47 protein-coding genes and 3 pseudogenes are annotated in these 41696 nt (G+C 61.3%); 27 read left to right on the top strand and 23 right to left on the bottom strand.

The window, feature by feature from the left end:
• Together NKJ13_RS29520 and NKJ13_RS29515 are read left to right on the top strand one after the other, a co-directional pair.
• Window positions 1-723: pseudogene (locus tag NKJ13_RS29520) on the top strand (calcium-binding protein); the annotation flags it as partial.
• A 1097-nt stretch (window positions 724-1820) separates the two neighbouring features.
• Window positions 1821-3662 carry a calcium-binding protein gene (locus tag NKJ13_RS29515; RefSeq protein WP_352779203.1) on the top strand — a complete coding sequence of 614 codons (1842 nt, stop codon included), beginning with the start codon at window positions 1821-1823 and terminating at the stop codon, window positions 3660-3662.
• A gap of 160 nt (window positions 3663-3822) precedes the next feature.
• Here the strand turns inward: NKJ13_RS29515 and NKJ13_RS29510 are convergent, their stop codons facing one another.
• Together NKJ13_RS29510 and NKJ13_RS29505 are read right to left on the bottom strand one after the other, a co-directional pair.
• Window positions 3823-4806, bottom strand: coding sequence for an aldo/keto reductase (locus NKJ13_RS29510; RefSeq protein ID WP_352704716.1), 984 nt, complete (start codon window positions 4804-4806; stop codon window positions 3823-3825).
• Between the two features lie 10 nt (window positions 4807-4816).
• Window positions 4817-4972: a YjiS-like domain-containing protein gene (locus NKJ13_RS29505; RefSeq protein WP_352740934.1), complete on the bottom strand. Its 156-nt coding sequence runs from the start codon at window positions 4970-4972 to the stop codon at window positions 4817-4819.
• On the opposite strand from NKJ13_RS29505, the gene NKJ13_RS29500 reads away from it, so the two are divergent.
• Complete coding sequence (locus NKJ13_RS29500) at window positions 4971-5849, top strand: LysR family transcriptional regulator (protein ID WP_352779200.1); 879 nt, start codon at window positions 4971-4973, stop codon at window positions 5847-5849. The genes NKJ13_RS29505 and NKJ13_RS29500 overlap by 2 nt on opposite strands.
• On the top strand, window positions 5737-6078 hold the full coding sequence (locus tag NKJ13_RS29495) for a LysR substrate-binding domain-containing protein (protein WP_352779198.1): 342 nt from the start codon (window positions 5737-5739) through the stop codon (window positions 6076-6078). Before NKJ13_RS29500 ends, NKJ13_RS29495 begins: the two co-directional genes overlap by 113 nt.
• 154 nt (window positions 6079-6232) lie before the next feature.
• On the opposite strand, the gene NKJ13_RS29490 is transcribed toward NKJ13_RS29495, so the two are convergent.
• From NKJ13_RS29490 to NKJ13_RS29440, 11 genes are all read right to left on the bottom strand, one after another.
• Window positions 6233-6664: an MBL fold metallo-hydrolase gene (locus NKJ13_RS29490; RefSeq protein WP_352779195.1), complete on the bottom strand. Its 432-nt coding sequence runs from the start codon at window positions 6662-6664 to the stop codon at window positions 6233-6235.
• Window positions 6665-6716: 52 nt separating this feature from the next.
• Window positions 6717-7067, bottom strand: a complete 351-nt coding sequence (locus NKJ13_RS29485; RefSeq protein WP_352704708.1) for a MurR/RpiR family transcriptional regulator — start codon at window positions 7065-7067, stop codon at window positions 6717-6719.
• A 5-nt stretch (window positions 7068-7072) separates the two neighbouring features.
• Complete coding sequence (locus NKJ13_RS29480) at window positions 7073-7897, bottom strand: 3-methyl-2-oxobutanoate hydroxymethyltransferase (protein WP_352704706.1); 825 nt, start codon at window positions 7895-7897, stop codon at window positions 7073-7075.
• A gap of 142 nt (window positions 7898-8039) precedes the next feature.
• On the bottom strand, window positions 8040-8345 hold the full coding sequence (locus NKJ13_RS29475; protein WP_352704704.1) for a MocE family 2Fe-2S type ferredoxin: 306 nt from the start codon (window positions 8343-8345) through the stop codon (window positions 8040-8042).
• A gap of 11 nt (window positions 8346-8356) precedes the next feature.
• Complete coding sequence (locus tag NKJ13_RS29470) at window positions 8357-9316, bottom strand: sugar phosphate isomerase/epimerase family protein (protein ID WP_352704702.1); 960 nt, start codon at window positions 9314-9316, stop codon at window positions 8357-8359.
• The gene (locus NKJ13_RS29465; RefSeq protein ID WP_352740930.1) at window positions 9313-10317 is read right to left on the bottom strand and encodes a Gfo/Idh/MocA family oxidoreductase; all 1005 of its coding nucleotides are present in this window, start codon (window positions 10315-10317) and stop codon (window positions 9313-9315) included. The genes NKJ13_RS29470 and NKJ13_RS29465 overlap by 4 nt, the downstream gene beginning before the upstream one ends.
• Window positions 10318-10455: 138 nt before the next feature.
• Window positions 10456-11250, bottom strand: coding sequence for an ATP-binding cassette domain-containing protein (locus NKJ13_RS29460; RefSeq protein WP_287219718.1), 795 nt, complete (start codon window positions 11248-11250; stop codon window positions 10456-10458).
• 58 nt (window positions 11251-11308) lie between these two features.
• Entirely contained in the window at window positions 11309-12331 is a 1023-nt protein-coding gene (locus NKJ13_RS29455; RefSeq protein ID WP_352704698.1) for an ABC transporter permease, read from the bottom strand.
• 9 nt (window positions 12332-12340) lie between these two features.
• Window positions 12341-13351 (bottom strand): ABC transporter permease, encoded by a 1011-nt coding sequence (locus tag NKJ13_RS29450; RefSeq protein ID WP_352704849.1) that lies wholly within the window; start codon window positions 13349-13351, stop codon window positions 12341-12343.
• Between the two features lie 134 nt (window positions 13352-13485).
• Window positions 13486-14451, bottom strand: a complete 966-nt coding sequence (locus tag NKJ13_RS29445) for a sugar ABC transporter substrate-binding protein (protein WP_352509023.1) — start codon at window positions 14449-14451, stop codon at window positions 13486-13488.
• A gap of 91 nt (window positions 14452-14542) precedes the next feature.
• Window positions 14543-15589 (bottom strand): sterol desaturase family protein, encoded by a 1047-nt coding sequence (locus NKJ13_RS29440; protein WP_352740937.1) that lies wholly within the window; start codon window positions 15587-15589, stop codon window positions 14543-14545.
• 167 nt (window positions 15590-15756) lie between these two features.
• Here NKJ13_RS29440 and NKJ13_RS29435 point away from each other — a divergent pair, with 167 nt between their 5' ends.
• The 10 genes from NKJ13_RS29435 to NKJ13_RS29390 all read left to right on the top strand — a co-directional run bounded on the left by NKJ13_RS29435 (window position 15757) and on the right by NKJ13_RS29390 (window position 26203).
• Entirely contained in the window at window positions 15757-16791 is a 1035-nt protein-coding gene (locus tag NKJ13_RS29435) for a LacI family DNA-binding transcriptional regulator (RefSeq protein WP_352704847.1), read from the top strand.
• 817 nt (window positions 16792-17608) lie between these two features.
• Window positions 17609-17878 (top strand): acylphosphatase, encoded by a 270-nt coding sequence (locus tag NKJ13_RS29430; RefSeq protein ID WP_254819364.1) that lies wholly within the window; start codon window positions 17609-17611, stop codon window positions 17876-17878.
• 142 nt (window positions 17879-18020) lie between these two features.
• Window positions 18021-18671 carry an aromatic ring-hydroxylating oxygenase subunit alpha gene (locus NKJ13_RS29425; protein ID WP_352704696.1) on the top strand — a complete coding sequence of 217 codons (651 nt, stop codon included), beginning with the start codon at window positions 18021-18023 and terminating at the stop codon, window positions 18669-18671.
• On the top strand, window positions 18668-19513 hold the full coding sequence (locus NKJ13_RS29420; protein WP_352704694.1) for an aromatic ring-hydroxylating dioxygenase subunit alpha: 846 nt from the start codon (window positions 18668-18670) through the stop codon (window positions 19511-19513). Before NKJ13_RS29425 ends, NKJ13_RS29420 begins: the two co-directional genes overlap by 4 nt.
• Window positions 19510-20169: a glutathione S-transferase family protein gene (locus NKJ13_RS29415; RefSeq protein ID WP_254819361.1), complete on the top strand. Its 660-nt coding sequence runs from the start codon at window positions 19510-19512 to the stop codon at window positions 20167-20169. Before NKJ13_RS29420 ends, NKJ13_RS29415 begins: the two co-directional genes overlap by 4 nt.
• A 1-nt stretch (window position 20170) precedes the next feature.
• Window positions 20171-21550: an amidohydrolase gene (locus NKJ13_RS29410; protein ID WP_352704690.1), complete on the top strand. Its 1380-nt coding sequence runs from the start codon at window positions 20171-20173 to the stop codon at window positions 21548-21550.
• A gap of 27 nt (window positions 21551-21577) precedes the next feature.
• On the top strand, window positions 21578-22672 hold the full coding sequence (locus tag NKJ13_RS29405; protein WP_352704845.1) for a BMP family ABC transporter substrate-binding protein: 1095 nt from the start codon (window positions 21578-21580) through the stop codon (window positions 22670-22672).
• A 2-nt stretch (window positions 22673-22674) separates the two neighbouring features.
• Window positions 22675-24198 (top strand): ABC transporter ATP-binding protein, encoded by a 1524-nt coding sequence (locus tag NKJ13_RS29400; RefSeq protein WP_352779192.1) that lies wholly within the window; start codon window positions 22675-22677, stop codon window positions 24196-24198.
• A complete protein-coding gene (locus NKJ13_RS29395) occupies window positions 24195-25295 on the top strand; it encodes an ABC transporter permease (RefSeq protein WP_352691291.1) in 1101 nt (366 codons plus the stop codon). The genes NKJ13_RS29400 and NKJ13_RS29395 overlap by 4 nt, the downstream gene beginning before the upstream one ends.
• The gene (locus NKJ13_RS29390) at window positions 25292-26203 is read left to right on the top strand and encodes an ABC transporter permease (protein ID WP_352740977.1); all 912 of its coding nucleotides are present in this window, start codon (window positions 25292-25294) and stop codon (window positions 26201-26203) included. Before NKJ13_RS29395 ends, NKJ13_RS29390 begins: the two co-directional genes overlap by 4 nt.
• Before the next feature lie 163 nt (window positions 26204-26366).
• Here the strand turns inward: NKJ13_RS29390 and NKJ13_RS29385 are convergent, their stop codons facing one another.
• On the bottom strand, window positions 26367-27011 hold the full coding sequence (locus tag NKJ13_RS29385; protein WP_254819357.1) for a hypothetical protein: 645 nt from the start codon (window positions 27009-27011) through the stop codon (window positions 26367-26369).
• Window positions 27012-27134: 123 nt separating this feature from the next.
• Here NKJ13_RS29385 and NKJ13_RS29380 point away from each other — a divergent pair.
• Window positions 27135-27391: pseudogene (locus NKJ13_RS29380) on the top strand (KUP/HAK/KT family potassium transporter); the annotation flags it as partial.
• Window positions 27392-27551: 160 nt separating this feature from the next.
• Complete coding sequence (locus NKJ13_RS29375) at window positions 27552-27746, top strand: hypothetical protein (protein WP_352740979.1); 195 nt, start codon at window positions 27552-27554, stop codon at window positions 27744-27746.
• Window positions 27747-27802: 56 nt separating this feature from the next.
• On the opposite strand, the gene NKJ13_RS29370 is transcribed toward NKJ13_RS29375, so the two are convergent.
• Entirely contained in the window at window positions 27803-28993 is a 1191-nt protein-coding gene (locus NKJ13_RS29370; protein ID WP_352740981.1) for an MFS transporter, read from the bottom strand.
• A 78-nt stretch (window positions 28994-29071) separates the two neighbouring features.
• The gene (locus NKJ13_RS29365) at window positions 29072-29764 is read right to left on the bottom strand and encodes an MBL fold metallo-hydrolase (protein WP_352740983.1); all 693 of its coding nucleotides are present in this window, start codon (window positions 29762-29764) and stop codon (window positions 29072-29074) included.
• A gap of 70 nt (window positions 29765-29834) precedes the next feature.
• Between NKJ13_RS29365 and NKJ13_RS29360 the strand changes: the two genes are divergently transcribed.
• Entirely contained in the window at window positions 29835-30503 is a 669-nt protein-coding gene (locus NKJ13_RS29360) for an ArsR/SmtB family transcription factor (protein WP_352740984.1), read from the top strand.
• A gap of 100 nt (window positions 30504-30603) precedes the next feature.
• On the opposite strand, the gene NKJ13_RS29355 is transcribed toward NKJ13_RS29360, so the two are convergent.
• On the bottom strand, window positions 30604-30909 hold the full coding sequence (locus NKJ13_RS29355) for a hypothetical protein (RefSeq protein WP_352740986.1): 306 nt from the start codon (window positions 30907-30909) through the stop codon (window positions 30604-30606).
• Between the two features lie 183 nt (window positions 30910-31092).
• Between NKJ13_RS29355 and NKJ13_RS29350 the strand changes: the two genes are divergently transcribed.
• From NKJ13_RS29350 to NKJ13_RS29315, 8 genes are all read left to right on the top strand, one after another.
• Window positions 31093-31476, top strand: coding sequence for a hypothetical protein (locus tag NKJ13_RS29350; protein WP_352779190.1), 384 nt, complete (start codon window positions 31093-31095; stop codon window positions 31474-31476).
• Between the two features lie 139 nt (window positions 31477-31615).
• Window positions 31616-33052, top strand: a complete 1437-nt coding sequence (locus tag NKJ13_RS29345; protein WP_352740988.1) for a multicopper oxidase family protein — start codon at window positions 31616-31618, stop codon at window positions 33050-33052.
• A 28-nt stretch (window positions 33053-33080) separates the two neighbouring features.
• Window positions 33081-33521: a DUF411 domain-containing protein gene (locus tag NKJ13_RS29340; RefSeq protein WP_352509011.1), complete on the top strand. Its 441-nt coding sequence runs from the start codon at window positions 33081-33083 to the stop codon at window positions 33519-33521.
• A 7-nt stretch (window positions 33522-33528) separates the two neighbouring features.
• A complete protein-coding gene (locus tag NKJ13_RS29335) occupies window positions 33529-34077 on the top strand; it encodes a TlpA family protein disulfide reductase (RefSeq protein WP_254819350.1) in 549 nt (182 codons plus the stop codon).
• Window positions 34077-34589 (top strand): SCO family protein, encoded by a 513-nt coding sequence (locus NKJ13_RS29330; protein ID WP_352509010.1) that lies wholly within the window; start codon window positions 34077-34079, stop codon window positions 34587-34589. The genes NKJ13_RS29335 and NKJ13_RS29330 overlap by 1 nt, the downstream gene beginning before the upstream one ends.
• Window positions 34586-34828 (top strand): hypothetical protein, encoded by a 243-nt coding sequence (locus tag NKJ13_RS29325; protein ID WP_352509009.1) that lies wholly within the window; start codon window positions 34586-34588, stop codon window positions 34826-34828. Before NKJ13_RS29330 ends, NKJ13_RS29325 begins: the two co-directional genes overlap by 4 nt.
• Window positions 34829-34872: 44 nt before the next feature.
• Window positions 34873-35661, top strand: coding sequence for a DsbA family protein (locus tag NKJ13_RS29320; protein WP_352509008.1), 789 nt, complete (start codon window positions 34873-34875; stop codon window positions 35659-35661).
• Window positions 35658-36212: a hypothetical protein gene (locus NKJ13_RS29315; protein WP_352479363.1), complete on the top strand. Its 555-nt coding sequence runs from the start codon at window positions 35658-35660 to the stop codon at window positions 36210-36212. Before NKJ13_RS29320 ends, NKJ13_RS29315 begins: the two co-directional genes overlap by 4 nt.
• A 486-nt stretch (window positions 36213-36698) precedes the next feature.
• On the opposite strand, the gene NKJ13_RS29310 is transcribed toward NKJ13_RS29315, so the two are convergent.
• Window positions 36699-37574, bottom strand: a complete 876-nt coding sequence (locus NKJ13_RS29310) for a class I SAM-dependent methyltransferase (RefSeq protein WP_352509007.1) — start codon at window positions 37572-37574, stop codon at window positions 36699-36701.
• Here NKJ13_RS29310 and NKJ13_RS29305 point away from each other — a divergent pair.
• Window positions 37573-38325, top strand: a complete 753-nt coding sequence (locus NKJ13_RS29305; protein WP_352740991.1) for a TetR/AcrR family transcriptional regulator — start codon at window positions 37573-37575, stop codon at window positions 38323-38325. The genes NKJ13_RS29310 and NKJ13_RS29305 overlap by 2 nt on opposite strands.
• A gap of 121 nt (window positions 38326-38446) precedes the next feature.
• A pseudogene (locus tag NKJ13_RS29300) lies at window positions 38447-38629 on the top strand (multicopper oxidase domain-containing protein); the annotation flags it as partial.
• A gap of 5 nt (window positions 38630-38634) precedes the next feature.
• Here NKJ13_RS29300 and NKJ13_RS29295 read toward each other — a convergent pair.
• The 5 genes from NKJ13_RS29295 to NKJ13_RS29275 form a co-directional block, all read right to left on the bottom strand.
• On the bottom strand, window positions 38635-39507 hold the full coding sequence (locus NKJ13_RS29295; protein WP_352509005.1) for a DUF2182 domain-containing protein: 873 nt from the start codon (window positions 39505-39507) through the stop codon (window positions 38635-38637).
• 4 nt (window positions 39508-39511) lie between these two features.
• Window positions 39512-40150, bottom strand: a complete 639-nt coding sequence (locus tag NKJ13_RS29290) for a DUF1326 domain-containing protein (RefSeq protein ID WP_352509004.1) — start codon at window positions 40148-40150, stop codon at window positions 39512-39514.
• A 352-nt stretch (window positions 40151-40502) separates the two neighbouring features.
• The gene (locus tag NKJ13_RS29285; protein WP_352479368.1) at window positions 40503-40787 is read right to left on the bottom strand and encodes a DUF982 domain-containing protein; all 285 of its coding nucleotides are present in this window, start codon (window positions 40785-40787) and stop codon (window positions 40503-40505) included.
• Between the two features lie 21 nt (window positions 40788-40808).
• A complete protein-coding gene (locus NKJ13_RS29280) occupies window positions 40809-41114 on the bottom strand; it encodes a DUF982 domain-containing protein (protein WP_352509003.1) in 306 nt (101 codons plus the stop codon).
• Between the two features lie 352 nt (window positions 41115-41466).
• Window positions 41467-41696, bottom strand: a 230-nt coding sequence (locus NKJ13_RS29275; protein ID WP_352779187.1) for a hypothetical protein, incomplete at its 5' end; no start/stop codon positions are given.

The raw sequence follows: 41696 nt of genomic DNA, 5'->3' as shown, positions 1-41696 counted from the left end.
GCCGGCTCGCAGATTGAGCTTCTTGCCACCAACCCGTCAGGCACATCGGCAATCAACCTCACCGGCAATGAGTTCGCCCAGAGCATCGGGGGCAACGCCGGCGCCAATGTCATTAATGGCGGCGGTGGCGCTGATACGATGGTCGGCTATGGCGGCAACGATACCTACTATGTGGACAATGCCGGCGACAGAGTTTACGAGGCGGTCGGCGGCGGTACCGACAGGGTGTTCGCTGCTGTGAGCCATGCGCTTTCGGCCAGTTCACAGATCGAGCTTCTCGCCACCACCAGCCCATCCGGTACGTCAGCAATCAACCTGACAGGCAACACCTTTGCCCAGACCATCCAAGGCAACGCCGGCGCGAACATCATCAATGGTGGCGGCGGTGCCGACGTCTTGACCGGTAACGGAGGCAATGATGCCTTCATGTTCAACAGCGCTCTTGGAGCCGGCAATGTCGACAGGATCACCGACTTCAACAAGCTTCAGGACAAGATCCAGCTCGACGACGCGGTTTTTGCCGGGCTTAAGCTGGGAGGCCTTTCATCCGATGCTTTCTTTGCGGGTGCGGCCGCACATGATAGCTCCGATCATATCATCTACAACAACTCAACCGGAGCACTCTCTTTCGACAGCGACGGGATCGGTGGCGCAGCTCAAATACAGTTCGCCACGCTCTCTCCAGGTCTGTCGCTTGCAGCAGGTTCGTTTCTTGTGATCTGAACGACCCGGAACGGCGGACCTTCTGCTCGAGCCGGTCCGCCGCTCCGTCTTTGTTCAAGCACCGGATTTTTCCAAAGCGGGTGCCCATTCGGGCTTATACTCAACCTTCGTCACCAGCGGGTTCGCTAGCAGGGTATCATTGAAGGGTGGCTTGAATCTGCCCGCCACCGAGTTTACTCGGCGCGGTTCGCGGCCCGCTTCCGTGTCTTGAACGGACTTAGTGCATCTCAGTGAAAGAGAAGCTCATCGCACCCTGCATGACGACGAAGCAAAACGGCTTCGCGAGTAATCCGGTGTGCACTTTCTCGTTTCTTTACTCTTATTCGATTCTTGTCGGCAACGCACGGTCAGATCCCATCTGAGCCCGGTATCGAGTATCAGATCCCTGGGCCGCTATCAGATCCGCTGCGCAATAGCGGCCATGGCTTCACAAACCGCCCCTTCGCAGATCACGATCGATAAATCGGGACTGCCAATTACTTGAGCGCGAGAGCAGGAACCAGGCACCGCGAACCCGGCAGTCATTCCGCAGTTGTCGCTCGCTTGTAAACGTGGGCCGAACCGCTTTGATGTCGCTTAAGTCTTCGTCATGGGCGAGTGCGGTAGGCGCTCCAACTGGGAACCGCCCCTATTCTCACCTTGAGCGGCTTCCTACATTGACTGATCTCGATCACGGAGATCTGCCGCCCGCTGAGCGCGCAGATGCCTACGAATTGTCCACAACTAATTGCTTGCGGCAGTGAGACCGCGGAGCGGCTTGGCTCTTGTGGTTAACGTCTGTCTGATTTTCATCTCGTAAGGTAAATTGATAAATCAAAAACAAACAAGAATGTAATTTCCCGTAATTTAAACGTCATAAGCTGCAAAGCCACAGCTATTTCAAAATAAAGTCGCGATTCCGCCGGGATTGTGACCTGAGAAAATCGATAAGTTTCTTGTGTACAGCCCGCTTTTATCAAAAAAAGCCACAATTAATGCAGCATTCCTACAAACGCTCAATGATTTTATCAACTAGTGTCTTTATGTGATTTGGCGCTAATATACACCCTCTAGTAGGTAGGCCTCGGGCGCTATCGAACGAGAAAAAGGATTACTGGATGGCAACTCTGCACTACACCTCGGGTGGTTCCGCCACCGAAATCGCAAACGCTGGCTTCAATCTGGCCGATGTTCAATATGCTAGCCAGGTCGACGCATTGCCGGATGGCATGAAGGGCCTAGTGTATCTGAATGAGCACGAGGGCGTAACCTCATCCTTCATCGAGAAAATGACCCCCTTCCTCGGCAATCCGAATGTGTTTGGGTTCTATCTTGTTGACGAGCCCGATCCCACCGGCAGGTGGGGCACCTACGCAACCGCTGAGAACCTGAAGGCGGAATCCGACTGGATCCATGAGCATTTTCCAGGCGCCAAGACCTTCATCACCATGATGAACATGGGGTCCCCGACCAATCCGGATTTTACGAACACCTACAATCCGGCCAACACGCATATCGACTATTTCGGAATAGACCCCTATCCGGTGCGCACGGGAACGGACACGGTCGATTACGACATGATCGATCGAGCCGTGGCTGCAGCGGTGAAGTCGGGCATCCCGGCTAACAACATCGTTCCGGTCTACCAGGCCTTTGGCGGCGGTAACTGGGAGACTTCCGATGGCGGAAGACATGTCATGCCCACCCCCGAACAGATGCAAACCATGATCGATCATTGGGCCGCATTGGTTCCGACGCCCGGCTTCGACTACACCTACAAATGGGGAACGCAGAACGGCGACACCGCGCTTGAAAGCTCCTCCGAATTGCAAGCCGTTTTCCGGGAGCACAACCTCGCTACCACCGGGGCCGAACCTTCCGACACCAGCGACGGCAGCGCTGCCGCGACACCCCCTTCCGATGCCGCCGCCAGCGATAGCAGTTCGACTGTGACTGCCCCATCCCATGACGCCACCGGCGACAGCACTTCGACTGCGACTGCCCCTTCCCATGACGCCACCGGCGATATCAGTTCGACTGCCACGGCCCCTTCCGACGCCACCGCCAGCGATAGCAGTTCGACTGCGACTGCCCCTTCCCATGACGCCACCGGCGATGGCAGTTCGACCGTAACTGCCGCTTCCGACGACGCCGGCAATACCAGTTCGACTGCCGCGGCCTCTTCCGAAGCCGCGACGGGCGATAGCAGTTCCACTGCAACTGTGCCTTCCGCTGCCACCGCTGCCGATAATAGCTCTACTGTGGCCGCCTCCGACTCCAAGACCAGCCATGGCACTTCTACTGCGACTGCTACCGCCGTCGCCCCTTCCGACGCCAGCACTAGCGATAGTAATTCTGCTGGAGCTGCGACTTCCCACCGCACGGCCAGTCACGGAAAAGCCACCAGTGATGCCTCCCATGCAAGTGCAAGCACCGACAAAATGGCGGGCCATAGCGGCAACGACACCTCCCATGTCGACACTGGCGGCAACAAGATGGAGGATTTGGGCAGCGGCGTTGACCGGGTGCTGGCTGTGTTGAGCCATGCTCTTTCTGCCGGCTCGGAGTTTCTCGCCCCCAACAATCACTCCGACAGAACCGCAACCAACCTGACCGGCCATGGGTTCGCCCAGACCGTCCAGAGCGGTGAAAATGTCGGGGCCCAGGCAAAGAACGGCGCCGCCGCCGAGATCATGTCGGGTCACGGAGGCAACGATGCCTTCGACTTCAGCAAGCTTCAGGACAAGCTCCACCTCGATCAAGCCGCTCTTACCGAGCTTAAGTCGAACGGGCTTTCATTGCATGCGTCTCCTGCTGGTACGGCCACGGATGATGGTTCCCACCACATCATCTTTGACAGCTCAACCGGGTCGCTCTCTCTCGACAGCGACGCGGCGGGCGGCGCAGCTCAAGCGCAGCTCGCCACCCATCTCCCGTTGCAGCATCACTCTTTGATCTGAAAACCAGAGCGGCGGACCTTCAACTCGAGCGTGTCCGCCGCTCCGTCCTTGTTCAATTGCGCCACGGAAGCTTGATCAAGGAAGATACGATATCGGCTGACATCAGACAGATCGGAGTTGGCCGGCATATCGCCAATGCGAATTTCGGCGCCGCCACACCCTAAGCGGTCTCGGCAATTTTCAGCACGGCGTCGATCTCGGCCATCACCGCTACCGGCAGCGGCCCTTTCTCCAGCGCACCGAGATTGTCTTCGACCTGCTCGGGCCGCGTGAACCCGGGAACCGGCAGGGCGATTGCCGACTTGGCGAGTATCCAGCCGAGTGCGCCTTGCGCAAGCGTGCGTCCGCCCGAGGTGAGCAGGTCGCGGATTGCCGAGAGCCTTGACAGATGGTGCGGGTTGGCGGCGCCATCCCTGAAAAATACCATCCATTCGGCATTGCCGCCGCGCACATCGTTGGTGGGCAGCCGCATGGCCGGCGTATATTTGCCGGTGAGCAGCCCCATTGCCAGCGGCAGCCGGCTGAACGAGACGAGGTTCTCGCGCGCCGCAACGGCCATCAGCCCGTTCGCCGGGGTAAACACATTGAAGTCGTTCTCTACGGCGACGAAGCCCTCGCGCGGCGCGTAGGCGGCAAGCCGTTCGCGGTGATCGGTGCTCCAGCCGAAGCCGCTGATCTTGCCCTCCTGGCGCAACAGGCCGAGCGTATCGAACACCTCGCCGGCGCGCTCGATCGGATACTCGTTGATATGTAGCAGCACGACGTCGATACAATCGCGCTGCAGGCGCTGCCGCGAATTGTCGATCGATGTCCGGATCGCTGCGGCAGAGGCATCCTCGGGAGCAATCTTGCGCGTTTCGGGATCGCCGAAATAGCCGACCTTGGTGACGATGACGGCTTCGTCCTTACCCTTCAACGCTCGCCCGAGGATCAGTTCGGCATTGCCGGCGCCATAGGCGGCCGCCGTGTCGAACACCCGCGCGCCGATCTCATAGGCCATCGCCAGCGCGGCTTGCGACCTGATGTCGTCGACCTCGCCATAGGTTGTCGCCGTGTCACGCCAACGCGCGGGGCCACCCGCCGCCCAGGTGCCGATGCCAATGCGCGGTACCGAGCGGCCATCCCAAAGCTCAATCATCTGCATGCCCGGTTCCTCAACGACGCACGCTGGCGTGACGGGCATGCTCGCGGATCTCTTCGCGAGAAATGCCAGCATCCGCAAGTGTGCTGTCTGGGGCCCGCCTCAAGCTCGCAAGCGTCTGGCGATAGGCAAGCCAGCGGGTGAAACGGTGTCGAAGTTCATCCAACATGATCGTCTCCTTTGGCGTGGAGAATGCCCGCGCGCTTGGGTTGGTCGAAAGCGCAAAGCATCGGCGCGAAGCGCATGCGCGATCGAAAAGATTGCGGTGGCTTCTTAGCCAGCCGAGGCGCTTGTCACTGTCCCGCCAAGCAAGATTGTCCAACGCGCCCAACGCCTGCATACTTGCGCATGATGCCCGCTTCGCGCTACAGCCACGGTCGCAAGGAGTTTTTCATTTCTGCAAAATGGATATCGGCTGGGACGATCTGAGGTTGTTTCTCGACGTTGCGCGGCTGGGTGGCTTGAGCGCAGCGACGGGAACCACGCGCCTCAGCGCAGCCACCCTTGGACGACGCGTCACCGCGCTGGAAAAGCAGATCGGCGAACCTCTGTTCGTGCGCCAGCAGACCGGCTACCGGCTGACCCCGGTCGGCGAAGAACTGCTGCGGCGCGCCGAAGACGTCGAGGCAGCAATGCAGTCGCTGACCCGCTGGCGCGAGGGAAACCTGCCCGACCGCATTGTCCGCGTCTCGGCCGGGCCATGGACGTCGGCCTTCGTTTCCGCCCATATCGGCGAGATCTGGACGGTCGATGACGGCATAAGGGTGGAGCTTGTCACCACGACCGAGCGGGTCGACATCGGCCACCGTGCCGCCGACATCGGCATCCGCAGCGAGCGTCCGACCGAGCAGTGGCTGGCCGGCCGTCAGAGCGGCAAAGTCGCTCACGCCATTTTATTCCGGACGTCACCTGATCAACGGCATCGCCGCTGGATTGTTCGTCGGCGTCACCGGCGAAGGCGCAAACGTTGCATCGGCGCGCTGGCTGCAAGCCCATCACGGCGACCGCATCGCCGTACGCGGCAACAACACCCATGCGGTGCGTGAACTGGTGGCCGCCGGCGCCGGCCTTTCGGTCTTTCCGTGCTTCGTCGCTGACAGCGATCCGCGGCTGGTTCGCGTCGCTCAGCCTATCCCCGAGCTCGAAACCGACCAATGGATCGTCACCCATCACGAGGAACGTCACTCGCCGCCGGTACGAAAAGTCGCCGAGCGGATTGCCGCCTTGATGCGGGCGCACCAGCCGCTGTTTCGCGGCGAGACGCCGATCCGGTAAGCCTCAGGCGTCGATCGGCCGCCAGTGGATCAAGAATCAGATATTTTGTGGGCCGGACGATGTGCCCGCCGTTGAGGACTCCGGAGTGAGGCGCGCTGCTCGTCGAGATCCTTGCCCTGGGCGAAAAGAGCGGTACCAATCAGTACCGGGCCGCCTATCCGGTCACTCGTCCTCCTGCCGGCTCATAGCCGTATGCTTCGCCCTTACGCACCACGCGGCCGATGCCCGGCCAGCCAAGGTGCGCGCCTGCGATCCACGTCCTCGCCTTGGCCGCGTCACTGACAACCTTTAGGCGGGTTGCGCGCGCCGTCGGCTGATCGTCGTCATAGCCCCAACTGAACGCGGGATTGCCGAACTGCAAGGCTGGCACATGAACGACGTCCCCGAAGAATAGGAAACGGTCCTCGTCGGTGTCGAACGCGTAGCCGGTATGACCGGCAGCATGACCCGGCAGGGCGACCGCCCTCAATCGCTCACCCACCTGGTCGCCATTCTGGACAGGCTTCAGCAGGGGCCGGAACTGCGCAAGGTGCGCGTAAGCGAAAAAGCTCCCAACAGCCGCCTCGGGAATTACGATCGCCGTCAAGTTTGGAAAGAGCACTCGGCCGTCGGGGGTCAAAAGTCCGTGCACATGATCCTCAGCAGTTCGCCTTCACGTATTCTTCCTGAAGTTTGAATCGAAGCAGTATATGATTTCGGAAGCAGCTCTGCATTTCCACAAACGACCCAAACCCGAGACGCGATGCAAGTCGGGACACGGTCGCGGGAGATACATGGCATCGGCGCGCGATTGCGGCGGCATTTTCGAAAGCCACGTAATCCGGCTCCGCAAATATCACCCGGGCGACAGCCTCCGACTTCTCCGGAAGTGTCAGTTCCCTTTTGGCAATCAGCGCTTTGAGCTCGTCAAGCGATGGCGCTCGGCGGTTGTCAACTGATACGCGCTGTCGACCGCATGTCCGTGAGGGATAAGATGAGCCCACAGACATAGTTCTCAACCTTTAACTATCTTCATGAAGATATCGAACTCGGCATCCACAATCGGAACCGTGTGCTCGTAACCGGGATATCTGCCTGAATCGACGTCTGCCTTGTAGTCCTTAAAGGCAGCGACGCGCTCGTCCTGAATCTTCTCCAGCTCAGGGCCAAGGTTTCGATAAACTTTTCCGTGTCGCGGCTGATGGTTCTTGCCGTAACCGCAAACGTCTTCTGTGAAGAGGTACTGCGCATCGGCATATTTGCCAGCGCCCATGCCTAGCATGACAAGCGAGGAGTTTTCGGTGAGGAATTTCGCGACGCGATCTGGGACGACTTCCAGCTCCGCGCCGAAGACTCCTATTTGCTCCAGCTTTTGGGTGTGCCGCCAAATGCGCACTGCTTCGTCCGCGGTCTTGCCGACTGCGCGCCAACCCGTCCAGGTGATATAAGACGGCACTAGGCCGATATGGCCAACGACAGGAATGTAGTTGTCGCATAACGTCTTCTGGATGTCGTATGACGCCGCACAATAAAAGGCGTCGCCGCCTGTGCCGGCAAAGTGGAACGCTGCACGCAGATAGTCCTCCGCTGTTGCGAGCGGGCGGCCCGCGAAACTCCCATAGCTGCCATATGGCAAACCGACTTGTACGAAACAATCGCCGGCTGCTTGGCGCATTTCCGGATCGAAATATCGACCTTCGATGGAGAGCATATGGATGCCGGCAGCGGCTGCGGCAGCCGCCTCATCCGGCGTGCTGACGAAGAGCATGGAGATTTTCTGTCCGCTCTTCTTCATCTTGCGGATGTCCTCGACATGAGGACGGTTGTGATACATGCCCATAATCAGCCTCCGCAGGGGATCAGGCCGTCAAACAGCGCCTTGGCGATGAATGGCCAATTCATTTCGGGGCGCCAAGTAATCGGGCGGTCGCGCCAGAGCATCTCGGCGCAGGCTGCAAGCTGGAACGGCTGGTCCATATGGCTCAGATCTCGATCATGACGCGGCCATTTTCGACCTTCGTCTTGTACGTCTTGAGATTCTCGCAAGCGGGCGGGGTCTCTACGTCGCCGGTCGTGAAGTCGAAGACGGATGCGTGTTTAGGGCACTCCACTGTATTCCCCATGACGAGGCCGTCAGCGAGATGAATACTCTCGTGCGTGCAAAGCCCGTCGGTGCAGAAATATTCGTCCCCGTCATTTCGAAAGATCGCAAAGGTGCGACCGCCATGATCGAAGCGCCTGGCTTCCTCGGCTTCGATGTCGGCGGCACAGGCGTCGATCCAAGGCATGGAATCTTCCTTCAGATGGCTTGCGGTTTGTAATCGGCGGGGGCGGACGGCATGACCCCCTGCAGCAGCGCCACGGACTTTTCGAGTCCCTCCAGAGAGTTCAGGAGGACGTCTTCATGCTCGATGGAAAGCCAGCCGTCATAGCCGGCCATCTTGAGGCGATAGCAGAATTGCCGCCACCACTCCTCCCCGTGGCCGAAGCCAAGCGTGATGTAGCTCCATGACCGGGCCGGAAGATCCATCAGGCTGCCATTCTCGAGCAGAGATGTCGTCGCCTGCACCGGTGCGTTGAGCATCGTGTCCTTGGCATGAACGTGATAAACGGCCTCGCCGAGCGCCTGGGCGGCCACAAGCGGATCGGCACCCATCCAGAACAGGTGGGAAGGGTCCAGATTGGTGCCGATGATCGGTCCGACCGCCTGCCGTAGTTTCAAAAGCGAGGGTACGTTGTAGACGCACTGGTTGCCATGGAGCTCCAGCGCAATGCGCTCGACGCCGTTCGCGTTCGCAAGCGCGACGATCTCGGTCCAGAACGGGATCAATTTCTCTTCCCACTGGTATTTCAGGATGGTCTGCGTTTCCGGAGGCCAGGACGAGACGATCCAGTTAGGTATCGTGTCGGTAGCATTGCCGGCCGGGAGCCCGCTCATGGTGCAGACGGTACGGATGCCAAGTTCGCCAGCGACACGGATTGTGTCTCTCAGCCCTTCGCCCTGGGCCGGGTCGGTTGGGTGGAGCGGATTGCCATTTGCGTTGAGGCAGATGATCTCAAGCCCACGCTCCTCGAATGCTCCAACGAAACGTTTCTGGCCTTCTTTGTTGCCCAGCATGGACGAAAGCCGAAAATGCGGTGCCGTGGACCAGCCACAGGTGTTTACCTCGACGCCGGAGACACCCATGCGCTTCGCATGATCCAGCATCGTTTCGAAGGGCAGGTTGCTGAGGCTGTCTGAAACGAAACCCAGCTTCACGCGTAAAACTCCGGCTTTGCGATCATTTGAACAGGTACGCGGCGGCCCTCATGCAGCGCCTTCACGCCCGCCTCGGCAACGATGGCGGCGCAATAACCGTCCCAGCAATTCGCTGCGGTTGCGGGGAACTCACCAGTCATGACGAAGCGTAGGAAGTCGCGGTTCTGCCGACGGTAGGCATCGGCATAGCGGGTCCGCCAGTCGGAGTCGTAGCTCGTGCTCTGTGTAAGCGCAGAATCGATGCGAGTGTAGGCGACGTTGTTCATCGCAACGGTGCCCCGCTCGCCGATCAGCTCGGCACGGACATCGTAACCATAGGCGGCATTGTTGTTGATCTCGATGTTGACGAGTTGGCCATCGACCGTCTCCAGCACCATGAAGACAGGCGCGACCCGGGCATCTGAGCGCTTCGGCTGGAAGGCCGAAATCGACGCATATTCCGTCGAGAGCACATAGCGCACGACATCGAACTCGTGGGGAGCCGAATTGGTGATAGCCATTGCGCCGGTGAAATCTGCAGCCGGCGTTTCGACATTCCGGTGAAAATTGTGCATCATCAGGGGCCGGCCAAGGCGGCCGTCTGCGAGCGCCCGCTTAATCTCTTCGTAGGAGCGATCGTAGCGCCGCATGAAACCAAGCTGGACGAATTTCGCGCCCGACTTCTGTTCTGCCTCCATCACCGCGATACAGTTAGCGGACGCTTGGGAGAGGGGCTTTTCGCACAACACACGCTTGCCGGCGGCAATACAAGCTTTCGACAGCGGCGCATGCGTGGCATCGGGACTCGCCACGATGATTGCGTCCACGTCCTTCCGCGCGGCAACGCCTTCTGGATCGGTGGAGACGTCGAGCGCACCAAAGGTGTCGGCAACAGTGCGGGCACGCGCCTCATCCATGTCGCACACCAGCTGAAGGCTTGCTCCGGGAAGGTCTTCCGCCACTATCCTGGCGTGGTCGGCGCCCATGACACCGGCACCGATCACCGCAATCCGTATTGTCATATTTCTTCTGCTTTGTTCGACGTGAAGAGGCTGGTGGCGCCAAGGGTCATCAGGGCCGGTCGAAGGCAGAGGTTTCCCGAGGAAAACGATCGGGCCGCCCGCCCATCCAGCTCGAGAGGCGGCGCATTTTCATTGTGATCATGCATGCAATTCATGTTCGATTTCCGCCTCGAGGTCAGCCATGGTTTCACCGCCGGCCATCAGATCGGTGATCTCCTCGCGGGTTTTCTCGCGCTTCCGGAAATCGGCGGCGATCGCACCGCGAATGAGGACGGCGAAATGGTCTCCCACCGCCATCGCGTGCATCACCTGGTGGGTGATGAAGACGACCGCGAGACCGCGCCGCTTGGCTTCATTGACGATGCGCAGCACGTGAGCTGCCTGCTTGACGCCGAGCGCTGCTGTCGGCTCATCGAGGATCAGAACGCGAGCGCCGAAATGCACGGCGCGGGCAATGGCCAAAGACTGGCGTTCCCCGCCTGACAGGCCACCAACAAGCCGGTCACCGTCGTCGATACGCGTGATGCCGAAATCCCGCACCGCTTTCACCGCGATCTCGTTGGCGCGCTTGCGGTCGTAGATCTTGAACGGACCCCAACCCTTTGTCGGCTCCAACCCAACGAAGAAGGAGCGGCCGATGCTCATTAAGGGGAACGTTCCGCCGAACTGGTGCACGGTGGCAATGCCCCGCTCCTGCGCAGCGCTCGGACGGTCGAAGCTGACCGCCTTTCCGTCCATCAGTATCTCGCCGCTGGTCGGCTTGTGGACGCCTGCCAACACCTTGATGAGAGTGGACTTTCCTGCGCCGTTGTCGCCGAGGAGACACAAGACCTCACCCCGGCGAATTTGCAGCGAGATGTTATGCAACACGTCGATCGGGCCGAAAGACTTGTTGACATTTTTCAGTTCGAGAATGGCAGGTTTTTCGCTCATAATTATCGCATCTTTCGTTCTTCCAAGCAGTCGCTGATCGCAACTGCAGCCGCATCGCTCAGTGCTGTATGGGTGCCCTCGGCACGCTTTGTTTTGAACCTCGCCGGTAAGACAGAGCCAGTTCCCGGAATGCCTGATTCATCAGCACCGCCGTCAAAAGCATCACGCCGATGATCAGGTTCGACCAGTTCCGGTCGATCTGGGTGAAGTAGATGCCCTGGCTGACAATGGCGAACGTGATGGTACCGACGAAGATGCCGATGACCGAGCCGAACCCTCCCGTGAGCAGCACGCCGCCGACCACCACGGACACGATCGCGTTGAAGATGAAGTTCATTCCGCCGGAAACCTGGGCCGAGTTGAACAGGATCGCCTGGCACATGCCAACGAATGTGGCGCTGACGGCGGACAGCACGAACAGTGCGATGGTCATGCGGCTTGTCGGAATGCCTGCATTGCGGGCGCTGACGCGATCGCCGCCCATTGCAAACAGCCAGTTGCCAAAGCGGGTCTTGTGCAGCACGAAGCCAATGATGACAGCGAACACCACCCACCAGACGATGATGACCTGGTGGCTTCCACCGATAAGCTGTCCGAACAGGAATTTGGCCCATTCGGGCGCGGTGACGGCAACGCTAGCGTTGCCAGTTAGCAACACGGACCCACTGAGCACCAAGCCCTGCATCGCAACCAGGGTGGCGAGCGTAATGATCAACGAAGGCACCGAGGTGCGGATCGTCAGCAAACCATTGACAAGGCCGACCGCCACACCGACCGCCAGGGCGCCGGCCATGCCCACCGCGATGGGCAGGTCATAGTAGCCGCTAAGGATGGCGGTGGTCATAGAGCCCGCGGGAATCAATGCGCCGATGGAGATGTCGAGTTCACCCGAGATCATCAGCAGACCGACCGGAATGGCGACAATGCCGAGATTGGCGGCGAAGTTCACCCAACTCGCCGCCCCAAGGAGTGTGCCCAGGTCCACGCCACCGAAAAATACGAAGAACAGCACCACCCCGATCAGGCTGAGGATCGAGCCTGCTTCCGGGCGGCGCAACAAGGATTTGATTGCCTCAGTCATGGCGGTCCCTCAAGCCTTCTTCGATGAGTAGCTGAGCGCCAGCTGCCGAAAGGTGTCGTTGGTGAGTACGGCGATCAGGAGAAGCGCGCCGATGATGACGCTTCCCATGTTGGGATCGATACTCGTGAAGTAGATGCCCTGGTTTACGATAGAGAAGGTGATCGTGCCGAACACGATACCTACGACAGAGCCAAATCCGCCGGTAAGCAGAACGCCTCCGATGACTACGCACATGATCGAATTGAAGATGAAGGACTGCCCAGCCAGAACCTGAGCGCTCTGGTAGACCATCACCTGGCTGACTCCGACGAACGCGGCGGAAAACCCCGAAAGCATGAATAGACCGATGGTAAGCCGCTTGGTGGGGATGCCCGCGTTGCGCGCGCTCTCCTTGTCGCCCCCGAGTGCATAGATCCAGTTGCCCACGGGCGAGATGTGGAGGAGCCAGAGAAGGGCGGCGATGTAGACGAGCCACCAGAGAATCGTCACTTGGAACATGCCCCCGAGATATTGGCCGAGAAGCATCTTCGTGAGTTCGTCGGGTACCAGCGAGACACCGGTGCTGCCGGCGATCATCACAGTAAGGCCCAGCGTCAGGCCCATTGTGCCGAACATCGTTCCTATTGTGATTATCAGGGACGGGATCGCGGTTCGCGTGACGAACACGCCGTTGATTAAGCCGATGGCGAGACCGAGCCCAAGGGCGGCCGTGATGCCGAGCCAATCAGGCAGGCCATAGTAGCCGGATATGATCGCGGCCGTTAGAGAGGCCGCGGGAATCACGGCGCCGACCGAAATGTCCAGCTCACCAGCGATCATCAGCAGCCCTATCGGCAGAGCGATGATGCCGATCTCGGAGGCGATGCTCAGCCAACTGGCCGTACCGGCTGCTGACAAAAAGCCACTGCCTCCGAATATGGCGAAGAACAAAAAGACTGCGACCATGCCCAGGAACGAGCCCGTCTCGGGCCGCCGTGCCAGACGACCTGGGGCCAGTCCAGAACGGCCGCGATTTGCCATCGGCGTTGGGGTGGATGTCACGGGATGTGCCGTCATGGGTAATCCGCGAGTTATCGAGCGCCAAAAATTGCGGTCGCTATGGAAGTAGAATGCACTGGCCGCCCGCCTCACACGGCGGGCGGCCGTAAGGACACCTAGCGCGCGCCGGCCTTCACGCCCGCAATGGTCAGCTCGACAGTGTTCTTGTCGATGATACCAGGACCGGTGAGGATCTCGCGCGTCGGCACAGTCAGCCCGTAGTTTACCTTGCCATTCAAGATTGAGACGGCGAGATAGCCTTGCCAGTAGCCCTGCTGGTCGATCGCGCAGGCCTGTTTTCCATCCTTGATGTTGTTCAGGATGGTCTCGTCAAAGTTGATGCCGCAGAGTTGAACCTGCCCGGCCTTGCCGGCCTGGGTAATACCGTTCATGGCCGAATTGGCGTCGACATTGCCGATGGTGAACACCGCGGTCACGGCTTGATGCTGCAGCAGATAGGCCTTCACCGCCTGCGCCACTGCTGTTGCCGAGCCGAAGGAGGTAGCTGGCAACGGCAACACATCGGCCTCGCCGCCGCCATTCTTCATCCCTTCCCTAAAGCCACCACAGTAGGCCTCGATATTGGCCGCACCCGGCAGTGTGTTGATGCAGACGCCTTTCTTGTTGCCGGCCTTAGCGAGATACTCGCCGCCGGCGACGCCACCTTTGTAATCGTCCGAGCCGACATAGTTCATAGCGCCGAGGCGATCAGCCGCCTGCAAACCGCCGGCATTGTAGATAACAAGCGGAATGCCAGCGTCCACAACCGCCTTGAACGCCGGATCCATGGCTTCCGGCACCCAGTCCGGACCGACAATGGCGTCGGCCTTCTGGTCGATGGCTTGGCGGATCAGTTCGGCCGCGTCCACACCCAGATTGTCGTAGTTCTGCGGCCCGAGCCAGGTGACTTTACCACCTTGAGCTTCGACCACCTTACCGGCGTCTTCGGCACCACGCTTGACGATTGACCAGAATGGATCGTCCGGCTTGCCGCCGATAACGAAGATGTCGGCGGCGAGCGTGCTGCTGGTGCTGTACGCAGCCAGCACTGCTGTGGACACAAGTATCTTGAAAAGCTTCATAGTCTTCCTCCCGGTTTACCCGCCCCGCGGGTTTGAAAAAAACATGGCTGATCCGCCCCCTCCTCTGGGCACACGAAACAGCGGCGGTTGATTACTCTGCCGGCATGTCAGAGGCCCTGCCGTCGGAGGCTTCCTGCTTGGCGCGGAGCTTTTCCTTCTTCTTGCGGAAGCGCGCCTTCATAGCCTGGTCAGCTTCTTTGCTACCGTCGTGCCAAGTGCCGAAAAGCTTATCGAGAGGGACCAGACCGTCACCGCCGTAGTTCACCTCGAAATACTTGTGGTGCAGGTAGTGGACGTAGGAATGGCTATCGAGCTTGACCTTGTCGGTGAGTTCGAAGGTTTCAAACCCAAGATGGCCATTCACCGCGCCGAAGCCGGCCCCATGCAGCGTGAAGTACGCGCAGACCGGGTTGGATGGGATCAGCAGGTGCAGCCAGGCCTCGGCATGGTAGAGGAACCCCTCGACCGGATGCATGGACAGCGACGACCACGGACTGGGGTTGATCGAGTTGTGGTGAACCGAATGAACCCATTTGTAGAGGGGCGGCCAGTGGATCGCGCGGTGCAGGAAGAAGAAGTACACTTCGTGCACAGCCGGAGCGATGATGACGAGGAACGACAGGTACAGCCAATGCGTCGTCCACGGCAGCCAGACGGCCCAGCTGTTCGCGTATGCCCATAGCATCACGATTTCGACCACGGTCCACAGCGGTATGGTGATGAAAAACGACCGGCTGAAATTGTCGATATTCTGGCTCTGAAACCAGAAGACGTCGGACGGCGCGTCGGAGGGGAATTTCGGATTATACTTGAAGCGCGTCTCTTGCTTGCGCTGGATGTAATAGCGCAGCTCAAAGAATCCGTAGAAGAGAAAAATGCCCCCCGCGTTCAGCCCGTAAAGCCAAAGGTAGTTGAGCAGCGAAAAGCTTGCCAGGCTGTCCCAGCTCGGGATGAGCAAGTTGACCCAGATGATTGCCGTGGCCATGTGGAACGCGTTCCAAGGCCAAAGAAACTCGGGAATCCAGGCTAGTACCTTTTTGGCGTTGAACGGGCGATGCCAGATCGGCACCGGCTCGGCGCGGCGGTGCGGGACCCAGTTTCCGCGTTTGTCGCGCATTCCATACTGAAGGTCATCCATCTTAACAGCCTCCCGACCGACCATCCAATCGGCCTTGAACCAGTTCGGGCTCTAGTGCGGAGGCGATTCATATCGGAGGCTTGATATCATCGGAATACAAAAATAGTATGGAGATCGCATTCGTATCATTTAGGGGCAATCATGATGATACAGCATTGGGAGGATTAATGAGGCGGCCTACGATTCGCGACCTCGCTCAAGCCGCCGGCGTATCCGTAGCGACCGTGAACAGAATCCTCAGCGGCACTGTCTCGGTTCGCCCAAAGACTGTTCAACGCGTACAAAGAGCAGCCGAAGAAATCGGCTTCTATGGGATCGGAGCGATCGACGACCGTGCCAAGAAAATATCGCCGCATCATCGATTGGGTTTCCTGTTGCAGCAATCGACCCGTGAACTCTACCAACTGTTCGGGAAGAAAATCATCGCAGCCTGTCGCGATCGTCGCGATGAGGTGGTCGAGGCCATCGTCGAGTTTGTGGATCTACTGACGCCGGAGACTATCTCTAGCCGCCTTATCGCGCTCGGCAACACCTGCGACGCAGTCGCGGTGATCGCACCAGATCACCCTATCATAGGACAGGCCATCCGTTCACTGAAGGAAATTGGGAAGCCCGTTGTTGCTTACATTACCGACCAATCCGCGCCGGAAAGAGCGGCCTACGTGGGCACAGACAACTGGAAGCTGGGGCGTACGGCGGCATTCTTGATTGCGCAAACCACCCAAGGTCCGGGTCGCATTGCGGTTTTCATAGGAAATCACCGATATCAATGCCAAGACGTTTCAGATGCCAGCTTCCGTTCGTATTTGCGCGAACACGCTCCGCGGCTCACAGTGGAAGAAAGTCGCCCTACTCATGAGGAATCGAGCGAGGCTTACCGTATGGTGGCCGAACTCCTGAAGACGACTGATGATCTCGTAGGAATTCTGATCGTGGGCGGCGGAATAACTGGAGTGCTCCGTGCGCTTCGAGAGATCCCTGCCGAAAGGCGGGCGGGCATCAAGCTGGTTTGCCGTGACATTGGCCCCGATACGCGAAAAGGCTTGTCCGAGGGAATGATCACTGCAGCTCTTTGTCATCCACTCGAGGCGACCTCGGCTCTCCTTGTGCAGACGATGATTGACGTGATTGGACCGCAAGCACCGGTCGCGACCCTTCAGCGGTCTATACCTTTTGAAATAGTCACGCCGGAAAACATCTGACGCTTTTATCTCGGCGATGATTCAAGCGGTGCTTTGCGGATCGGGCTAGTCCGGCCAAGGCTGCCGATCGCTGGTTCCGAACCTCGTCGAGACTGCATGAACAATTTAAAGGCACCATTCATTATTGGTAGGACGGTCACTGTCGCGCACTGTTGGAGGACGTCCTCGAACTATTGATTTTATTGGCTTTTTCGTGGGCCTAAATCAGAGAGTTTCCCGTATTGTCTCGTATCGTTCCGCCCCCACCGGACGCTTTGAAATTGGCCACACCAAATGCCTGCTTCGCATCATCCACGAAGAGCTGCGCGCCATCTCCGGCGCCGAGCAATCCCGGCTGCAGCGCTTTGAACAACCAACGCTGTGGCCATCGATACAGCCCTTTGCGTGAGCCCTTCAGGAGTTGGCCAACCGCCAGCCGTCGGTGGTTCCTGGCCGACCTCAATGAATTGTACTCCTTTCGTATAAATCAGAAATCTTCGCGCATCGTTCCGTATGGTTCCGCGACCCCGGCGCCACTATTCCGCAGGTGCCGTCTGGCTTGGTTTCCCGAAAATACGCTTTTAGGAAAGTCCTGGAGCCGGATGACCGATCTTGCGACGCAGTTCCGAACCGATCCCTCGATGACGGGCTACCGGACATGGCCCGTCAAAGGTCTGTCGCTTACCAAGGAGCATCGGGACGGCAGCGACCGGTCTTGACCGGTCGGCGAGGATGACGAGCGTCCTTGTCGGCGAAAGATCCGCCCGCCTTTTCACGCCCTTAGCCACGTGATTGGATACGACGTATCTGTATATCAATTTCGTTGCTAGGGTCCTTCATGAACGAGCAAGATCGACGTTTTACGCGCGAGCGCATGACAATCCTCGGCGATGTCAAAGCGGCATCCTTTCTTCCATGGATCGAGCGTCATGCCGCCAAGCTCGGCCTCGCGCCGGCAATATTCGTTGCCGGTGCCGACCGGATCGAACTCGACGTTGCCGGTCCCGCGGAACTGGTCGATATGATGGAGATGGGGTGCTCTCTTGGACCAATCGATGTCTGGGTCGAGGCCATTCGTCGGACGCCGATAGAGAACGAATCAGGCTAGGTTGGGACCAGGGCCTCTGCCTCTTTTTTGGGCATTGTTGCCAGTGCGAAAATATTGTGCAAACGTGATCGGGCTGATCGTCATGTCTTGACCGCGAATCTGCATTTGGGAAGATGGGTCGATGTCTTTCGAAGGTTGATGCATGCTGCCCTATCCGTCCGGCCCATGGATGCCAGTTGCCCTCTCCGCGGACTTGCCAGCGGGAACCGTAATGCCGGCGCAAACCCCGGTCGGACCGATTGCCCTTTGGCGAAGCCGGTCCGGCCGCGCGGCGGCCTTCGCGGACAGATGCCCTCATCGCGGCATGCGCCTTTCCCGTGGTTTCGTGCGCGGTGAGGCCCTGTCCTGCATCTATCACGGTTGGAGCTATGCCCAGGCCGGAAACTGCTTGCGCATTCCGGCCCATCCGGGCCTGACGCCGCCGGAAACGATTGGTGTCGCAACACAGCCCGTCGAGGACAGCGGCGGAATCATATGGATTTCCGTAGGCGAACCCACCGCTCGGCCGCCGCGGTTCGACGGCCTGGCCCCTCTTCGCTCCATGATAGTAGAGGCGGGCATTGCCGCGCTGGAGGCGGCCGCCGGTACGAAGGCCGACGGAGGCCTGCTCGACTACGCGCAAAATGCCCAGACCCTACGGCTGCTGCTCACCCCCCAGGGGAAAGCGCGGACGCTGATGCATGTTCTGGTCGACGAAGGCACTGGTCCGGCCAAGCGTATCGCTGCGTCGAGGGCAGCCGAGACGCTACGGCGGACGGCCGAGGATATTCTGCGCAGTGGCGTCGCCCAATGACCCGCAACGCGATGATCGACCAATGGTATCCGGTCGGCCTTGCCGGCCGGCTTGACACGCATGAGCGCCAGACGGCGCTCATGGGCGAGCCGATCGGGGTGAGGCTCGGCGCAGACGGAAACGCGAAGGTTACGGGCAGCAACGGACGTGCCCTGCCGGTCTGCATCCGCTACGGCCATGTCTGGTCGTCGCTCGGCGACCCGCAAAAGGCGCTCTTTGCCATCCCCGAGGCTGATCAGCCCGGCCGCCGGCTCGTCGATGTCGGGGTTGTGCGCGTGCGCTGCTCGCCGCTGCGCGCGGTGGAGAACTTCCTGGACATTGCGCATTTCCCCTTCGTGCATACGGACATATTGGGGGCCGAACCGCACACGGAAGTCCCGAACTACAAGGTCGAGATACGGGAGGACGAAGACGAGGTTTGGGCGACCCAGGTGAAGTTCTACCAGCCGCAGGCCGCCAAGTCGGCGGAAGGCGGCATAACCACCGAATACATGTATCGCGTGCCTGCGCCGACCTGCTCGATCCTCTACAAGACCTGCCCGCCGCGCCCGGGTGAATGGGACGTCATCACGCTTTTCGTGCAGCCGCTTGCCGAAGACCTGTGCGACGTCTGGCCGTGGATGGCGTTGTTCGACGACGAAACATCGATGGCAGACCTGATCCATTTCCAGCAGACGATCTTCCTTCAGGACCGGTCGATTCTCGAAAACCAGATCCCGAGGCTGCTGCCGCTCGATCCGGGCATGGAGATCCCCACAAGGGCGGACCTGACATCGGTTGCCTACCGGCGCTGGCTGAAACGCCACGGCTACACCTACGGCGCGCAACTGGTGGCGCAATGAAGCTCTACGACTACGTGCTGTCCCCGAGTTGCTACAAGGCGCGCCTGATGGCGGCGCTGACCGGGGTGAAGCTTGACATCCGCCCCGTCGATTTCCATCCCGGCGCCGAGCATCGCGGTCCCGAACTCATGGCGCTCAATCCGGCGGGTTCGATCCCGATCCTGGAGGATGGCGACCTCGTCCTGACCGAATCCTCGGCCATGCTGGTCTATCTTGCCGCGAAGGCCGCACCGCAATGGCTGGGCAACGATACTGCTCTGCAGGCGGCACGCGTCCAGCAATGGCTTTCCTTCTCGCATCGGCTGACCGGCAGCCTGGGGGCGGCGCGCTTGCACGAGATGCTGCTGCGTCCGGGCGATATCGCCACCCTTCATGGGCAGGGGATAGCGGCCCTGCGGGAGCTGGAAGCCGGCCTCGTCGAACAGCATATCCGCGGCCAGCGCTTCCTCGCGTCGGACAGGCCGACGATCGCGGACGTCGCCTGCTTTCCTTATGTGGCGCTGGCGCCGGACGGCGGCGTTTCGCTCGACCCCTATCCCGCGATCCGGCTCTGGTCGCGGGCGATCCGCAGTCTCGAGGGCTTCATCGAGATGCCCGGTATCCACCGGCTGCACGAACTGAAGCCCGAGCCCGTCCTCGAAGCCGGCGAGGCGTGACTTGGCGGGCCACTTGCTGAAGAACTGCGCAGCGGTCATCGTGGACGAGGGCAACGGTCCGGACATCCGGCGCAATGTCGATGTCTTGACCGACGGCCCGGCGATACGGGCCATCGGCGAAGGCCTCGACAAGGGAGAGTTGCCCGTCGGGACCGTCACGCAGGACGCCGCCGGCTGGTTCGTCTATCCCGGCCTCGTCAACACCCATCATCACTTCTTTCAATGCTTCGTGCGCAACCGCGCCGATCTGGACTGGACGAAGTTGTCGGTCATCGAATGGCTCGACCGCATCTATCCCATTTTCTCGCGGCTGACCGAGGAATGCTTCTACCACGCTTCGGTCACGGCGATGGCCGAGCTGATAAAGCACGGTTGCACGACCGCATTCGACCATCAGTATTGCTTTCCGTGGAAGGCCGGCAAGCGGCTGGTCGACCGGCAGTTCGAAGCAGCCGAACTCCTCGGTATGCGCTTCCATGCCGGACGCGGCGGCAACACGCTACCGAAATCGAAAGGCTCGACCATCCCCGATGCCATGCTGGAGACGACGGACGAGTTCATCGCCGATTGCGCCCGGCTGATCGACGCCTATCATGATGCCGGTCCTTTCAGCATGCGCCAGGTGGCCGTCGCGCCCTGCCAGCCAGTCAACTGCTATCGCGAGACCTTCGTGGAATCGGTGGCGCTAGCGCGTGATCGCGGGGTGCGTATGCATACCCATGTCGGCGAGGGCGAAAGCCCGGTCATCGAGGACCGTCACGGCATGCGGACGGTGGATTACTGCGCGGAGATCGGCTTCTGCGGGCCGGATGCCTTCTATGCCCATTGCTGGGAGCTAACCCACGACGAGCTGCGCAAGATGGCCTCAAGCGGCACCGGCGTTTCGCATTGCCCTGAGCCGGTCTATCTCGTCGGCGCCGAAATCACCGATATCCCGGCGATGTCGGCCTTCGGCCTCAGCATAGGACTAGGTTGCGACGGTGCAGCCTCGAACGACAATTCCAACCTGATGCACTGCATCCATTCCGCCTACATGCTGCAATGTCTGTCGGCATCGACACGCGACCATCCCGTTCCGCCGCCGGCCGATTTTCTCGGTTATGCGACGACCGGGGGCGCGGCGCTGCTCGGGCGCGGCGACATCGGCAGGCTGACGCCTGGCATGGCTGCCGACCTTTTCGCCATCGACACGCGGCGCATGGACTATGTCGGCACGCGGCACGATCCGCTGAGCCTGCTTGCCAAGGTGGGCATCGGGATGCCGACCGACATGACCATGATCAACGGCCGCATCGTCTGGGCCAAGGGCGAGTTCCCGGGGCTCGACGAGGCGCAGCTGTTCGCTGAAGCCGAGGCGGCGCTCGCGACCGTGGAATTCTAGAAACCGAAAACAAGGGGAACCTACATGCTGACAAATCTTACCCGCAGAACATTGATGAAGGGCGCGGCCGCCTCCGGCCTCGTCGCAGCGGTGGGTGGCCGCGCGCTTGCTGCCGACGAACCTCTGGGCATCGTGCTCGTGGTCCCGTCGCCGGTCGGCGATGTCGGCTGGGGCCGTGCGCTCGCCGACGGGCTCGAGCCGGTGAAGGCAGCCTACGGCGACAAGGTGAAGGTCACCATCATCGAGAATATACAGGAAGGACCGGATGCCGACCGCATCATGAACAAGGTGGTCGCCGACGGGAACAAGTTCCTGATCGCCGGCTCCTTCGGCTACCAGAACGGTGCCCTGCAGATCGCGCGCCGTAACCCCGACGTCACCGTGCTGCATGCTTCCGGTTTCCAGGTAGCGCCGAACTTCTCGCCCTTCGCGGCCCAATATTTCCAGGGTACCTACCTGATGGGCATGGCGGCCGCCGCGCTGTCAAAGACCGGCAAGCTCGGCTCGGTCTCCGCCTTCGCCATTCCCGAACTGATCACCTCCATCAATGCCTTCACGCTGGGCGCGCAAGCAGTGAAACCCGATGTCGAGGTTTCGGTCGTATGGGTGAACTCCTGGTTCGATCCGGCCAAGGAGCAGGAAGCCGCCAAGGCGCTGCTGGCGCAGAAATGCGACGTAATCTTCTCCAACGCGCAGGACACGCCCTCCGTCGTGTCGGCCTGCGAGGAGGCCGGCGTCCCTGCCTTCAACCTCAATTCGTCGATGAAGAAATATGCGCCTAAAGCCTATCTAGGCTGCGTGGCGACCGATTGGTCACCCTTCTTCAAAGCCTCGGTCGACGCCCACCTCGCCGGTAAGTTCAAGGGCGTCAACGCTTTCCTAGGTGTCGGCGACAAGGTTGTAGAGGTCGTTGACTGGAACCCGGGTATCCCGGCCGACATGATGAACAGGATCAAAGAGGTTGAAGCCAAGATCGCCGGCGGCAGCTTCTCGCCCTTTGCCGGTCCGTTCGCCAAGGCCGACGGCAGCGAGGGAGTCCCCGCCGGCAAAACGATGACCGATGCCGAGATCGTCGCAATGGACTGGCACGTCAAGGGTGTCACCACGCCGCTGCCCAAGTAACCATGACCACCCCGCTCCTGTCGCTGCGCGGCATCTCCAAGAGCTACGGCCAAATCCATGCCAATAGAGACATCGATCTGGATGTGGCTCCGTGCTCGATCCATGCGATCCTCGGGGAAAACGGAGCGGGCAAGTCGACGCTGATGAAGCTGATCTATGGCGTCGAGCAGCCGGACGCCGGAATGGCGACCTGGAAAGGGGAACCCCTGGCCCTCGCTTCCCCGGCGGATGCGAGGCGCAAGGGGATCGGCATGGTCTTCCAGCATTTCTCCTTGTTCGAGACGCTGACGGTGGTGGAGAACATCCGGCTGGTCGTGCCCAGGGGCAAATCGGATCTTGCGGATCGCATCCGCATGCTCGGCCGCGAGTTCGGACTCGAAGTCGATCCGCTCGCTCATGTGCACGCGCTCTCTGTCGGAGAGCGGCAGCGGGTGGAAATCATCCGCTGCCTGATGACCGAACCCCAACTCCTGATCCTCGATGAACCGACCTCCGTCCTGCCCCCGCAATCGGTGGACAAGCTATTCGAGACATTACGGCGGCTGCGCGACCGCGGCGTCTCCATCCTGTTCATCTCGCACAAGCTGGAGGAGATCCGCGCGGTCTGCGACCGCGCGACCATCCTGCGCGGCGGGCGCATCACCGGCCGCGTGGACCCGCGCGACCACGACGCGCACGACCTTGCCCGGATGATGATCGGCCGCGACATGCCGCAGCCCATGCCGGCGCTTGCGCATTCCGGCGGCGAAAAGCGCCTCGAAATCGTCGGCCTCGACCATCGGCCGGACGATCCCTTCGCGGTGGCGCTTTCCGACGTCAGCCTGACGGTCCGGGCCGGCGAGATCCTCGGGATCGCGGGCATATCGGGCAACGGGCAGAGTGAACTCGCAGCGTTGATTTCAGGCGAAACGGTGCTGCCGCGCGAACAGTCCGACCGTATCTATATGATGGGAAAGGATGTCGGCGCGCTCGACGCGGCCGCCCGCCGCCGACTGGGCTTCGCCTTCGTTCCCGAGGAACGGCTTGGCCGCGGCGCGGTGCCGGAAATGTCGCTCGTCCTCAACAGCCTTCTGACCGCCCATCCGTTCGGCCTGTTGAAACGCGGCCTCGTCGACACGAACCAGGTGAAGGCTTTCACCGAGGACTGCATCCGGCAATACGACGTGCGCACGCCCGGTTCGGAAGCGGAGGCCGGCGCGCTTTCGGGCGGCAATCTGCAAAAGTTCATCGTCGGTCGAGAGATCATGCTGTCCCCGCAATTGCTGTTCGTGGCGCAACCCACCTGGGGCGTCGACATCGGCGCCGCGTCCGCCATCCGCCGGCGCCTCATTGCCCTGCGCAACGAAGGCATGGGTATCCTCGTCATCTCAGAGGAACTGGAGGAGCTGTTCGAACTCTGCGATTCGATCCAGGTGATCCATCAAGGCCGGCTGAGCCCGCCGCTGGTGACGCGCGACACGAGACCCGAGGAGATCGGCCGCTACATGATCGGCGCGCATTCGACGGCTAAAAAGGTCCCTGCATGAGCGCTCTGTCCGCGCCGCTCCTTCCCGTTCTGGTTCGCCGGGAGCATGCCTCGCTTCCCGTCAAACTGATCGCCCCGCCCGTCGCGCTCGCCTTGGCGACGCTTCTCAATCTCGGGCTCTACCTCCTTATGGGCCGCGATCCGGTAGCCGTTTTCCACGCGATGCTTCTGGAGCCCTTCCTGTCTTGGACCTCTTTCTCGGAAGTCCTGCTTAAGACCGCGCCGCTACTGCTGATCGCGCAGGGGCTCGCGATCGGCTTTCGCGCAAAGGTCTTCAACATCGGCGCCGAGGGCCAGTTCATCCTCGGCGCGATTTTCGCATCGGCCATTCCCATCTGGTTCCCAGAGGCAACGGGCCAATGGATCTGGCCCTCCATGCTTGTCATCGGTGCGCTGGGCGGCGCTCTGTGGGCGTCGCTCACGGCCTTCTGGCGCGTGAAGCTCAATGCAAACGAGATTCTGGTATCGCTCATGCTGGCGCTCGTTGCCGCGCAACTGCTCAACTACCTGCTTCTCGGCCCCTGGAAGGACCCAAACGGCTTCAACTTCCCGCAGTCGGTGATGTTCCAGTCCGACGCGATGGTGCCGATCCTGATCCCCGGCACCCGCGTCAACGTCTCGCTGCTTATCGCCTGCGCGTTCTCCCTTGCGGCCTGGATCTTCATGCAGAGGAGTTTCGCCGGCTTCAAGCTGCAGGTCGGCGGCCTCGCGCCACGCGCGGCCGGATACGCCGGCTTCAACGAAGGACGGGCGATCTGGCTTTCCCTGCTCATCGGCGGTTTCGCGGCAGGCCTCGCCGGAGCGGCCGAGGTGGCCGGGCCGCTCGGCCAGCTGCAGCGCTCCATCTCGACCGGCTACGGCTATGCCGCCATCATCGTGGCCTATCTCGGTGGCCTTCACCCGGTCGGCATCACCTTTTCCGCGTTGCTCATGGCGGCCCTCTATATCGGCGGCGATAACGCCATGGTCTCGGCAAATCTGCCGGTCGCTGCGGTCAGGGTTTTCCAGGGCAGCCTGCTGCTCGCATATCTCGTCGCCATTGCCTTCGTCCGCTACCGGCTCGAATGGCGCCATGCCGCCCACGGAAGCACGTCATGAACGCCGTCGAGTTCATCATCGCCGAGATGTTGGCGGCGGCTACGCCGTTTCTCCTGGCGGCGCTCGGCGAACTGGTGGCCGAGCGGGCCGGCGTCCTCAATCTCGGGGTGGAGGGACTGATGGCCCTCGGCGCCGTCATCGCCTTCATTATCGTCTATCAAGGCGGCGGGCATCTCCTCGGTTTCCTCGCCGCGGGCCTCGCCAGCGCGGCTCTTTCCCTGGTCTTTGCCGTCATCGCGCTGGGATTTCGCGCAAACCAGGTTGCGGTAGGCCTTGCCATAGGCATCCTCGGCCAAGGCCTCTCGGCGCTGTTCGGCAAGAGCTATGAGAGCCTCACGGTTAAGGGGCTTCCGAAGCTTTCATTGCCCGGGCTTTCGGATATCCCGGTGATCGGCGGCTTGTTCGCCCAAGACGTTGTCGTGTGGCTTTCGCTTGCCGCGACCGTCGCCATCTGGGCGATGTTCGCCTACACCAAAACAGGCCTCGTCGTCCGCGCCGTCGGCGAGAACCCCAAGGCGGCCCGTGCGCTCGGCTATCCGGTGATCGCCGTGCGGTTCGCCGCGGTCGCCTTCGGCGGCGCGTTGGCAGGTTTCGCCGGTGCCTACGCATCCGTGGTCTACACTCCGCTCTGGGCCGATGGCATGATCGCAGGGCGCGGCTGGATTGCGATTGCGCTCGTCGTCTTCGGCACTTGGCTTGCCAGCCGTATCTTCCTCGGTGCGTGCCTCTTCGGCGCCGTGTCCCTCGCAAGCCTCGCGGCCCAGGCGACAGGGCTGGACGTTTCCTCGCAACTTCTATCGAGCTTGCCTTATCTCGTGACCGTGATCGTGCTCGGCATCATCTCTTCGAACCGCCGTCTGCTCAAGCTCAACGGCGTGGCTTCGCTGGGAGAACCTTTCGAACGATAGTGTCGCTTGGTACGGCCCATCAAGGATCCCGTGAAGAATGGTGGATTGCGCCCGCGCTCTCAAGCCATCCAGCGCGCCTACTCGGCCGCTCTCGTGGCGTGCGGCCGGCAACCAGCGCACCCTCACAGAATGTCAGCCCCGACTCGAAGCATTCAGGCGTGAGCTAAAAGCGATAACGCACTCCGACAGTATTCGCGTTGGAACCCTCTCCCATGTTTCCAAACGTGCCTCCGGCGCCGGATCTGTGATGGAGTTGATAGACAAGCTCGACGTTGGGAGCTTGCCTTAGTCTGAAAGAAAGCTCCGCGCCGATAAAACCAAGGAAGGATGCATCGCCATCGTAATGGATTTCGCGGGCGTGCTCGATCTCGGTGACGCCTGTAACGGCACTGACACCGGCCGTCAGCGCTGGCGCAATCGCCAGATCGCCGATGACAAGGCCCTGGTGGCGAAGCCGCATCCCGGCCCAAAGCTCTCCGGATGTATCGTCGTCCTCGCCAAACCTTATGGCAGCCCCAGTCACACCGCCAAGGACAAAACCGGCGCCAACATCGGCGAAATCACGGCCGTAAGCAGCTCCAATCATGTAATTGTTCGTATAGTCGGCTCCGAAGACGTTGATAGTATCCCCGAAGGACCCGGTTACAAAGACGCCCCCAAAAACATAGACGTCGTTCTTCGTCGGTTGACCGGCAGCGAAAGGATCTTCGGTTGCAAAATAGATGAAGGGAGAACTGTTGTCGGCGAGGGCGGAAGTGAAGGAACCGGTCAGAATCAGCGCAGCCAAAGCCGCTTGCACCCCGCGCATGCACAAGCTCCGAATCAATTCTCAGTTGATCATCATTCCTCCGGTGTTTCCCGTGAAGAAGCAAGTTCCCTGCTCCAGAAATTGGAGGGCTCTACCCCATTGCTTGACCAAGGTTTTTTCGGGACGCTGACCTTCGGCTATATGGAGCAGCCCAACATCCCCCGCGCGCTGGCGATCCGCCGCAAGAAGGCTGGAAGTTCGACATCACGAGATCCTTCTTGCTGTCGCGGCGCTCGCTCAAGACATCGCCCAATTCCGGCATGCCGGTCTGGCACGACAAGCTGTTCACCGGGCTGGCGCGCACGGCGGCTGATGCGACTGAATATTGCAAGATTCCGACCGGACGTGTGGTCGAGATCGGAACTCAGGTGGCTGTCTAAGCTTCTGCATATACAGTAGGCGCTGGTCCGACTTGGCACCTGCCCATCCGTCAACCCACGTGAGCCCACAGGCGCATTGGCTCGCGTCGACATCATATGGATTTGTCCAACCCATGCGAGCATACTGCCTGAACGCGTTCCTTTAGCGAGGAACAAGCTGATGCGCGTCGGTACGAGAGGCGTTCCGATCGAATACTACACGCTAAGGATTGCCGAGCCGGCAGGCTCGCAATCTGGTGCTGGAGGCGACCCCAAAGCAGAACACCGCAACGAGGTAGCCGACGAGACTGAAGCGCAGATCACGAACGGCCAGGCCGGCAATGATGGCCAGTTGCGCAACACCAATGTACCGTAGGATGAGCGTGAGCGAGTCCGTGAGTGCCATCGAATATCAGGCCGACCCCCGGTCGACTATCTGCGGGAAGGTTGGCGCGAACCTTTGGCGGCCTCCTGCATCGCGATGGCAACAATTGCGCCAGAGACAAACGTCAATGCGGCAATCGATGTTACCGCCCACGAGAGCCCGAAGCGATCGGCGATGAGACCTGCTGAGAGCGCGCCGATCGCGTAGCCGAGATCGCGCCAGAACCGATAGACGCTGAGCGAGCGGGCGCGCCAGCTGGGATGCGAGGCGTCGGAAACGGCAGCGATCAGACTTGGATAGACCATTGCCGTTCCAAGGCCGAGCAGAAGACTGCCGATGAGCCACCATTCGAACCGGCCCGTGGCGGCGGTAAGAAACAGACCGCCGGCCTGGGTCCACATCCCTGCGACGATCAGGCCCTTGCGGCCCCAGCGATCGCTCAAGGGGCCGGTGACGACCTGCAGGATTCCCCATGTTGCGGGATAGACCGCCTTCAGGATGCCGATGCGCTCGATGCCAAGTCCGAAGGACACGAAGAACAATGGGAAAATACCCCAGCTCATGCCGTCGTTGAGGTTGTTGACTAGGCCGGCTTGCGAAGCCGCGAACAGATTGCGATTCCGGAACGAGGTCAGCGCAAACACCTCCCGGAAACTGATCGGCGCGGATTGCATTGCGTGAGCGGATGTTTCCAACCGGAGGTGGTCGCGCGTGTCACGGATTAGCAGCACCGACAGTACGGTGCCGACGATGGCGTAGCCGATCCCGAGATAGATGGGCACCGGGCGCAGGCCGTATCGCGAAGCGAGATAGCCCGTGAGGAATGCCGTTACGCCGACGGCGAGATAGCCGGCAAATTCATTGAGGCCGACTGCAAGGCCACGTGATTTCGGACCGACGAGATCGACCTTCATGACCACAGTCATCGACCAGGCCAGTCCCTGATTGATGCCGAGCAGTGCATTGGCCGCAATCACCCATCCCCAGCTCGGAGCCCAGATGATCATGAACGGAACCGGCAAGCCGACAAGCCAGCCGAGGACGAGAACGCGCTTGCGCCCCCAGCTATCGGCGAGTTGGCCGGAGACGAGATTGGCAAGCGCCTTGACCACGCCGAAGCTCACGATGAAGGAGACGACAAGTGTCGTTGACGTGATGCCGAACTCTTCCGATCCGATGAGGGGCACGACCGTTCGCTCGATCCCGACCATGCCGCCGACAAAAGCATTCACCAGCATCAGGAGAGCAAACTGCCGCCAGTTTTCCCTAAGCCCAAGTCTGACAGTCGAGCCTGCTGACCGCGAAACGCCCATCGGTCAGGCCGCGGCGGCCAACCCGGCATTGGTGGCTCGGTTGCGCGCCGCATCCGGCGGCGGAGGTGGTATGTCGGCGACCATCGTGGCGACGAAGGTGCCCTCGTCCTCAATGCGGAATGCTTTGTTGAAGCGCTTCTCGAAGCCAATCGTCGATGTCGGCTTGCCGCTGAGCGAGCGCCCGCAGACCGAGCCGGAATATGCGCCGGGCAGCACCTCGACGTGATCCGGCAGTTGCTTGAGACGGCGCACGCTGGAAAACAGCGTCCGCGCGCCGGCCTCGGCGTCGGTTGCCAGTTCGGTTCGCCCGAGATCGCCAACCATCAGCGTGTGGCCTGTCAGCACGAACCACGGCTCGCTCGCGCGTGTCCGATCGGTGACCAAAAGCGAAATGTGCTCCGGCGTATGCCCGGGCGTGTGCATGGCGCGCAGAAACGGGAACCCGGCCTCCGCGCCTTCGAAGAGCAGGTATTCCGCGCCGGACGCTGCAGCGAGCGCCCGCCCGACGGAAATGTGGTCGGCATGGATGTGCGTGTCGACCACATAGAGGATGCGCATGCCCGTCGCCTCGGCGACCCTAAGGTAAGGCGCAATGTCACCGACCGGATCGACCACCGCAGCGGCCGATTTTCCACCACATCCGAACAGGTAGGATGCGGCGACGGGATCGGAATGGAGGAATTGACGGAGGATCATGGCTTGCGCTCCCTACCTCGCCTGCGGTAATATTCAATTATTCTGCTGAATGTTTCACCGAGGAACAGTCGTGTCAAGCATTGGACCAAAACAGGCGATTTTCGCCAGCCTTGCAGAGGTGGCTCAGGCGCTCGGGCATGCGCATCGGCTGGAATTGCTGGAGCACCTCGCACAGGGTGAACGCAGCGTCGAAGGACTAGCGGCTCGGGCCGGCCTCAACTTTGCCAACGCCTCGCGCCACCTTCAAATCCTTCGACGCGCGCGACTTGTCGAGGCCGAGCGGCATGGCAAGCATATGCTCTATCGCCTTTCAGGAGATGTTCTGGTGGTTGAATTAATGAAGGCTCTGGGGCGCGTGGGCGAGCGGAACGTCGCCGAGGTCAACCGCGTCATGACCGACTATTTCCAGGCTCGCGACGCCTTGGAGGCTGTGTCGCGTGAAGAGCTTGTCTCAAGGTTGCGTGATGGCCTTGTCACGGTTCTCGATGTCCGGTCGGAGGACGAATTCGCGCTCGGACATCTACCGGGGGCGCTCAACATCCCGTTCGCTGAACTTGAAAACCGGCTGGCGGAACTTCCCGCGAACCGCGAGGTCATTGCCTATTGCCGCGGCCGTTATTGCGTTCTCTCGTTCGAGGCTGTCGCGGCACTGCGGGCGCGAGGGTATGTCGCTCACCGGCTCGAGGACGGGTATCCCGATTGGAAGGCCGCAGGCCTTCCAATTGAGGCAGCGGCCTGAGTGGTCCCGCAGCCAAAAGTTTTCGATCGAACAACATGACGCCACCAGTTCCGCGATCACCGCTGCTTGAGCTGAAGGACTATTCGGCCGAGTCCGTGTTTCAGGTTGAAACATGCTTCGCGAGGCGCGGCGGCAAAAAGGCCTGTCGCCGGAACGTATGCCTTCTGTGTGTGTCCTTGATCCGGACGGCGACATAGTGCGCCGGTTGCGCAAAGAAGGCCGCGCCCGCCCATCGTCGGGCTGGGCCTGCTATCATACCGTCCTTCACGAGTTCGAACTGGATGGCCAGACGCTTGGCATCATTTGGCTGTGCGGTCGGCTCCTCGTTCGCCGTGCCGGTCGCCGAGCAGCTTTTCGCGTCGGGGTGCCGCCTGCTGATCAGCATCACCTCGGCCGGCCAGATCACGGTGCTTGGACCACCGCCCTATTTCGTGCTGATCGACCGGGCCCTTCGCGATGAAGGAACTAGCCATCATTCGTTCCGCACGCTGAATTCACCGAAGCCAATCCGGAGCTTATCGCGTAAGTCTTGATGTCGCAGCATCGGGGACTTGCAAAAGCTGCATTTTGCGGCCAGCGTAGGCGGATGATGGCCCGGCTGTCGCCAAAGCATCTCCTCGTCATGCTAATAGCGGTCTTCCTGACCGCCGGGTTCAGCCTGTCTGCCGCTCAGGCCAGCGTCATGTCGGCCAAGATGGCGGACGCTATGGCGATGTCCACCGGTGCCAGCACAGGCACTTTGGCCGGTGCTTCCATGAACGGCGACTGCAGGGCGTGCCTCAAAGACATCGGCGACAGTGGCAACCCGATGCATTGTCCGCCGACCTGCATCGCACCGGTGCTGGCGGTGCTGCCGCAAGACCTCGCGGTGACGGCAGTTCTCCACGTGCAGCAGCCATCGACGCAAGCTGCCCCGTTCCTGCAGGGACGAAGTTCCCTACCCGACCCATACCCTCCCCGACTCAGCGCTTGACGCCGTTTCAGCCGTGACGCGGCTGATTCCCGGCGCCTGATCGCCTGTGTTGCGCATCGTTGCGCGCGCGGGCGCATACAGCATTCCAGTTCGATGCCGAGTGGCTCGCCATCGATCGAGATCGCAAAGGGCTAGCAGGGTGAAATACGATTTCAGTCATTCGATATCGCGCCGCGGGTTTTTTGCGGCGGCGGCGGGCGCTGCCGTGTCCTGCTCGCTGCGTCCTGCACGCGCCTCGACCGAGGACGAGCGCCGGATCAAGGTCGGCCCGGGCCAGGCGCTGCTCAATGGCGCCGAAGGTCCGTCTACCGCAGTCTGGACCTATAGCGGCACCACCCCCGGCCCAACATTGCGCCTGCGGCAGGGCCAGCCGGTCCGCATCACTGTCGAGAACGGACTAGACGAAGACACGACCGTCCATTGGCATGGCATCCGTTTGCCGAACGCCATGGACGGCGTGCCGGACCTGACCCAGAGGCCGATCGGACCGGGCGAGAACTTCGTCTATGAGTTCACGCCGCCAGATGCCGGCACCTTCTGGTACCATTCGCATGCCGACAGCCTGGTACAGATCGGCCGTGGACTCGCCGGCCCGCTGATCGTTGAGGAACGGGAGCCCGTCGCCGCCGACCGCGATCTCCTCTGGCTGCTGCAGGACTGGCGGCTCACCAGTGACGGCCAGATCGCCGGCGGCTTCGGCAGCATGATGGATGCGTCGATGTCGGGCCGCGTCGGCAATGCCGTCACCATCAACGGCGCGGCGCCGGCCGACCTGAGCGTGACGGCAGGTGAGCGCGTCAGACTGCGGCTCGCCAATGCCTGCCTTGCCCGCATGGTGGCGCTGCGCTTCGAGGGTCACCGTCCGGTGATCGTCGCGGTCGACGGCCAGCCCTGCGACCCGCATGAACCGGAAGACGGCCGCCTGGTGCTGGCACCGGCCATGCGCATCGACATTATGCTCGACATGCAGGGCGGTCCCGGCAGCAGGCACGCCGTGGTCGACGACTTCTATGACGGCCTCGTCTACACGCTGACAACGCTTGCCTATGACAAGGCGCCGCCGCTGCGCCACCATCTTCTCGATGCGCCGCGTCGCCTGCCCGCCAATCCGCTGCCGGCCCCCGATCTGGCCAAGGCCGAACGGCATGAGATCGTCCTGCAAGGCGGCATGATGGGCGGCGGCAAGCTGGCCGGCGTCGGCGGTATGATGGGCATGGCGATGCCCGGCATGAACGGCGCCGCCGCCTGGGCAATCAACGGCATGTCGATGACCGGCGATGGCGATGCCGGCATGGCGCCGCAGTTTACGCTCAAACGCGGCGTGACTTGCCACCTCACTGTGCGCAACGAAACCGCCTGGTGGCACCCCATGCACGTTCACGGCTTCAGCCTGTCGGTGCTTTCGCGCAACGGCTTGCCGGTACCGCACCGGCAATGGCAGGACACGGTGCTGCTCGCCCCCAAGGACACGATCGAATGCGCCTTCGTTGCCGACAATCCCGGTGACTGGATGCTGCACTGCCATGTCGCCGATCACCAGATGGCCGGCCTGATGACAGTGTTCCACGTGACCTGAAAGTTTTATCCAACCAAGGAGAACTGCAATGAAACTGACCTACCGCCTTGCCGCACTGTCCCTGCTGATCGCAACGCCGCTGCCCGCCTTCGCCGCGACTATCAACGCCGTCATGTACAAGAACCCGCAATGCAGCTGCTGTGAATCCTACGCCAACTACCTTGAGCACAATGGCTTCAAGGTCGATATCAAGCCGGTCAACAATCTCTCTCAAATCAGCAGCGATGCCGGCGTGCCGGCGGACCTTGAGGGCTGCCATACACTGATGGTCGACGGCTATGTCGTCGACGGCCTTGTGCCAGTCGAAATCGTCAAGAAGCTGTTGACCGAGCGGCCAGCTATCAGCGGCATCACGCTGGCCGGCATGCCGGCAGGCGCGCCCGGCATGGGCGGCGAGAAGTCCGAGACCTGGACGATCTACGCCTTCACCAAGGACGGCAAGGCGCCGACCGTCTATGCGACCGAGTGAGCGCACCGTGATCAAGTGCAAATGGGCTATCTTCCTTGTCTGCTCGCTGCTGGCGTTTCCGCCGCCCTCCGTGGCAGCGGGGGCATCTGAGAACTTCACACTGCTCGATACGCCCGCCGCCGTGCCGGAAATCAGCTTCGAGGACGGCACCGGCAAGCCGAAAACGCTCGCCGATTTCTCCGGTAAGGTGGTTCTGCTCAACATCTGGGCGACATGGTGCGCGCCCTGCCGCAAGGAAATGCCTACGCTTGATCGGCTGCAGGCCAAGCTCGGCGGACCGGATTTCGAGGTCGTCGCGCTGTCGATGGACCGGAAGGGTCCCGACGCCGTGAAGAAATTCTTCGCCGAGACCGGCGTGACACACCTTGCGCTGAACATCGATACCTCGGCCAAAGTCATGTTCACGCTCGGCGCGGTGGGCCTGCCGATGACCGTGCTTATCAACCGCGACGGCAAGGAGATTGGCCGGCTGATCGGGCCGGCTGAATGGGATTCTCCCGACATGGTCGATTTCATCCGCAGCCGTATTGCCGCTAGCCCGAAAGGAAAAGGCTGATGCTTGCCAGAAACCGGGACGAGCCGACGGTTCGGGACGTTTCATCCGCTTGGAACGAATGGATGCGTCTGTTGTGCGCCCTGATCGTCTTCACCGCGCTGATCGCCGGCTTCACGCATGGAGCGCGGGCGCATTCAATGGACGAAGTCGACGCCATGCTGCAGAACGACGAGAAATATTTCCAGCAGATCGACAGGCCAACGCCCGATTTCACGCTGCGCACCGCCGACGGTCGCATCGTGCGGCCGGCCGACCTCATCGGCAAGGTCGTCGTCCTCCATTTCATCTACACATCGTGCCCGGACGTCTGCCCGCTGCATGCCGAGAAGATCGCCGAGATCCAGAAGATGGTGAATAGCACGCCGATGAAGGATCAGGTCACCTTCGTGACGATCACCACCGACCCCACAAAGGACAAGCCGATGTGCTCAATGCCTATGGACCGGCGCATGGGCTCGACCCTGTCAACTGGCTGTTCCTGGCCACTGCCCCGGGCCAGCCGGAGGATATGACCCGCAATCTGGCGGAAGCCTTCGGTCACAAATTCAGCCTGACCAATGATGGCTACCAGATGCACGGGATCGTCACGCATGTGATCGACAAGGAGGGCCGCTGGCGGGCGAATTTCCACGGCCTGAACTTCGCGCCCGTCAATCTCGTCACCTTCGTCAACGCGCTCACTAACAATGTCGAGCGCACGCACCACGAACGGGACGAAGGCTGGCTGGCAAAATTGAAGAGCCTCTTTTGACGGAGAGGCACCGACATTCTCGACGACAAGAAAGGGAGACGCGCATGTTCACCAAGCCAAGAGATGCAGCCAGGTATTGCAGCGGCATCGCCCGCGCCCTGCTCTTTGCCGGCCTGACAGGATGGTTCCTGCTCGATCCGGGCTTTCAAGCCATACAGGCGAATGCTGCAGGCGAAATGTCCCAGGATCAGTTCGACCAGCGGATACACGACTATATCCTGGCGCATCCGGAGGTTCTCGTGCAGGCGCTGAAAAGCCTGGACCAGCGCCAGCGTGAAGCAGATGCAGCCCAGGCCAGGCAGGTGCTCAAGGCGCGCGCGGACGACATCTTCCGTGACAAGCAAAGTCCAGTCGGCGGCAACGCCGAGGGCAACGTTACCCTGGTCGAGTTCTTCGACTATAATTGCCCCTATTGCAGGCAGATGGCGCCGGTCATGGAACAGGCTGCGGCCGACGATCCGCAACTCAGGATCGTCTACAAGGAATTCCCCATCCTCGGCCCAGATTCGGTGTTCGCGGCCAAGGCGGCGCTCGCCGCCGACAAGCAGGGCAAATACACAGCGTTTCACAAGGCGCTCTATGGGTCCAAGACAAGGGTGACCGAGGCGGCCGTCCTCAAGATCGCCGCCGAGGCCGGGCTGGACGTCGAGCGCATGAAGGGCGATATGCGGCAGCCGGACATCCAGGCGCTGATCGACCGCAACATGGAACTGGCCCAGGCGCTGAGAATAACGGGAACGCCGGGATTTATCGCCGGCGACCAGATTTTTCCCGGCGCCACCGATCTTGCGACGCTGAAGAAGCTCATCGAGCAGGCGAGGAGCGGCAAATGACAAGGACCCCAAACCGACGCACCGTCATTCTCGGCGTCTTCGGCGCCGCCGCGGCTGCAGGCTTTCTCGCACCGGATTTGGCAATCGCTGCCGACGATCCCGAATTGACCAAACGGTTCAAAGATCTTAGCGAGAGCGGCAACAGCACCTGCTCGGCCAAGTTTACCGAGTCGATCGCGACCATGCCCGCGATGGCGCGCATCAAGGGCTCGTGCTGCAGCCCGATGGAATTGAAACGCTATCGCGAGCAGGTAAATGGGCTTACCCAATATCGCGCCATCCCGATGATCCCCAGCGACCCGTACGACATACCGGCGGCGACCGCGCAGCAGATGCTGCCTTACTACGATCTGAAGCTCACCGGGGACGAGCAGAAGGCATACGATTACGCGATGGCCAATTCCGAGGAGAAGGGCCCCTGCTGCTGCCCGTGCTGGCGCTGGAGAGTGTATGGCGGACTGGCGAAATACCTGATCCACGAACACGGCTTTGACGGCAGGCAAATTGTGAACGTATGGGACCTGTCCGACGGCTGCGGCGGGGGAATGTAGAATTGCCGGAGTATGCATCTTTCCCCGTTCTGTAACCGGAATCACCGTTGTCTTGACGGAGGTTGCCGGCGACTTAACTTAGCTTGCACTCGCCAATCGTGGGCGGCGAACTCAGCCTTCGCGCCAGAGGATCATTTCCATGATGGATGGGTCAGGGGGCATGTGGTTGATGGGCGGGATGGGCCTCATCTGGATCCTGGTGTTGGTCGCCCTCGTGCTCGCGATTGCGGCGCTCGTCAAATATCTACAACACTGACCGATTGAAGCGCCGAGGCGTTGGCCGCCGAGGCGGGCTTCGGCCGAGATCAGCAACGATGCGGATCAGGGGCTTGCCGTCACGCCCCACGTCGACGACCCTGCCACGAGTCGGCAAGGCTGGCGCTCAGTTCGCACGACCCGCCAGACTGCTACCCTTCGAGGCTCGGGCTCCATGTCGCGTGACTTTTCGGGGCGACGCTTAAGTCTGGCGGCTGTCGCATGCCTCGGTCACGCTGATCGGACCTTGTCCGTCGTCGCGCGAACATAGTTCAGGTTCTTGGTTCCGACGGCGCCGATGTCGCCGACCTTGAATCCGCTCTCGGTCAACAACGAGGCGATCCCATTCATGTCCACGTGACCATGTCGATGAAGTCTCGGCAATCTGGACTTGCGTACCGGCCTGCCGAAATCGATAAGCAACAGCCGGCCAGTGGGCTTCAAGACGCGTGCTGCCTCGCGGACGAAGGCCGATCGAACGGGCTTCGACAGATGATGCAGCATCAGCGTACCGATCACAATGTCGAACTGCGCGTCCTTGAAGGGAAGCTTCTGCGCCGTCCCGTTGACGAAGGTCAGATCGAGGCCAGACCTTTTGGCCTTGGCGCGCGCCCTCTCGATCATTTCAGCCGAAGCATCGACGCCCGTGACGCCTCCATCAGAACCCACTAGCCGCTTCGCGGCAATCGCAAGGGTTCCCGTCCCGCAGGCGACATCAAGCACCGCTTCGCCGGGCCGGAGCTTCGCCAAGCGAAGCATGTGCTCGCGAAACCGCCCCTCGCGGCCGAGGGTCAGAACGCGCGCAAGCCAGTCATAGCCCGCCGCCCGGTGCAGGACGATGCCGATCCCCCTGTCGCTCGCGCCGTGCGTGCCTTTTCCGCCGAGGCCTATGCGAGAAAGGAAGCCCCAGAGCAATACGATCGCGATTGCCGCTAGGATAAGGCCGTGGAACGCCGCCACCCAGGCGCCGGCGCCGATGTAGCCCATGCCAAAATTGCCCAGAAAGAGGAAGCCGGCGACGAGCGACAGTTTGGCAAGCAGGGCCATCGCGATCACGCCCTTGCGCGAATGCCGTCCGTTGCCGGCGCGGTGACCAGATAAGTGCATGTCGGCGACCTTCCGTTGCGGCCTGTCCAATATACGATTTGAGCTTCTGGACTTGGCGTATCATACTGGACACAATGTCCAGCATGAGATTCCGGACACCAGAGCTTTGAATGTCCAGAAGCAGGCGCCGAACGTGGCGATGACCATAAAAATCGACCGAACGAGCGACTCAAACACCATCGATCGCCGCGTCGCGCGGACGCGCGCGCTGCTGCAGGATGCGCTTATTGCCCTGATCCCGGAGCACGCATATGCGGCCAAAACGGTCGACGACATTTGTCAGAGAGCAAATGTCGGCAGGTCTACCTTCTATACCCACTACGCAGACAAGGATGCTCTACGCAGCGCGACCATCGAGGCGCATCTGGGGTCGCTAAGCCGTGGGCGCATGTCGGCAAGTCAGGAGATTGGTGCTCGCCTGTTTGCGTTTAGCCTTCCCATGTTCGAACACGCACTTGCGTTCCGGTCGCTTCACCACGCGCTGCTTGCGAGCAGCGGCGACACGATCCATGACGAATTGCGCGAGCGTATCCGGCGCGCCGTCCGAGCAGAACTTGTCGGAAAGCGGGTCGGTGGAGGTGGAGTGCCCGTCGAATTCGCCGTCCAGTTCATCGCCGGCGCATTTCTTGCGGTCCTCACCTGGTGGGTCGCCACCGACACGAACCTTTCACCGGCGCAAGCGGATGATCTGTTCCAGGGAATGGCGGGAAACGGTGTCGGCGCCTGGGATATATCAGGCTCCGATTCGTAAAACGGGATTGGCCTTGGCGGCGGCAGACGTGGCGCCTGATAGCGGTCGCCAGGAGGACTTATCGGGCTGGACTTGCCGAAGTGCCGATGGCGAGAAAGCTCCACTCCAGCGGCTCGCGCCAGAGACGATCCGCGTGAAGGTCGGCGAGACCCTGAAAGTGCGTTTCATCGGCACCAACAACGGCTTCATCCACCCCATGCACATCCATGGCGGACCCTTCGAGGTGGTCGCCCGCGACGGAGAGACGATTTTCCCTTCGGCCCGCTTCCTTGCCGACGCCGTTAATGTCGGGCCGAGCCGCCGTCGGCGCTACCCTGCCATCCATGGCATCGCCACCGCGCCGCTCGCCACCGCGATGCCGAGTGCGAGCAACGCGATCCCCACCGTCGCCTCGAAGCGGCGGCCGCGCGGCAACAGCTTCTCGACGAAGACGACCAGCGTCAAAAGCAGCATCCAGGCGAGGCTCATGACACCGGCCGCGACCAGAACGGCAAACAGCGCCCAGCAGCAGCCGAGGCAGTACAGGCCGTGCCGCAGCCCCATGCGAAGGGCGCCGATCCGCCCGTCGCGCCAGTGCTCGGCAATGAAGGCCAGTGGCGAGCGGCAGTGCCCGAGGCAGATGTGCTTGGCCGCCGTGAACTGGTAGAGCCCAGCCGCTGCGAGCGTGGCGCCGAGCGCGAGCGGCGCCCAACGCGAACGCTGAGGCGGATCGAAGCTCATCGCGATATCGCTGCCGAGCTGGACCAGCGCATACACTAGAAAGCCGGCTCCAGCCCAGACGAGGATATAGCCGGCGACGAAGATCCAGGTCGGAACTGCAACGCGGCGTTCGCGCCTTGACTGTGCCGACGCGAACATGAAGATCATCGGCGCAGCAGCAGGCAGCATCATCGCCGCCATCATCACGGTCCATACCGCGAGAAACACGGCGGCGTTGCCGATCGACCAAGGCTCGGCGGCGATGCCGCCCATCGCCATGCCGGCCATACCCTCCACGCCTCCCATCCGGCCGCGCACGGCAATGCCCATCGGCATGTTCATGCTGAGGGTTTGGTAGAGCGTCACCGCCCAGGCTGCCGCCGTCAGCAGCGCGATGGAAGCAAGCAGGCCGAGTGGCACGCCGCCCAGCCTTGTGACAAGCGGCGGCAAGGAGAACCGGCCGATGGCGCGTGGGTCTGCCACCGCCTTAGCTCGGGCCGGTCCACTCGAACGGTATGTGCTTGCTCGAGCGGGCAGTGCCCGTCCAGTCGAGGCCGAAGCCCTTGGTGCTGACCTCGACGGAACGGCCCCAGGTGGCAACCTGGCCGGGACCGACCTCGGAGCCCGGTGGGTTGATCGTCTGCACGCGTTTGCCGGGTGGGGTAGTCGGCCCCGAAAGCGCTTCCGCACGCCCGACGACGCGGCCAGGGATCTCGACCCGCCAGGTGGCGAGGTCGCCCGCCACCTCGAAGGCGATCGGCACAAACTCCATGCCGCGCAGTTCGCCAATGTTGGCGGCAAAGCCCGCCGGCCAGCCGCCGGCCTGCCCGCCGAAGATGGTCTGCAGCGCCTCGCGCTGCTTCTCGTTGGCCTTCTCATCAAGGTACATGCCCATGACGGCCTTTGCCTCGCCGGCCCAGAGATTGCCTTCGAACTCTCCGAGCGCCACCAGCGTCAGGCCGTCGAGCTTCACGTCGCCGTATTGGCCCTCACGCACGTGCCAGGCGAGCACGCCCTGGCAGTGATTGCCGGTCGGCCGCTGTGCAAATTCGCAAGGACAAGGGATGTCGCAGCTGCAGATGTCGAACCAGTCGCCTGCGAGCCGCCATCGAGGAACTGCGTTCATGGCTCTTACTCCCGAGAACTGATGGGGCAAGATTACTCCATCGGCGCTCGCGGCGCCACGTCTTACCTAGGCGGGTAATGGGCCGCTAAGCGGGCGGCTCACTTTGCTACGGCGCTTGGGTGGCGCGCTCCGCTCGCGGCTTTTTGGCGGTCCGTTACCCCATCTAGTCAGCGAAACAGGCGCAACGTCTGACAGCTTGTGACCTTAACCTTGCTCACCGCCCAACCCAGTGGAGTGCGGTGCACATAGAAACCGCCAGCAAACTCTGCCGGCGCATCGACGCGCGCGTTTTCGCACGGCGCACCTTTTGGGCGGCGGCCCGATGGCCACCGCCTCTGAAACCGCCCGCGGATCAAGCTTGCAGAACCTGCCCGGTAGTGGTGACCGGCGGCATCATTCCGTCTTCGACCAGGATGTCTTTCTTCCTGGCGAACTGCACGAGAACGCCGCGCGCCGTCTCCGCGTCGATCTCGCCGGCCAAAGCGGCTTTACAGGCGCGGATCGCAGCCCTTTGTTCAGGGCTGTTCCCGCACCAGTCGGTGACGAACTGGTAGGCATCCACGACCGAATTCAGCTGCCTCGGGAACCCGAGTCCGACCCAGACGCGAACGGGCTTTTCGAAGGGCTGAGAAAGCATGATTTCCTCCCTCCGAAACGGTCAGGCGGCAACGCCGCCCGTCTCGCCCGACTTTGCGGCCGCCACCCAAGGCATCGCCGTTGCGACGTCCTCGAGGATCTTCACGGAGCGGGCAAAGCCGGCGAACGCATCCCGCGCGACTTTTAACGGTATGAGACCGTCGTAGGCGCGGTGACACGCGCGCGTTGCCGTTTCGTAGATCACGCCTCGCCGATGCTTCGGCCATTCGTCGAGAAAATCGAAAGCATCCTCAAGACAGGCGATCTCTTGAATGAGACCTTCCGCGGCTCTCACGAACACGGGACTCTCAAATGTTCTCTCGCTCATCGAAACCTCCAATCTTTGAACGATTTCAGGTGGTTGAGGATGGTCGCCCCAGCAATCGGCAGCGACCTGCGGGAAATATGTGAAGGCCGATTTTCGACGTCAAGACCGCATGAAGCCAGTGCGCTATCCGACAAAAGTCCTCGGTTACGACGGACACGGTGAGTGCTACTCAGGCGACGGCCCGCTCGGTCCAGCCGGTGGGTTGAACGAACGTCACTCGCTTGGTCTATGGCACACGTTCACCATCTGCGTAGAACGCGGACGAGATCGGCCTCTTCTCCTGTCCTATTGTCACGCCGCAGCCGCCCTTTTGCCGACTGGGCAGTCCGACCCGTGGAGAAGTGGATCCGGATCAAGCCGTGCAAGACAGACACGAGACAGACAAAAGCAAGGTGCGCAGCCAGCCGGTGGTCGTCGAATTGCCGTTGCTGCCGGAGCTCGCGGCCGAGCTTTCCTGCGCACCGGCGGGCAATGGCAGCAGTGAGCGGCCCGAGACATAGGTGACGATTTGTACCGGACACATAGGTAACACTTTTCGGTTTTTGCCGGGAGGTGTTGATGCCGTGGAGAGAGTGTTCGGTG

Source organism: Mesorhizobium sp. M0174 (genome assembly GCF_040322275.1).
Lineage (GTDB): Bacteria > Pseudomonadota > Alphaproteobacteria > Rhizobiales > Rhizobiaceae > Mesorhizobium.
This window is presented reverse-complemented; position numbering and strand designations above follow the sequence as displayed.

What these genes read in the sequence shown, in the direction of transcription:
- NKJ13_RS29280 (WP_352509003.1), bottom strand. Translation starts at nt 41,114, where the DNA reads ATGAGCGAGAGAACATTTGAGAGTCCCGTGTTCGTGAGAGCCGCGGAA.
- NKJ13_RS29485 (WP_352704708.1), bottom strand. Translation starts at nt 7,067, where the DNA reads ATGTCTGTGGGCTCATCTTATCCCTCACGGACATGCGGTCGACAGCGC.
- NKJ13_RS29310 (WP_352509007.1), bottom strand. Translation starts at nt 37,574, where the DNA reads ATGCACTTATCTGGTCACCGCGCCGGCAACGGACGGCATTCGCGCAAG.
- NKJ13_RS29290 (WP_352509004.1), bottom strand. Translation starts at nt 40,150, where the DNA reads ATGAACGCAGTTCCTCGATGGCGGCTCGCAGGCGACTGGTTCGACATC.
- NKJ13_RS29370 (WP_352740981.1), bottom strand. Translation starts at nt 28,993, where the DNA reads ATGCTGGTGAATGCTTTTGTCGGCGGCATGGTCGGGATCGAGCGAACG.
- NKJ13_RS29330 (WP_352509010.1), top strand. Translation starts at nt 34,077, where the DNA reads ATGCTTGCCAGAAACCGGGACGAGCCGACGGTTCGGGACGTTTCATCC.
- NKJ13_RS29415 (WP_254819361.1), top strand. Translation starts at nt 19,510, where the DNA reads ATGAAGCTCTACGACTACGTGCTGTCCCCGAGTTGCTACAAGGCGCGC.
- NKJ13_RS29375 (WP_352740979.1), top strand. Translation starts at nt 27,552, where the DNA reads ATGCGCGTCGGTACGAGAGGCGTTCCGATCGAATACTACACGCTAAGG.
- NKJ13_RS29445 (WP_352509023.1), bottom strand. Translation starts at nt 14,451, where the DNA reads ATGAAGCTTTTCAAGATACTTGTGTCCACAGCAGTGCTGGCTGCGTAC.
- NKJ13_RS29320 (WP_352509008.1), top strand. Translation starts at nt 34,873, where the DNA reads ATGTTCACCAAGCCAAGAGATGCAGCCAGGTATTGCAGCGGCATCGCC.
- NKJ13_RS29400 (WP_352779192.1), top strand. Translation starts at nt 22,675, where the DNA reads ATGACCACCCCGCTCCTGTCGCTGCGCGGCATCTCCAAGAGCTACGGC.
- NKJ13_RS29395 (WP_352691291.1), top strand. Translation starts at nt 24,195, where the DNA reads ATGAGCGCTCTGTCCGCGCCGCTCCTTCCCGTTCTGGTTCGCCGGGAG.
- NKJ13_RS29390 (WP_352740977.1), top strand. Translation starts at nt 25,292, where the DNA reads ATGAACGCCGTCGAGTTCATCATCGCCGAGATGTTGGCGGCGGCTACG.
- NKJ13_RS29315 (WP_352479363.1), top strand. Translation starts at nt 35,658, where the DNA reads ATGACAAGGACCCCAAACCGACGCACCGTCATTCTCGGCGTCTTCGGC.
- NKJ13_RS29365 (WP_352740983.1), bottom strand. Translation starts at nt 29,764, where the DNA reads ATGATCCTCCGTCAATTCCTCCATTCCGATCCCGTCGCCGCATCCTAC.
- NKJ13_RS29285 (WP_352479368.1), bottom strand. Translation starts at nt 40,787, where the DNA reads ATGCTTTCTCAGCCCTTCGAAAAGCCCGTTCGCGTCTGGGTCGGACTC.
- NKJ13_RS29465 (WP_352740930.1), bottom strand. Translation starts at nt 10,317, where the DNA reads ATGACAATACGGATTGCGGTGATCGGTGCCGGTGTCATGGGCGCCGAC.
- NKJ13_RS29475 (WP_352704704.1), bottom strand. Translation starts at nt 8,345, where the DNA reads ATGCCTTGGATCGACGCCTGTGCCGCCGACATCGAAGCCGAGGAAGCC.
- NKJ13_RS29340 (WP_352509011.1), top strand. Translation starts at nt 33,081, where the DNA reads ATGAAACTGACCTACCGCCTTGCCGCACTGTCCCTGCTGATCGCAACG.
- NKJ13_RS29440 (WP_352740937.1), bottom strand. Translation starts at nt 15,589, where the DNA reads ATGGATGACCTTCAGTATGGAATGCGCGACAAACGCGGAAACTGGGTC.
- NKJ13_RS29480 (WP_352704706.1), bottom strand. Translation starts at nt 7,897, where the DNA reads ATGGGCATGTATCACAACCGTCCTCATGTCGAGGACATCCGCAAGATG.
- NKJ13_RS29515 (WP_352779203.1), top strand. Translation starts at nt 1,821, where the DNA reads ATGGCAACTCTGCACTACACCTCGGGTGGTTCCGCCACCGAAATCGCA.
- NKJ13_RS29450 (WP_352704849.1), bottom strand. Translation starts at nt 13,351, where the DNA reads ATGGCAAATCGCGGCCGTTCTGGACTGGCCCCAGGTCGTCTGGCACGG.
- NKJ13_RS29460 (WP_287219718.1), bottom strand. Translation starts at nt 11,250, where the DNA reads ATGAGCGAAAAACCTGCCATTCTCGAACTGAAAAATGTCAACAAGTCT.
- NKJ13_RS29505 (WP_352740934.1), bottom strand. Translation starts at nt 4,972, where the DNA reads ATGTTGGATGAACTTCGACACCGTTTCACCCGCTGGCTTGCCTATCGC.
- NKJ13_RS29385 (WP_254819357.1), bottom strand. Translation starts at nt 27,011, where the DNA reads ATGCGCGGGGTGCAAGCGGCTTTGGCTGCGCTGATTCTGACCGGTTCC.
- NKJ13_RS29455 (WP_352704698.1), bottom strand. Translation starts at nt 12,331, where the DNA reads ATGACTGAGGCAATCAAATCCTTGTTGCGCCGCCCGGAAGCAGGCTCG.
- NKJ13_RS29425 (WP_352704696.1), top strand. Translation starts at nt 18,021, where the DNA reads ATGCTGCCCTATCCGTCCGGCCCATGGATGCCAGTTGCCCTCTCCGCG.
- NKJ13_RS29430 (WP_254819364.1), top strand. Translation starts at nt 17,609, where the DNA reads ATGAACGAGCAAGATCGACGTTTTACGCGCGAGCGCATGACAATCCTC.
- NKJ13_RS29305 (WP_352740991.1), top strand. Translation starts at nt 37,573, where the DNA reads ATGTCGGCGACCTTCCGTTGCGGCCTGTCCAATATACGATTTGAGCTT.
- NKJ13_RS29420 (WP_352704694.1), top strand. Translation starts at nt 18,668, where the DNA reads ATGACCCGCAACGCGATGATCGACCAATGGTATCCGGTCGGCCTTGCC.
- NKJ13_RS29350 (WP_352779190.1), top strand. Translation starts at nt 31,093, where the DNA reads ATGGCCCGGCTGTCGCCAAAGCATCTCCTCGTCATGCTAATAGCGGTC.
- NKJ13_RS29325 (WP_352509009.1), top strand. Translation starts at nt 34,586, where the DNA reads ATGACCCGCAATCTGGCGGAAGCCTTCGGTCACAAATTCAGCCTGACC.
- NKJ13_RS29500 (WP_352779200.1), top strand. Translation starts at nt 4,971, where the DNA reads ATGATCGTCTCCTTTGGCGTGGAGAATGCCCGCGCGCTTGGGTTGGTC.
- NKJ13_RS29435 (WP_352704847.1), top strand. Translation starts at nt 15,757, where the DNA reads ATGAGGCGGCCTACGATTCGCGACCTCGCTCAAGCCGCCGGCGTATCC.
- NKJ13_RS29510 (WP_352704716.1), bottom strand. Translation starts at nt 4,806, where the DNA reads ATGCAGATGATTGAGCTTTGGGATGGCCGCTCGGTACCGCGCATTGGC.